Source organism: Actinomyces sp. ZJ308, from assembly GCF_011752065.1.
Taxonomy (GTDB): Bacteria; Actinomycetota; Actinomycetes; order Actinomycetales; family Actinomycetaceae; genus Actinomyces.
The window spans coordinates 1-57206 of the sequence record NZ_JAAIJY010000015.1; the positions used below are offsets into that span (position 1 = coordinate 1).

The following is a 57206-nucleotide window of genomic DNA, read 5'->3' on the forward strand; positions in this document are numbered from 1 at the left end:
ATCGGCATGCGCACCCCCGCCGAGCACGAAGCCGCCTGGGCCCCCGACACCCACCGCCAGGAACAACTACAACCAGCCACCACCACATCCAGCTAAACCAGCCTCCACAAAACCCGGGGCTTGACAGGTCATCCTCCGCCAAGGCCAGTGGTGGGTCACAGGACGTGAGCTTCACCGTGGGCTACGCCGGGGACGTCCTCATGCACTCAGCGGTTATGAGCTCCACCCCGGACTCCTCGGGGGACATCACCCAGAACGTCGCCGCCGAGACCCCCTGGGTCGAGGGGCTGGATCTGGCGCTGTGCGGGATGGAGGTTCCCGTGGCTCCGGACGGGGTCTACTCGGACTTCCCCACCTTCGGCGCTCCGTCCGATGTCGTCGGGGCCTTGGCGAGGTCCGGCTGGGACGGCTGCGCGACCGCGTCCAACCACTCCGCCGACCAGGGCGAGGCGGGGGTCATCGCCACCCTGGACGCCTTGGACGCGCACGACCTGGGGCACGCAGGCACCTACCGGAGCCGCAAGGACGCCTCGGCGCCCTTCGCACTCTATGAGCTCGAGCGAGGGGGCCGCACGGTGACGGTCGCTCAGATCTCCACGACCATGGGGCTCAACGGCTTCGAGGACCCCACCGGCTACTCGGTGTCGACCAACGACGTCGGCGCCATCACGAAGGCGGCCAAGGAGGCTCGGGCGGCGGGCGCAGACCTCGTCGTCGTCCACTCGCAGATCGGCGAGGAGTACGAGACCACGCCCAATGACGAGCAGGTCTCCTACGCCCAGGACCTCGCCGACAGTGGGCAGGTCGACATCTTCTTCGGAGCCCATCCCCACGTGCCCCAGCCGGCCGAGAAGCTCGACGGCGGAGTCAAGGGAAAGGGGATGTGGGTGTCGTACTCGGCCGGCAACTACATCTCCAGCCAGAACGAGTCCTACTGCGGCCCACTGTCCGACGTCGGCCAGCTGGTCTGGGCCGACGTGACCTCCCACGCCGACGGCTCGGTGAGCGTGGACTCACTGAACTGGCATCCCTTCACCGTGGACCAGGCGGGCGGCTACACGGTCAGAGACCTGGCAGCGCTCCACAATGGTGAACGCCCTGCCGACCTGGGCCTGAGTGAGGAGGAGATCGAGCGACGCTGGAGCATGCTCACCTCGGACGTCAAGAACGCCTCATCCATGTCCACCACGCCCCCGAAACCCACTGGACCGGCTCCGACGATTCCCAGCCGGGAGGAGGTCCTCAAACGAGTGGGAGCGAGCCCGGCCCCGTCGGACGGGCCATCCGCGTCATCCGCCTCGCCCTCCGCCGGTCCCCAGTCCGCCCGGGAGTCGGACCGGCCCTCGCAGTCGCCTCATCCGACGCCGTCGACACCGCCACAAACAGTGGATCCGGGCCCTGATCCCGATGAGCCCCTGGAGGCTCCCGAGGACGATGAGGGCCAGTGAGGAACCGCGGTGCGGGTCACCACGATGAGCCGCGGCCGGTGAGGGACCAGGCGTCCTGGGAGTCCTCCTCGGCGGAGGAGTCCTCCCAGGACTCCGACTCCGGCAGGCTCGGGTCGGCCTCCAGCGGGTCGGTGCTGTAACGGTTCGACGGCAGGGCGATCGTACGGGGCTCGCCCGCAACGGGAGCCGGAGCGCCGTCATCGGAGTCGCCGGCCCCCTGGGAGTCCTCGGGGGCGGACGGGGTCTCGGCGCTTCCGGGAGCGCTGCCCTCCCCCTTGATCCATGCCAGGGTCTCCTCGAGTTGCTCGGGCTGGACGAGGACGTCACGGGCCTTGGATCCCTCCGAGGGGCCGACGACCTCACGGGACTCGAGCAGGTCCATGAGGCGCCCGGCCTTGGCGAAGCCGACGCGCAGCTTGCGCTGGAGCATGGAGGTGGAGCCGAACTGGCTGGAGATGATGAGCTCGGCGGCCTGCAGGAGCAGATCCATGTCGTCACCGATCTCCTCGTCGATCTGCTTCTTGACCTCCGGGACGACGACGTCCTCACGGTACTCGGGGGTCAGTTGGGCCTTGACGTGCTCGACGACGGAACGGATCTCGGACTCGGTGACCCAGGAGCCCTGGATGCGCACCGGTGTCGAGGCTCCGGGACCGAGGTAGAGGGCGTCACCCTGGCCGGTGAGGGTCTCGGCCCCGTTCTGGTCGAGAATGACGCGGGAGTCCAGCTGAGAGGCGGTGGCGAAGGCCAGGCGCGAGGGGACGTTGGACTTGATGAGGCCGGTGACCACCTGGGCGACGGGCCTCTGGGTGGCCAGCACCAGATGGATCCCGGCGGCACGGGCCAGCTGGGTGATGCGCTGGATGGAGGCCTCGACATCCTTGGGCGCCGTCATCATGAGGTCGGCGAGCTCGTCGACGACGACCAGGAGGTAGGGGTAGGGGCTCAGCTCGCGCTGGGAACCGGGAAGGGGGTGAACCTCTCCGGCGCGCACCGCCTTGTTGAAGTCGTCGATGTGCTTGAAGCCGAAGGAGGCCAGGTCGTCGTAGCGGGCGTCCATCTCCCGGACCACCCACTCCAGGGCCTCGGCCGCCTTCTTCGGGGAGGTGATGATCGGGGTGATGAGATGAGGGATGCCCTCGTAGATGGTCAGCTCGACCCGCTTGGGGTCGACCAGCACCATGCGCACCTCCTCCGGAGTGGCGCGCATCATGATCGAGGTGATCATGGAGTTGACGAAGGACGACTTACCCGAGCCGGTCTGGCCGGCCACCAGCAGGTGCGGGGTCTTGGCCAGGTTGGTGACGATGTAGTCGCCCTCGACGTTCTTGCCCAGCCCGACGACCAGCGGGTGGGCCTGCTTGCGGGCTGCCTGGGAGCGCAGGACGTCACCGAGCTTGACCATCTCACGGTCGGTGTTGGGGATCTCGATACCGATGGCGCTCTTGCCTGGGATCGGAGTGAGCAGACGGATCTCGTCGGAGGCCACCGCGTAGGCGATGTTCTTCTCCAGCCCCGTGATGCGGGAGACGTTGACACCCCGACCGCGATGGACCTCGTAGCGGGTGACCTGGGGGCCGCGCGTATAACCGGTGACGGTGGCGTCCACGTTGAACTCGGCGAAGACGTTCTGCAGCGCCTCAACGATGGCGTCATTGGCGGGGGTGCGGGAGGCGTGCCCCGGTCCGGGACCGAGCAGCGCGTCCTCGGGCAGGGTGTAGGTGGAGCCGTCGGGCAGGGCCATGTTGCTCATGTCGCTCATGGCGAGCTGGTCGGCGAGGTCGGGCTCGTCGAGAGGAACCTCGGGTGTCTCCTCAGTGACGGCGTCGAAGCCGGAGGACGTCGGCCGGGCGGGGCGTTTCGCCGCGGAGGGCCTGCGCTGTGCGCCCGAGGACGATCCGACCGCCCGGCCCTTGGCGGGCGAGGCGACCGAGGGGGCCGACGGGGCGACGGCGTCGGCATCGTCGCCCACCTCCGGGACGACGAAGGTGGAGTCATCGGAGTGACCGGCTTGATCGGCACCATACTCACCGTCATGATCACCGCCCGGTTCGAAGAGCTCGGTGATCGACGTCTGCTGGGCCTCCCGGTCGGCGGAGCGCTTGCGTCGGCCGCTGCCTCGCTTGCGCGGGGCCGACTCCTCCACCTCCAGCGCGGAGCGGAAGGGCTCGTCGCCGTCGTATGAGTCCAGGAGCGCCGTCTGATCAGAATCGTTCCCCGGTGCCCCGGCCGGTCCAAGACCTGCTCGGACGCGTCCGAGCAGGCGCCGGGCCAGGGAGTCGCCGGAGCCGGCCTCGGAGGGGCCGCCGGTTCCGTCAGCGCCCGGGGAGCGGCGCTGCGCCAGCAGGTCGCGGATCTCAGCGACGGTCTTACCGGACAGGACCAGGGCGGAGAAGGAGGCCAGGAGGATGAACAGGATGAATGCCCCCACGGAGGAGAACAGGGCCGCCAGCGGGTAGCCCACCAGCCACCCCAGCAGTCCGCCGGCGCTCTCCAGACCACCGATATTGTCTCTGAGGACCGGGTTGCCGCTGCCGACCTGGATCATTCCGGTCAGAGCGGTCAGTAGACCGAGGCAGCCCACGGAGACCCGGGCGTGAACCGCTCCCAGGCTGTGGGCCCGCAGCATGGCGATCCCCAGCGCCGCCAGGAGCAGAGGGACCAGCACTCCCAGAACGCCGACGGGCCCTGCGGCGATGTGGTGCAGGAGGTCGCCCGCGGCCCCGGAGACCCCGAACCACTCGCGCAGGGCCAGGACCGCCGCGAGGGCCAGGATGAGGAAGGCCCATCCGGTACGGCGGTAGCGCCCGCCGGCGGGCTGGGATCCGGGGGCGGCGAAGGGGGCGGATCCTTGAGCGGGTACCCCTCGGCTACGCCCTCTGCCGGTTCCGGAGGGCGGCGTAGCGGTTCTCGTGGTGCGACGATTGGCCATGATGTCTTAGAAACTATCGGATTCTCGGCCTCGGCGGCCCTGCCACGCCGCCTCGGGCAGCCGGAGACACGTCACCTTCTCAGAAGGAGTTCCGTCAGAGACGGGCACTGCCCCGGCGAGCGGCGCTGTCGGACGTCTGGGATCGCTCAGAGCTCTCCTGGAGGAACCCGTCGATCTCCTCACGACGCGGCGCCTGTGCCGGCCCGATGCAGGCCACGGCGTGGGCGGCGGCCGCGTTGGCCCGCCTGGCCGCCTCGACCACATCGAGGCCGTCAAGAAGTCCGGCGACCAGAACGCCGGTGTGGGTGTCCCCCGCCCCCGTCGTGTCCACGACGTCACGCACGAAACCGGGAACCTCGATCGGCTCGCCGTCAACCGGGTGCAGAACGCATCCATGGGCTCCGGTACGTCGGACGATGAGCGCCCGCGGGCAGGCCTCACGAATGGCGTTCGAGCCCCCCAGCCGCTTCTCGAGTCGATTCATCTCCAGATCGTTTCCGGTCAGCATCGTCGCCCGGGACAGCAGTGGCAGCAGCACCTGGTCGGGGATGTCGGGCTGGACCGGGCCCAGGTCGATGACCAGTCCGACGTCGTCGGGGATCGACAGGAGCCAGTCGGCCAGGATGCCCCGGCTCGTGTAGTGGGCCAGGTCGTAACCGGTGGCGTAGACCCAGTCGCCCTCTCTGAGGTCGAGGCTCTCGAGGTCCTCTCGCTGGGGCTCGCCCTCGACACCGGCGGTGGTGATGAAGGTTCGTCGGCCCGAGGGCTCGATGAGCGTGGTGCAGGTGCCGATGTCACCGACGAGCTCCTCAACGAGCAGCTCGACCTGGTCCAGGCGCATCGACTCGCGCACCCGTGCGGAGTTGGGTCCGGTTCCCAGGGTGGCTGCCAGAGCGGTGGGGACGCCCTGGCGGGCGGCGGCCGAGACCACCGTGTACCCACCGCCGACGACCGGGCCCGACGACGCCCCGGTGATCGCCCCTCCCGGCGTCGGCACCCGGCTGACGTGAAGGGGGATGTCAATGAGGATGGATCCGGTGGATATGAAGCACGCGGGCCGGAACAGTGTCATGCAGTAAGCAGCCTCCTAGGCCTCTATGACGACCGGGACGATCATGGGACGGCGCTTGAGCCGGCGTCCGATCCACCGTCCCAGGGTGCGGCGCATGACCTGCTGGAGGGAGTAGGCGTCCGCCTTTCCCGTCTCCAGCGCGGCGGACAGCGCCTCGGTGACGTCGGGGAGGATCTCCTCGAAGACCGAGTCGTCCTCGGCCACGCCCCGGGCCTGGATATGAGGACCGGCCAGGATGGTGCCGGTCGTGGTCTCCACCACGGCGTAGACGGAGACGAACCCCTCCTCCGCCAGGATGCGGCGGTCCTTGAGCTCCGCCTCGTCGATCTCCCCCACGGAGGAGCCGTCGACATAGATGTAGCCGCAGGGAACCTGACCGGCAATGCGGGCCACTCCCCCCTCCAGATCAACGGCCACCCCGTCCTCGCACAGCATGACCCGCTCGGGTGCGACCCCCGTCTTGACGGCCAGTCCGCCGTTGGCCACCAGATGACGGATCTCGCCGTGAATGGGCATGACGTTGCGGGGCTGGACGATGTTGTAGACGTGGAGCAGCTCCTCGGAGGAGGCGTGCCCCGAGACGTGGACCTTGGCGTTGCCCTGGTGGACCACACGCGCCCCCAGCCGCATGAGCTGGTTGATGACCCGGAAGACGGAGTTCTCGTTGCCGGGGATGAGGGAGGAGGCGAAGATGACGGTGTCACCGGGCTCGATGGTGACGCTGCGGTGCTCGGAGTGCGCCATCCGGGACAGGGCGGCCATCGGTTCGCCCTGGGAGCCGGTGACCATGAGGACCCTCTCGTGCGCGGGCAGCGAGGTGATGTCCCGGGCGTCGATGAGGACGCCGGCGGGGACCTTGAGGTAGCCGCGCTCGGCGGCGATCCCCATGTTGCGCACCATGGAGCGCCCTACGAGGGCGACCCGCCTGCCGTGCAGGGCGGCGGCGTCGAGTACCTGCTGAACACGGTGGACGTGGCTGGCGAAGGAGGCCACGATGATCTGCCCGTCGGAGTCGGCGAAGATGTTGTCCAGGACCTGACCGATCTCGCCCTCGTGGCCGACCATACCGGGAACCTCGGCATTGGTGGAGTCCACGCAGAACAGGTCCACGCCCTCCTCGCCGAAACGCGCGAAAGAGCGCAGATCCGTGATGCGCCCGTCGATGGGCAGTGAGTCCATCTTGAAGTCTCCGGTGACGAGCACGTTGCCGGCGTCGGTGCGGATCATGACGGCCATGGCATCGGGGATGGAGTGGTTGACGGCCACGAACTCCAGGTCGAAGGGGCCGTAGGAGACCTCCTCATGCTCGACGACCTGACGCAGGACCGGGTGGATGCGGTGCTCCTTGAGCTTGGCCTCCACGAAGGCCAGGGTGAGCTCGCTGCCCACCAGGGGGATGTCCTCGCGCAGGCGCAGCAGGTAGGGCACGCCTCCGATGTGGTCCTCGTGCCCGTGGGTCAGGACGAGGGCCACGACGTCGTCGATGCGGTCCTCGATGGAGGAGAAGTCGGGGAGGATGAGGTCGACGCCGGGCTGATCCTCCTCCGGGAAGAGCACACCGCAGTCGACGATGAGCAGCTTGTCATCGAGCTCGAAGACGGTCATGTTGCGACCGACCTCGCCCAGGCCTCCCAACGGGGTGATGCGCATGGCGCCATCGGTGAGGGGGCCGGGGGTCTTCAGCGCGGGAAAGTTCGTCACGCGGGCATCCTACCGAGGATGCCTCGGTTATCGATTGATCCGGCTACATCCGGTCCGAATCCCTCTCAGTCTCGCATCATTCCAACGAGGCATTCCGGATGCTGTCAGACTCGTTACGATGTGCCGGTGACGATCGAGAGCGGGAGAGCCGCGGGGGACATCGGAGATGCGGCTCAGGACGCCGCACACCCCGCAGACGCCCCTCAGCCCTCACGCAGCACTGCGAGCGACCGGATGAGAGGCCGACGGCGCCTCCTTGGGGTGACAGCACTGGCGACGGCCACCGGCCTTCTGGGCGCAGGCGCCGGAGCAGGAGCGTCCCGATGGTGGGACACCCACCTGTCCCCCACCGCACGGACCGCTCCGCGCCCCTCGGGCCCCGGCCGGGCCCTTGGCGCACGGACGGTTTTCCAGACGAGTGGGGAGTCGGGAAAGCTGGCTCTGACCTTCGACGACGGGCCGGACCCTCGCTGGACTCCGCGCGTGCTCGACATGCTGGCGAGGTTGCAGGTACGAGCCACCTTCTTTGTTCTCGGATCCGCAGCGCAGGAGCATCCCGAGCTGATTGCCCGGGAAGTGGCCGAGGGGCACGAAGTAGCCGTCCACAACTGGGTGCACACGGACGTCTATGGCGTGGACTTCTCAGAGCTGACCCGCTCGGTGAGCAGGACCTGCGAGGCGATCACAGCAGCAGGGGCCCCGTCTCCGCGCCTGTGGCGTCCTCCTTACGGCCGGGTTGACGCACCGGCCATGATGGTGGCCTCCCAGCAGAAGCTGGACGTGCTGCTGTGGAGCGTCCACTCTCCCTCCGCATCAGCGGCCGCCGCCGTCAAGGACGTGGCCGGCGCCGGGTCGGTGGTGCTGTGTCACGACGGCCGCACACAACCTTCTGAGGCGTTGTTCTCCGCACTGGAGGACGCCCTGCTCTCCCTGCAGGAGCGAGGACTCGCCATCACCACGGGCAGCGACCTGCTTTCCTCCCCCTCAGAGCATCAGGGCGAGCTGACGTAGACCCTCTTCACAGGCGTGACCATAAGGGTCCGCACCACCCTCCGGTGGTGCGGACCCTTAATCTCCCGTACCCCCAGCCGGATTCGAACCGGCGCCGCCGCCGTGAGAGGGCGGTGTCCTAGGCCACTAAACGATGGGGGCCCGCTATGTGATTGTGGATGGCTCAGGTCGGAAGACCTTGGCTGATCCGTACCCCCAGCCGGATTCGAACCGGCGCCGCCGCCGTGAGAGGGCGGTGTCCTAGGCCACTAAACGATGGGGGCCATGACAGTCCAGCCATCGAGAACGATGACCAGACCCTCGTACCCCCAGCCGGATTCGAACCGGCGCCGCCGCCGTGAGAGGGCGGTGTCCTAGGCCACTAAACGATGGGGGCTGTAGATCAGGAGATCCGCTGGGGTACCAGGACTCGAACCTAGAATAACTGAACCAGAATCAGTCGTGTTGCCAATTACACCATACCCCAAGGGGCCTCACCTCGAACGGCTCGCGTCCGAGGCAGCGGGCAGTAATCTACACGCCCGCCCCAGTCCCACCAAATCATCACGAGGTGACTACAGACACACGCCGGACGCGATGGGCTCCCTTCCGCACGACACCCTCAGCTCAGGCCGTCGAACCGCCCCGGGCGCCCCATAGACACCCCATAGCATGCGGGCCGCCATGCCCTTCCGCCTTCCCCGTACTCCCACCCACAACCGAGCGCGTCAGCGGAGACATCCCTTAGACTCGCACAAGTTCCTGCTCACCCCATGACCCTTCGGGAGGCCGCATGCGCACCCGTCTACTGCACCGCAACCACGCCGGTCGCAGCTCTCACACGACTCGCTGCCTTGCTCTCGGCCTGTGCCTGACCGCCGGTCTGGCGCTGAGCGCCTGCGGCCCCGCCCACAAGGGCCAGCTCACCGTCGAACCCGTCAGAGCCTCCGCAGGCAGCTCGGATGACAGCTCGCAGACCCCCTCCGCCAAGCCCTCCCCCTCCACGTCGGCCACACCATCGGCATCCACCACCCCCTCCGCCTCAGCATGGACGATGCCAAGTGTCACGATCACCAACGAGAGAACCGATATCTGGCAGCAGGACGACAACATCCTCAGCCTCCCGTTGGAGACCTCTTTCCTCATCAACCGGGGATACCTCTTCAATGACCGGACCTGCCAGGGCATCCTCCGATACCAGTCCTCCCAGGATACGTACAGCAGCAGGAGTACATCGGGGGACGACGCCGCCTCCTCGTCCAAGGTGCAGGAGCAGTCTGCGAAGTACCCCGCCTACACGGTGACATCGGGGCCGACCGTCGTCGACGTCATGCCTGACGACAGTGGCACGCTCGCGGGTTACGAGGTCACCTACACCGGCACAATCACCTTCGCCTCCGGCAACAACGAAGAAGTCTCTGGGTATCGCTTCTTCAGACAGGTTGGAGAGCAGGGGGCCACTCTCGACGTCATCCTGCAGTGCTCTCCGCAAGGCCTTCCCAGCCTTCAGACGTGGCACGACATACTGAGCGGAACGCGAGTCAGCGGCCTTGACGCCGGAGCCATGGCGTGAGGAAGCTGGAAGCCGTCGAGCCCCCCTGGATCGGCGGCTCTCCCCTGTCCGTCTCCACTCCGATCAACAACCTCATGGAAGCCTCATGCCGCTTTACTCACCCTCTCACCGCAACCACGCCGGTCGCAGTTCCCACACGACTCGCTGCCTTGCTCTCGGCCTGTGCCTGACCGCCGGTCTGACGCTGAGCGCCTGCGGCCCCGCCCACAAGGGCCAGCTCACCGTCGAACCCGTCAGAGCCTCCGCAGGCAGCTCGGATGACAGCTCGCAGACCCCCTCCGCCAAGCCCTCCCCCTCCACGTCGGCCACACCATCGGCATCCGCCTCAGCGACGGCCTGGAGCGCCCCGAGTGTCACGATCACCAGCGAGGACACCTCGGTGTGGACGCATGACGACGGACGCATCAAGAAGGACTCGGCCGGCCCCAACGGAACTATCGACGGCTACACGGTCAACGATAATGCAGCCTGCTTCGGTTTCATCTCCAGCGAAGCCGAGGAGAGGTACTACACTCTCAGAGGAGTCGGTGACGACGTTCAGTCTCAAGCAGCCCTGAGAAGTCAGCAGACGATCTTCTCCGGGTACCAGACAACGCAGGGCCCCACCGCGATCGAGGCTGTCCGCGACGACAACGGAACCTTCCCGGGCTACGAGGAGACCTTCTCCGTCACCGCGAACTTCGCAGACGCCCCCAACACCCCTATGGACGGCTACCGTTTCGACAGGCGTGTGGGCGACGCCGGATTCGAGATGGAGGTCATGCTGCTGTGTCCGCAGGGCTCTCTCATCGGGTTGGATCAGTGGCACACGATCCTGTCAGGTATCCGACTTCAGGGAATCGACGCCGGTCCCATGTGATCGCCCCTGGGGCCGGCCGAGCACTCTGCTCGGGAGGCTCGCGAGAGTCTGGACTCAAGAACCGGTGGGGTCGGGAACACGCTGTTCCCGACCCCACCAGTGGCTTCAAGCGACAGCGGTCACCCGAGCCGGGTTCTCAGGGACCGCAGCCTGGTGAGGGTCGAGTCGGCGCCCAGGATCTCCATGGACTCGAACAGGGGCGGGGAGACCTGTCGACCGGTGACCGCGACGCGCAGCGGACCGTAGGCCAGCCGCGGTTTGATGCCCTCGCCGTCGGGCATGCCCCGGCCCTCGACGATCGCTGCCTTGAGCGCCTGCTCCAGATGGTCCTTGTCCCACAGCTCGGTACTGAGCCCCTCCAGGGCTCGGATGCCGGCATCCAGCACATCGCCCGCCGAGGCCTTGAGCTTGGCCTGAGCCTTGTCGTCGATGGTGAGGTCGTCGTCGGACACGAAGAGGAATCCGAGCATGTCACGGCACTCGCGCAGCAGCTGGATCCGGGTCTGGATGAGAGGCGCCGCGGCGTTCAGGATCTCCTGCTCACGCCCGGAGAGCTCGTCGAACGAGTCCGCTGAGACCAGCGGCACCTGTGCGACCTCACCGGTCGGGTCGGGGTAGGCGTCGGCGAGGTAGGGCACCAACCGGTCACGGAAGTCCTCCGCCTCCAGCGCTCGCACCTGCTCGGCATTGATGGCCTCGCACTTCTTGGGGTCGAAGCGGGCCGGGTTGGGGTTGACGTCATGGATGTCGAAGGCCTCGATCATCTCTACGGCGGAGAAGACGTCGCGGTCGGCGCTGAGCGACCATCCCAGCAGGGCCAGGTAGTTGAGGAGCCCCTCGGGAATCATGCCGCGGTAACGGTGGATGAGGAGGTTGGACTGAGGATCGCGCTTGGACAGCTTCCGGTTCCCCTCCCCCATGACGTAGGGCAGGTGCCCGAACTCGGGCATCACCTGGGCCCGACCGATGTCCATGAGAGCCCGGTAGAGCACCACCTGCCGGGGCGTGGAGGACAGCAGGTCCTCGCCGCGCAGGACATGGGTGATGCCCATGGCAGCGTCGTCGACGGGGTTGACCAGCGTGTAGAGAGGCTCCCCTCCCGCGCGTACGACGACGTAGTCCGGCACACTGCCCGCCTTGAAGGTGATGGGGCCACGGACCAGGTCGGTGAAGGTGATGTCCTCGTCCGGCATCCGCATCCGCAGGACGGGCAGGCGTCCCTGCGCACGGAAGGCCTCCTTCTGCTCCTGGGTCAGGTTACGGTCGAAGCCGTCGTAACCGAGCTTGGGGTCCTCGCCGCGCTCGCGGTGACGGGCCTCGATCTCCTCGGGGGTGGAGAAGGACTCGTACAGGTAGCCCGCCTCCAGCAGCTCGGCTGCCACCTGCTTGTACAGGTCCATGCGCTGGGACTGACGGTAGGGCTCGTGAGGTCCGCCCTTACCCACGCCCTCGTCCCAGTCCAGGCCCAGCCAGGTCAGGGAGTCCAGGATGGCGTCGAAGGACTCCTCGGAGTCGCGGGCGGCGTCGGTGTCCTCGATGCGGAAGACGAAGGTGCCCCCGGTGTGGCGGGCGTAGGCCCAGTTGAACAGGCAGGTGCGCACCATGCCCACATGAGGGGTTCCCGTGGGCGAGGGGCAGAAGCGCACGCGGACGGACGATGAGCCCTGCGCCGGAATGTCGGCCGCAATGGAGGATGCGGAACGGGGCGGGGAAGTGTGGTCACTGAGTTCAGCCATGATGGGGACAAGCGTATCCCGACGGGACACTCTCCCCATGGCCGCACAACGTGGTGACGATTACCGTGATCTTCATGAGACCGTCAGATCATTGCGACGGCCTGTGTTCAGTACGTAACGACGATGGAGGAACTTTCATGTCCCTGCCCCGACGCTCCTCATCACTTCCCGGCCGTCGCCGTCGCTCGGCTCTCAGACTCCCCCTTCTGGTAGGGCTCAGCGTCGCCCTGTCTATCCCGGCGCTCGCCGCATGCCAGGACGAATCCGGCCCATCCCCCTCATCTCGTTCCAGTGCCTCCGCCGGCGCCTCGACATCCGGCCCATCAGCCGACAAGAGCTCACAGCCATCGGACAAGGCCTCCGACGCCGGTAAGAACAGCAACGTCGACTGGGCCCCCTCATGGGAGTTCCCGCAGTCCCAACCGGGCTGGGAGGTGACTGTCTACGACACCGACGGCAAGAACAAGATGGATAAGCAGAACGGTTGCGTGTTCACCGCGACACAGAACCTCTACGACCAGAGCTCGAAGAGCGACCGCACCGAGTCGGACTACCAGTCGGAGGCGGTGATCGACGCCTACCAGAAGTCCTCGGACTTCACCAACGTCACCTTCGAGCCCACCCAGGACGACTTCACTCTGGTCAAGGACACTGACGGCAACGCCATCGAGACCAGACGACTGGATTTCACCTACACCGGCGCGGACCATCAGGACTACAAGCTCACCCGGTTCGTACGGGTCTTCGCTACGACGGGCGTGCCGGTCATGCTCCAAGCCATGTACGCCTGCCCCGTCGACGCCTACTCGTCAAGCGAGATGGCCACGCTGCTGAAGGCCACCCCGATCAGTCATCCCGGCCCGGCCGACATGGATGAGGGCGAGTCCGGCGACTCCGGCAAGGGAGGGAAGAGCGACGACAAGAAGAGCGGATCCGACGACGCTAAGTCCACCGCCCCCAGCGACAAGAGCGACAAGAAGGACTCGGGCAGGTCATCCAAGGACACCTGAGGAACCATCGGCTCCCAGTGGGCCGAGGAGTACTCACACGCCTCTGCACGGGCGGGGCTCATGGGTGGGATTCTCTGGCAGCACCCTTAGAATCCCACCCATGGTTGTCTCAGATGCCAGTGGCTCCAGCTCCCTGGTCCAGGTTTTCGACTCCCTGACTCCGCAGCAGATGCGCGAACGCGGGTCACTGAAGTGGTCCCAGTACCCCGGCGACGTCATCGGGGCATGGGTGGCGGAGATGGATCTGGGGACCGCCCCAGCGGTGGAGGCGGCGATTCGTCAGGCGATGCATGATGGTCTCCTGGGTTATATGCCTCCCTCGGTCAGTGAGGCGGCGCGTGAGGAGACGGCCCGCTACCAGCGAGAGACCTTCGACTGGCAGGTGGGGACCGAGCAGGTGAGCCTGCTGCCCGATGTGCTCTCGTCGCTGAGCGCGGTCATCACCTCTCACACCCGTGAAGGCTCATCCGTCATCGTTCCCACCCCGGCCTACATGCCCTTCCTGGAGATTCCCGGCCGCAACGGTCGCGAGTGCATCGAGGTCCCCTCCCTGACGCCTGGAACGGCGGAGGGCCCGACACACTGGGAGCTGGATCTTGGCCGCATCGAGTCAGCCATGGCGGCGGGCGCAGGACTGCTCGTCCTGTGCAACCCGTGGAACCCGGTGGGACGGGTGCTCACTACCGCCGAGCTCGACGCCGTCGCAGCCTTGTCCTCGTCCTACGGCGTACCGGTCTTCGCCGACGAGATCCACGCTCCGCTGGTGCTCGACGAAGGATCGACCCATGTCCCTTACGCCACCCGTCCGGGCTCGGACCCGGACCTGACCTTCACGGCGACGGCCGCGTCCAAGGGCTGGAACATCCCCGGCCTGAAGTGCGCCCAGCTCATCGCCTCGGGCCGAGCCCGTCAGCAGTGGGACGCCGACGCCGCCAGCTCTCATCTCAAGGCCGAGGCGTCCGTCGTCGGGGCCCTGGCGACGATCGCGGCGCTGCGCGACGGGCGGGACTGGCTGGACGAGGTCCGCGCCTACATCCGCGCCAACCGGGACGTGGTGGGCGAGGCCCTGGGCGGCATCGAGGGGGTGGAGCCGACCCTCCCGGAGGCGACCTACCTGGCCTGGCTGGACTGTCGAGACCTGGGTCTGGAGCAGCCGGCGCGTTTCTTCCGCAAGGAGGCCGGTGTCGCGATGAATGAGGGCGTGACCTTCGGGGCCGCCTGGTCGGGCTTCTGCCGCCTCAACCTGGCCACGGGCCGGCGGATCGAGGAGGAGACGATGCATCGCATCGGTGACGCGGTTCGCCGCCTTCGTCCACGAGCGTCCTGATCTCGGGAGCTCCCCGGAGCCGAGGCCGTCGACTCAGCGGCGCACCACCGGGTTGGAGAAGGAGCCGATTCCCTCGACCTCGACCTCGACGCGCTGACCGGCCCGGATCTCACCGACTCCCGCCGGTGTGCCGGTGAGGATGACGTCGCCGGGCAGCAGGGTGAAGATCGTCGAGACGTAGGAGACCAGCTCTGGGATCGTGCGGAGCATGTCCGCAGTGCGGCCCTCCTGGACGAGGCGACCATCGACCCGGGCTCGCACCACGGCGTCGTCGGGCGAGAAGACAGGCGCGCGGCCGGGCTCGGGAACCTCGATCCACGGCCCCAGTGGACAGGAGGTGTCGAAGGCCTTGGCCCGTACCCACTGCGGTTCGACCCGCTGGCGGTCACGGGCCGAGACGTCGTTGGCGACCGTGTAGCCCAGGATGACGTCGTCGGCGTGGTCGATGGGGACGTCCTTGGCCAGGGTCTTGATGACGACGGCCAGCTCGGCCTCGTAGTGGACCTCGTCGCTCCAGGGGGGAAGAACGATCGGGGCGTCCGGGCCGATGACGGAGGTGTTGGGCTTGAGGAAGACGACCGGGTCCGGTCCGGGTTTCTTCTCCCCCATCTCGGCGACGTGGTCGGCGTAGTTGTTCCCGACGCCCACGACCTTGGAGCGTGGAATGACGGGCGACAGGAGCCGGGCCTCCTGCAGCTCAACAACCTCTCCCGTGGCCTCGGGCAGGGAGTAGAGGGGGTCTCCTCTGAGGACCAGGAGGTGCCCCTCGGACTCTCCCGAGGCGACCTCGCCGTCGGGCAGCCCCTGGACGATGCCGTAGCGGGGCTCGTCGCCGGTGGAGAATCGTGCGATCTTCATGGGCGTCAGCCTAACGCCCCTGAGTCAGCTGCCCGAGGCCTCTTCCAGTGCGGCACGACGCTCCATGATGGAGGCGTGGGCGGGACCGTCAGCGGCCCAGATCTCTCCGGGGAGCTTGCCGGGGAGATGGGGGTTGTCGGTGGCGATGAAGCGGATCTCCTCCTTCTCCCCGGCCTCGACGGCTCGACGCTGGGCCTCCCAGTCGCGCAGGGCGCCGAAGGCCCAGCCCCCCAGCAGGAGGATGGAGACCATGTTGATGACGGTCATCGCCCCCATGACCAGGTCGGAGAGGTTCCACACGAAGGTGAGGGTGGACAGGGAGCCGACGGCGGTGGCCACGATGATCATGGCCCGCAGGGCGTAGTGCTTGCGCTGCCTGCCCTGGAGGAAGTCCATGTTGACCTGGGCGTAGGTGTAGTTGCCCAGGAGGGAGGAGTAGGCGAAGACGAAGATGATGATCGCCATGAGGTACTGCACCCAGCCGCCGAGCACGTGGGTGACGGAGGCGGAGGTCAGGGTGTTGGCAGCGGCATTCGCCGTATCCGGGTCAGCCTGGGCGGCCAGCGGATCGTAGACCCCGGAGAGCAGGACGATGAGGGCGGTGACGGTGCACACCACGATCGTGTCGACGAACACGCCCAGGGACTGCACGAAGCCCTGCTGCACGGGGTGGGAGACGGTGGCCGTGGCGGCGATGTTGGGAACTGATCCCTCACCGGCCTCGTTGGAGAACAGGCCGCGCTTGACGCCGTTGAGGGCGGCGGCGAAGAGTCCGCCGGCGGTCCCGGCGAAGGCCTGGTCGAGCCCGAGGGCCCCCTCGAAGATGGAGATGATGGCTCCCGGGATCGCGCCGGCGTGCAGCACCAGGATGACCAGGGCGATGAGTGCGTAGACCACGGTCATGACCGGAACGAGCCACTCCGAGACGACGGCGACCGACTTGATTCCCTTGAAGATGATCGGCGTGGTGATGACCACCAGACCGACGGCGGTCATCCACGGCTCGATGTGGAAGGTGCTCTCGAAGGTCGCCGCGATGGTGTTGGCCTGGGTGGCCTCGTAGGCGAAGCCGAAGACGAAGGTGATGACGACGGCGAAGACGCGGGCCGCGGGCTTGGAGCCCAGTCCGCGCTGAATGTAGTAGGCCGGACCGCCGCGGAAGGAGCCGTCGGGGTGGGTGACCTTGTACATCTGGGCGAGGGTGGCCTCGATGAAGCCGGTGGCCATGCCCACCAGTGCCACGATCCACATCCAGAACACGGCGCCGGGACCGCCCATGGTGATGGCGATGGCCACGCCCACGATGTTTCCGGTGCCGACCCGGGAGGCCAGGCCGACGGCGAAGGCCTGGAAGGAGGAGATCCCGCCCTCGTTGCCGCCACGGGAGGAGGTGATCGCCCTCACCATGTAGGGGAAGAGGCGCAACTGGACGAAACCGGTCCGCACGGTGAAGTAGAGACCGCCGATAACGAGCAGCCAGGCGAGCAGGTAGAGGAACAGGTGTCCGGAAGCCTTGTCCAGGATGTCCGCGCCTTCAGTGAAGAACGACTCCAAGGAGTCGGACCAGCTGTTGCCTGATGCGGCGCTGTTCAGGGAAGCCAGAACCGGTTGCACGTGAGAACCTCCATTGGGGCGGGATGACGACGCGGGCGAGGAGCGGTGCGAAAGGTCAGTGCCTGGTCAGTGCCTGGTCAATGCCAGGGACAGGCTTCACCCTCACACCCCGTTTGCGAACGGAGAGGCGCCGTCGTACTCGAAGGCTACGGAAACAGTGTTTCGATTCGGTGACAGCCTCGTGCCGATGTTGCCGTGGGCAGGCGGGGCACTGCGGGCTGCTGCGACGCCGCGATTCTAGGAGGCGATCGGTTCCTCCCAGGCACCTGCGGGCAGAGCGGCTGGGAGGTAGTCGGAGTCCCCCTGGAAGGCCGGGTGGTTCCCGTCCGAGGTGGAGGAGTCTCGTAGCGCCTCCCAGTCCCTCAAGGCGCCGACGACCCATCGGCTCAGCAGCACGAGTGCGACGAGGTTGATGATGGCACCGACGCCCAGGAGCACGTCCGCCAGCGTCCACACCGTGGTCAGCTGCTGCACGCTCCCGATGCCGGCGCAGATGACGGCGCCGGTCTGGAGCGCTCGGGAGACCCAGGGGCGGTCGGTGAGGTAATCCAGGCAGACCTGGGCGTAGGAGAAGGCCCCGATGATGGTGGTGTAGGCCAGGACGACGACGAGCAGCGCCATGGGCCAGCGGCTCCACTCCCCCACGAGGTGGGCGATGGCGTCCTGGGTCAGGGTTCCCGCGGTGTCCTTACCGGTCGTCCCGGGCTGGAAGACGTCCGCGCCGGCGACCAGGATCGCGAGCGCCGTCGCGGTGCACACGAACAGGGTGTCCACCACGACTCCGAAGGCCTGGATGAATCCCTGCTGGACGGGGTGCCTCACGGTGGCCGATCCTGCGGCGCAGGCCGCTCCTCCCAGCCCCGCCTCGTTGGAGAACAGGCCACGGCGCACACCGTTGAGCAGTGCGGCGGTCACGCCCCCGGCAAGGCCCCCCAGTCCCTGGCGCAGGCCGAAGGCGCCTTCGACGACGGAACGCAGCGCCTCCCAGGCCTGGAGCGGGTGAGTGATGAGGATGGCCAGCACCAGAACCAGGTAGGCCAGGGCCATGAGCGGGGCCAGGTACTCGGCCACTCGGGCCATGGCACGCAGGCCCCCCAGGAGAACCGGCGCGGTCAGTGCCACGACGAGGACGGCCCCCAGGCTCGGTGACAGGCCGCCGGCGCCCTGGAGGGAGGCGGTGATGGCGTTGGCCTGCACCATGGGCATGACCAGGCCGTTGGCGATGAGGAAGACGACGGCGAACACCCCGCCCAGGATCGGCAGCCGAAGTCCGCGCGAGATGTAGTAGGCGGGTCCGCCGCGGAAGGTGCCGTCCGCGCGGCGCACCTTGAACAGCTGGGCGAGCGTCGCCTCACTGAAGGCGGTGGCGGTTCCCAGGATCGCGACGAGCCACATCCACAGCACGGCGCCTGGCCCGCCCATGATGAGTGCCAGCGCGACCCCGACGATGTTGCCGGTTCCCACCCGGCAGGCCAGCCCGACGGCGAAGGCCTGGAAGGAGGTGATCCCGCCGTGGCGCCCGTCGCGGGATCCCGACACCGAGGCGGCGATCGCACCGGCGTGCCGCAGCTGGACGCCCCGGGTCCTGACGGTGAAGAAGATGCCGGCGCCGACCAGGAGCCACATGAGGACCCAGGAGTAGAGCAGGTCGGAGGTGGAGGACAGGGCGGCGTCGATCTGCTCGGCCCATGAGGTGTGCGTCATCGGTGACATCGTGATCAGCCCCGCCTTGCTGCGTCGTCGGGCTCCCAGACACCGGGGACCACGTCTCCGGGCAGGAGGGTGTTGCCGTGGCCGACGAAGGTCGGCTCGGTGATGTCCTGGGCGCGCTGGGCCTCGAAGTCTCGCAGCGCCCCGATGACCCAGGGGGCCAGGCGGATGATGACGACGAGGTTGAGCACGCCCAGCAGCCCCAGGGCGATGTCGGACAGGGCCCACACGACGGGCAGGGTCAGGACCGTGCCGCCGAAGGCCGCGGCGGTCAGGATGATCCCGAAGACCTGCTCGGCCCGGCGCTCCCCGCCCAGGAAGTTGACGTTGACCTGGGCGTAGGAGTAGCAGCCCAGCACCGTGGAGAAGACCAGGACGAAGATGAGCACCACCATGGGCCAGGTGGTCCAGGTCCCCAGGTGCTCGACGACGGCCTGCTGGGTGAGGATCGCCCCGACCAGGGAGTCGTCGCCGGGGCGGTAGGTGTCGGTGGCCAGCAGGATGAGCAGTCCGGTGGCCGTGCACACGAGGATCGTGTCGACGAAGACCCCGAAGGACTGGATGAGCCCCTGGCGCACGGGATGGGCGACGGTGGCGGTACCGGCGGCGTTGGGGACGGTGCCCAGGCCGGCCTCGTTGGAGAACAGGCCGCGGCGCACTCCGTTGAGCAGCGCGGCGAGAACTCCGCCCGCCGTGCCGAAGAGGGCCTCGTTGAGGCCGAAGGCCCCTTCGACAATGCTCATGAGGACCTCGGGGAGCCGGCCCACGTTGAGGACGATGACGACCAGGGCGACGATCACGTAGGCCAGGGCCATGATCGGGGACAGCCACTCCGCGACACGGGCCACCAGGCGCACTCCCCCCAGGACCACGGGGGCCGTCAGCAGGACGAGGAAGACCCCGACCATCCAGCCCGAGAGGCTGGGAACGGTGGCGGTGATGACCTCGGCCAGCGAATTCGTCTGCACCATGACCACTGTGACACCCACCGAGACGATGCACAGGGCGGCGAAGACCTTGCCCCACAGGGCCGATCCCAGCCCGTTCTTGATGTAGTAGGCCGGGCCCCCGCGGAAGGTGAAGTCACGGCCGCGCTCCTTGAAGATCTGTGCGAGCGTGGACTCCACGAAGCTGGTGGCCATGCCGATGAGCGCGACAACCCACATCCAGAACAGGGCGCCGGGGCCGCCGGCCACGATCGCCAGGGCGACTCCGGCGATGTTGCCGATGCCGACGCGCGCGGCCAGTCCCACGGCGAAGGCCTGGAAGGAGGAGATGCCTCCCTGGGCGCCGGAGCGCGACCCGGACAGCGAGTTGAGCATCGTGCCGAAGTGGCGCAGCTGCACCCCGAAGGTGCGTACGGTCAGGTAGATGCCGGCGAGGATGAGGAGGGCTGCGAGGAGATAGGTGTAGAAGAAGTCGTCGACGGAGTTGAGCAGGTTCTCGATACTGGTGAGGTTCATGCGTCGGCTCCTGTCGAGGCGGCGGGTTGGCTGCTGGCCGGGGTGGCTGCGGGAACGGCGTCGGCAGTCTCATCCTGCTCGTCCGGCTCGGTGGTCTGGGGACGCTCGCCGCCCCAGACGTCGCCGGGGAGGTCTCCGGGCAGGTACGGGTTGCCGACACCATTGAAGACGGGGACGGCCCGTCCCTGTGCGCGCTGGGCGTCCCAGTCCCTGAGGGCGCCCACACCCCAGCGGGCGAGCCAGATGAGGGCGACCAGGTTGGTCAGGGTCATGACGGCCATGGTGATGTCGACGGTGTTCCACACGACGGTCAGGGTGGCGAGGGCTCCCAGGCCGGTGGAGGCCACCGAGACCAGGCGGGGCAGCCACCGCCACACGGGCCGCTCGGAGATGAAGGTCATGGAGACCTCCGAGTAGGTGGCGGCGGCGATGATGGAGGAGAAGGCCAGGACGAAGATGACGATGGCCATGGGCACGGCCGTCCAGCTGCCGAGGGTGGCGGCGACGGCGTCGGAGGTGAGGGTGCCCGCGGCATCGGGGGTCAGGGTGCCGGCCTCCACCAGGGCGGGGCTGTAGACGCCGGAGACCAGGATGATGAAGGCGGTCGCGGTGCACACCACGATGGTGTCGACGAACACGCCCAGGGACTGGATGAGCCCCTGCTGGACGGGGTGGGCCACGGTCGCGGTGGCGGCGGCGAAGGGCGCGGTGCCCTGACCGGCCTCATTGGAGAACAGCCCGCGGCGGGTGCCGTTGGTCAGGGCCGCGATGATGCCGCCGGTGACTCCTCCGGCGAAGGGGTAGGGGCCGAAGGCCGAGGACACGATGGTGGCCAAGACACCCGGGAGCTGGGTGATGTGGAGGGCGACGATGACCACGGCCATGACCACGTAGACCAGGGCCATGACGGGAGCCATCCACTCGGTGACGCGGGCGACCCGGCGCACGCCTCCGAGGATCACCAGCGCCGAGAGCCCCACGAGCACCGCGGCGGCGACGGACGGGCTCAGGTTCAGCGGGGAGCCCGGGCCGATGACGCCGGCGACGGCGTTGGACTGGACCATGATGATGGAGAAGCCGCAGGTGAAGATCGTCAGGCAGGCGAAGAGCACTCCCAGGGGACGGCTGCGCAGCCCCCTGGCCATGTAGTAGGCGGGTCCGCCGCGGAAGGAGCCGTCGGCGTGGCGGACCTTGAACATCTGGGCCAGGGTGGCCTCGAAGAAGGCGGTGGCCATGCCGACCAGGGCCACGACCCACATCCAGAAGATGGCGCCGGGCCCGCCCAGGATGAGGGCGGCGGCCACGCCGAAGACGTTGCCGATGCCCACGCGGGCGGCCAGAGAGATCGTGAAGGCCTGGAAGGAGGAGATTCCTCCCTGTGCACCGGAGCGTGATCCGACCACCTGGCGGAACATGTCCGGCAGGCGGCGCAGCTGGACGGCGCCGGTGCGGACGGTCATCAGGATCCCGGTACCGACGAGCACCCACATGGTGATGTGGAGCGTGATCCAGTCCGAGACCGCCTCAAGCTGAGCGGCTAGGGCATCCATGGGAGATTCGGCCTTTCACGGTGTCGCAGGTGGGGACGGCCCGCATGGTCTCACGAATCGGCGCGCGGGACATAGCACGGTCGCTGCTTAGGACGCGGCGCGGTCTTCCGACGACGGCGACTGCCGTCACCGTTGGCACCCGGAAGGGCAACGACGAGGCCTGGGTAGCAGCGGCATCCTTCAGGACTGGGGCAGGTTTGCCGGTGGATCGGCCGGCGCCCAAAGATCCTGGTGATCGACGACCAGCTGGACGGGCCGGCCGTCCTCGTCGAGTCCCCAGTAGGCCTGGGCGGCGCCGTACTGGCGGCCGGAGTACGTCGAGGCACCGATGGGACCGGATCCCGGATCCATGAGGAACGTCTGGTCCACCTGCCGTTCCACCCGTGAGTGCTGCCGGTGGGTCATCCCGAAGAAGGCCTCGGCATCGGCAATGCATCCGTTACCCGACCTGGTGTCCAGCTCATCCCAGGGATGGACGTCCATGGAGCGCACGTGCTTCGTCATGACGGTCGCGTGCTTCCATTGCACCGGCTCACGGTCCGTGAGGATGACGCGCAACGCGGCGACGAACTCCCCCTCCTCGAACGTGCCGAGCAGTGCCTGCGCCCGGGTCACTCCGGGATCGATCCTGAGGGCTACCAGGCACATCTCTCCGTAAGGGTCCCCCGCCGCCAGGTAGCTGCCGTGCGGGAACTGCCCGATCTCCCGGACCTCGACCGGCCCGACCTCGGCGTTGCGATACACCTCGGCAACGGCCCGGGCGCGCAGCGAGGCGAAGACCTCCGGATCGTCCTCCTCTTCGACTCCCTCCTGCCACTGCGTACTGTCAGCGAGGACGTCCTCGACGTAGTCCTCGCTGAGCGCCTCACAGGCCCAGGAGGCGGCGAACACGGCCGCGGGGTCGGGCATGTCCTCCTTGTGCTGCGCCTCCATGGGCTCCGTCTTGTCGGCAGCGATTTTCCATGCCTCGAGCACGTCCTTGTCCACCAGTGGGGAGCCCGGCTCCTCGTCGTACTCGTCAATGGTGTCGATCCGCCAGTCATCGCCGATACGAACCAGCATCATCTCAATGATGGGGTGTCCATAGGCGCGGGAGTCTCGTTTGAGCCTCGCCCTCGTCATGTTGCCGTAGACCTCGATCTTCTCGATCTCAACAGTATCCGGGCTGAAGTCAGGAGAACTACCAAAGCTGAGGGCGTACTGGCGGTAGAACTCGCCATTCCTGTGCGCGACGTCGATCTCACGTAGCTTCTCACTCCAGGCATCGAAACCATCATGTGGCGCCCCCTTCTCCCTGTTGTCAAAGAGCGGTTTGACCTCGGCGTGGGCGGCGGCGTAATCAGCGATAAAGGCCTCGATGCGGGCTCTCGGGTCCATCATTCTCCTTGGCGGTAACTGAGCGGAAGGCAGGTTTCCTAGCATGCCACAGGCCAGCCACTCACCCTCATGAGACGATGGCGCGGTGACCACCCAGACCGCTCCGGCCCTCAACGCGATGCTCGACGCCCTCATCCCGGCTGATGACCCCGAGCGCGTCCCCGAGCCCGAGGAGGTCTACCTGGCCTTCTCCGAATGGGCGGAGACAACCGGCCGTCCGCTCTACCCGCACCAGGACGAGGCCCTGTCCGAGATCCTTGAGGGCCGCCACGTCATCGCCGCGACCCCGACCGGCTCGGGCAAGTCGATGATCGCGCTGGCCGCCCACACCGTCTCGCTGGCCCGCGGAGGCCGCTCCTACTACACGGCGCCCCTCAAGGCGCTGGTCAGTGAGAAGTTCTTCGAGCTGGTGCGCTTGTTCGGAGCGGACAACGTCGGCATGGTCACCGGGGACACCTCCATCAACGCCGCCGCCCCGATCATCTGCTGCACGGCGGAGATCCTGGCCAATCAGTCCCTGCGCGAGGGCGAGGACATGGACGTGGACTGCGTCGTCATGGACGAGTTCCACTACTACGCCGACCCCCAGCGCGGCTGGGCCTGGCAGGTGCCCCTCCTCGAGCTGCCCCAGGCGCAGATGGTGCTGCTGTCGGCCACTCTGGGCGACGTCTCCTTCTTCGTGCGTGACCTGCGCGAGCGCACGGGTCGCGAGGTCGCCGTCGTCGACGACGCCGTCCGGCCGGTCCCCCTGGAGATGGAGTACGTCGTCGAGCCGATCGGTGAGCTGCTCCAGCGTCTGGTGGGGCAGGACAAGGCCCCGGTCTACGTCGTCCACTTCTCCCAGAAGGAGGCGGTCGAGCGCGCCACCTCACTGCTCAGCGTGGACCTGGTGCCCAGGTCCCGCAAGGCCGAGGTGGCGCGCGCCCTGGGCGACTTCCGCTTCGGCGGGGGTTTCGGGGCGACACTCTCGCGCCTGCTGCGCGCCGGGATCGGCGTGCACCACGCGGGCATGCTGCCGCGCTACCGAAGGCTTGTGGAGCGCCTGGCCCGCGAGGGCCTGCTGTCAGTCATCTGCGGCACGGACACGCTCGGGGTGGGGATCAACGTGCCGATCCGCTCGGTGGTCATGACCTCGCTGGTGAAGTTCGACGGCTCGAAGGAACGTCACCTCACCGCACGCGAGTTCCACCAGATCGCCGGGCGGGCAGGGCGCGCCGGCTTCGACACCCGCGGCTACGTCGTCGTCCAGGCCCCCGAGCACGTCATCGAGAACGCCAAGGCCCTGGCCAAGGCCGGCGACGACGAGCGCAAGCGCCGCAAGATCGTGCGCAAGAAGGCCCCCGAGGGGCGCGTCAACTGGACGGACAAGACCTTCGAGCGGCTGCGCGACGCGACCCCGGAGACCCTGACCAGCCAGTTCCAGGTCACCACCACCATGGTGCTGAACCTCATGGAGCGCGCCGGTGACCCGGTGGCGGCGATGGCCGCCCTGCTGGAGCGCGCCCATGAACCCGAGGCCCAACGGCGCCGGCACGTGCGCCGAGCCCTGGAGATCTACCTGTCGCTGCGCACGGCGGGCGTCCTCACGCACGTATCCAGTGCCCAGGCGGCCGCCGACGGGCGCCCCCGGCTCCGGCTGGCCGTGGACCTGCCGGCCGACTTCGCCCTCAACCAGCCCTTGGCCCCCTTCGCCCTGGCGGCCATGGACCTGCTGAACGTGGAGGCCCCGGAGCACACGGTCGACGTGGTCAGCGTCGTCGAGGCGACCCTGGACGACCCGCGCCCGCTGCTCTACGCCCAGCAGCGCGCCGCGCGCGGTGAGGCGATCGCCGCGATGAAGGCCGAGGGGATGGACTACGAGGAGCGCATGGCCGCTCTGGAGGAGGTCACCTGGCCCCAGCCCCTGGCCGAGCTGCTCACGCCTGCCCTGGAGATGTACAAGCAGGCCAACCCGTGGATCGCCGAGCACGAGCTGGCACCGAAGTCGGTGGTGCGCGAGATGGTGGAGAACGCGATGACCTTCTCCGACCTCATCTCCCGCTACGAGCTGGGGCGCAGCGAGGGCGTGGTGCTGCGCTACCTCACCGACGCCTACCGGGCGCTGCGCCAGGTGGTGCCCGAGGAGCACCGCACGCCCGAGGCCGCTGAGCTCATCGACTGGCTGGGGGCTCTCGTGCGCGCCGTCGACTCCTCCCTGCTCGACGAGTGGGAGGCGCTCGGCCAGGCGCAGGCGGGCAGGGCGGTCGAGGTCGCCGGCCTGCTGGAGGGTGATCGCCCCGGTGCGGACGACTCCGCGGGGGTGGAGCGGGCCTTCGGCGCGGGCGAGGACGGGACGGTCGCCTTCACCCGCAACCGCCACGCCTTCCGGGTCGCGGTGCGCCGGGAGATGTTCCGGCGCGTGGAGCTCATGGCGCGCGACGACGTCGAGGCCCTGGGGCGCCTGGACGCCTCCTCAGGCTGGGGCGAGGATCGCTGGGATACGGTGCTGGGGCGCTACTGGGACGAGTACGACTGGATCGGCACCGACACCTCGGCCCGGGCAGTGGCGCTGGCACCACTCGACGAGGCCCCCGATGAGACGGCGCTGGCCGCCGCCGGGGTGAGCGAGCGCCTGCGCGAGGCCCTGGAGACCTCCGGGCGGCAGGTGTGGCTGGCCACGCAGGTCCTGGAGGATCCCGACGGCGACCACGACTGGCGCCTGACGGCCCTGGTGGACCTGGCCGAGTGCGACCGCGAGAACCGGGCGGTCGTCCACCTGCTGTCCGTGGGCCCGCAGCAGGGTTAGCCCGCCTCGCTGCCTCCGGCTTCGGGCCTGACCGGTTGCCGCAGCACCGTCCTCATCTTCTCCGGCGCCACACGCCTGGGGTCACTGAGGTAGATCTCGTGGTGGGGCCCGTTCCAGGTGAGCCCGAGGCTTGGCATGACCTCGTCGTGCAGGCGCGCCAGGGTGGGGGCCTCGTCATCGTAGGTGCCTACGTGGAGGATCTGCAGCGACCTGCCCTCGACAAACCGGAGTTCTCGGAGCTCCCCGATGGGAAGCCCGGGCTTCTTGCACCCCGCCCGGGCGAGTCCCTCGGCGACGTCCTGGGACGAGACCGCCTCGGGCAGGGGGATCATCATGGTCCAGTCCCACGAGCCCTTGTCGAGGGCGACGAAGGCGGAGCTGTTCGGGCTCGTCCACAGGCCCTCGAGGGGACCGACGACGAAGTCGTCACCGGTGCGTTGCTTCAGGACGGAGCGGATCGCGTAGGCGCCCGCATACAGCGCCTGGATCGCGTTGACATAGGCGGGCGCGGTATTGGGATCGCCGTGCCCGTCGATCGCCAGGTAGGTCATCGCCGGAACCTCCACCTCCGTGAAGTCGGCCGCCGTTGGCAGATACAGGTCCTTGCGGTCCTTCTTGATGTCAGTCCTCATCGCTTCCTGCTTTCCTCAGAAGGGTACGGGTCCAGGCGAGATCTGCTTCCTGACGCAGGATCTCGTAGTCGAGAATGGCTAGGGCATGCTCCTCATCGACCTGCTCGCGCCGACTGCGCAGCTGGTTGAGGACCTCCTGGAGCGCCTCGGCCCGCCGTGCGAGCGCGGCCACCAGCTCGGGGTCATCGAGTCGGGGATAGGCGCCCAGTGCCGGGAGCACGCCCGCGGCGGGCGGGGCCGGAGTATGGACACGCTCACCGGCCCCCTCACGCAGCTCTCGCCGGCCGGCGTCGGTGATACGGAAGACGGTGCGGCGCCCCGTGGAGCCGTCGTCAGGTTCGACGAGTCCCCGTCCCGCCAGGCGCTTCAGGACGTAGTAGACGGAGGAGAAGGCCAGGGAGGTCCACTGGCGGTAGCCGCGCCGCTCAATGACCCGGTCGAGGTCATAGCCGTGGCGAGGCTGCTCGGTGATGAGGGAGAGGACAACGATGTCGGCGTCGGATGACATGCCATTACTCTAGCACTAGAGTATTTGTGATCAAGACGGTCACCGTGCTGCTGCAACGAGTTCTCGACGTCGAAGCGCAGCGGCCCTACGCGCCGACCACTGCGGCGAGCTCACGGATCTGGGCCGGGCGGGTACGGCAGCAGCCGCCGACGAGCCGGACCCCGGAAGCGACCCATGAGGGGGCCAGCGCCGCTAGCTCACCTCCTCCGCCTCCTGCCCGCCAGGTCTTGGTCTGCGGATCGTAGAGGTCACCGGAGTTGGGGTAGGCCACCAGCGGCTTCGTAGTAGCCGCGCGCAGCACCGGGAGGGCCCGGCCGACAACGTCGGGAGCCACGCAGTTGATGCCGACGGCGACGACCGCCTCCTCCCCCTCGGCCCAGCCGATCGCCTCGGCGAGCGGGGTGCCGTCGGCCAGGTGGGCGCCGTCGGGCCTCACCTGGAAGGAGATCCAGCACTCGGCCTCGGGGGCGAGGCCCGTGACCATGGCGATGAGCGCCTGGGCCTCGTCCAGGCGCGGCAGGGTCTCCAGGGCGAACAGGTCGATCCCCTCCCCCACCAGTGCCTCGATACGAGGAAGGTGAACATCCCGAAAGGCCGGCACGTCAAGGCTCTCGACGTCGTAGGCGCCGGTGTACTCGCTCCCGTCGGCCAGGTAGGCGCCGTAAGGGCCGAGCCCTCCGGCCACGAGCACCTGCGCCCCGGGATGCTCCAGCTCGAAGCGGCGGACAGCCTCGTCGGCGAGACGGGCCCCGGCCGCGATGACCCCTCGAGCACCTGAGGCGTCGTGCCCGGCCCGGAGCAGTGCCGGAAGCGTGGCCTGATAGGTGTTGGTCGTGATGACGCGGGCTCCGGCCTCCAGGTAGTCGGCGTGGACCGCGCGCACGGTCTCAGGCGCTGCGGTGAGTGCGAGCGCCGACCACAGCGCGCCATGGGTGTCGATCCCACGGACGTCGAGCTCGGTACCCATCGCTCCGTCCAGGACGACCGGGCCGTGGGCCAGAAGATCAGACAGCCGGGCCGAGGCCCGTCGGGGGGACCGGGCGGAGGGCACGGTGGACACCGTGGATACAGAGGATGTTCGCATTGCGACACGGTAGCGAATGGTGACAAGCGCTGCCGGTAGCGTCCCGCTTATGGCATCCGTTGCAGATTCCCGTGGGGGCGCCGACGCATCAGCGGTCTCGGCCACCTCTCCCTCTCCTTCTGAGCAGGATGCCCCTGACGCCCAGGGGCACGTCACAGCGCTGGAACGCCGCATGAACCGGCGCCACCTCATGATGATCAGCTTCGGAGGAGTCATCGGCACGGGACTGTTCCTGTCCACCGGCAACACGATCAACCAGGCCGGCCCGCTGGGGACCGTGCTGGCGTACTCGATCGGCGCCGTCATCGTCTACCTGGTCATGGTGTGCCTGGGTGAGCTGAGTGTGGCGATGCCCTTCACCGGCGCCTTTCACGTCTACGCCCGCCAGTACCTGGGACCCGCCACCGGATTCGTGACAGCCATCCTGTACTGGCTCACCTGGACGGTGGCCCTGGGCAGTGAGTTCACCGGCGCGGCCATGATCATGTACGGCTGGTTCCCGAGCGTCCCCGTGTGGGTGTGGGCCGCCTCCTTCATCGTCCTGGTCCTGGCCCTCAACATGGTCTCGGTCAAGATCTTCGCCGAGGCGGAGACGGTGCTGTCGGGGATCAAGGTGGTCGCAATCATCATGTTCATCATCCTGGGCCTTGCCGCGATCGTCGGCCTACTGCCCTACGAGGGCCACCGCTCGGTCCTGGGACTGACGAACCTGTATCGGGACGGCCTGTTCCCCAACGGCTTCGGCGCTGTGTTCACCACGATCCTGGCGGTGAACTTCGCCTTCTCCGGCACCGAGCTCATCGGTATCACGGCCGGAGAGGTCGAGAACCCGGGTGAGACCATTCCCCGGGCGATCCGCGCGACACTGGCCCGCCTGGCCATCTTCTTCATCGGCTCGATCGTCGTCATCGCGGCACTGATCCCCTGGGAGAGGGCCGGGGTCGAGGAGAGCCCCTTCGTGACGGTCCTGTCCAGGATCGGCGTGCCCTACGCCGGGGACCTCATGAACGTCGTCATCCTGGCCGCCATCCTGTCGGCGGCGAACTCGGGGCTCTACGCCTCAACCCGCATGCTGTGGTCACTGGCCAATGAGGGCACCCTGCCCAAGGTCCTGGCCCACACCAACCGGTTCGGGGTGCCGGCGCTGGCGATGGGACTGTCCATGATCGGCGGGTTGGCCGCGCTGCTCACCTCCACCTACGCGGCCTCCACGGTCTACCTGGTTCTCGTGTCCATCTCCGGGCTCGCGGTCGTGCTGGTGTGGGTCGTCATCTCAGCCTGCCACCTGTCCTTCCGACGGCGCTGGCTCGCCGAGGGCCGCAGCCCCGCGGACCTGACCTACCGGGCCCCCGCGTACCCGTGGGTCTCGATCGCCGCACTGGGCCTATCGGCCGCCTCCTGCCTGCTCATCGTCTTCGACCCCGAGCAGCGCCCCGCCCTGGGGATCACCGCCGTCTTCCTGGCGGCCTGCTACGCCGGCTACTGGGGAGCCAACCGTCGGATCAGCCTCTAGGAACGGCCGAGCGGGAACGCGGAGCTCTGCTGCCCCTGCCCTCCGAAGAAGCCTTAGCGGGTCTCGACGATCTGCTTGCCGAAGGGGAAGCAGGTGACGGGGATGAGCTTGATGTTGGCCACCGCGAGCGGGATCCCGATGATGGTGATGGCCTGCGCAGCGGCAGTGGTGACGTGGCCGATGGCCAGCCAGAGCCCGGCAACCAGGAACCAGATGATGTTGCTGATCCCGCTCATGGCGCCGGCTCCGGGCGAGGGAACCACCTCACGTCCGAAGGGCCACAGCACATAGGCGGCGATGCGGAAGGAGGCGACGCCGGCGGGGATCGTGACGATGAGCAGGCAGGCGATCAGACCGAAGAAGAGGTAGCCGAGGAAGAGCCAGAACCCGCCGAAGACGACCCAGATGATGTTGAGCAGCGTGCGCATGTCACTTATCTATCACAGGTGGACGTCTCAACGTAGCCGCGGTCCTGGCCGGTCACCAGAAGATGCGCTGGGCGATGGCGTCGGCGAAGTTGTCCAGCGCCTCCGGCGCCGCCCCCAGGTAGAGACCCGCGTCGATCAACGAGACCTCCATGAGGTAGAAGCCGCCCTGGCCGTCTCCGACGACGTCGACACGGTTGAACAGGAGCTGGATGTCGCGGCCGGAGACCTCCTTGATGAGCGTGTGGATGGCCTTGCGCACACGCTCACCCCAGAGCCACTCCTGCTCGCTGGGCTCCCGCGCCGTCACGATCTCCTCATGGATCTGGTCGGTCGACTTGAAGGACGGGTGGAGCATCGGGGCCTTCTCCACCGCGTGAGAGAGCACCCCGTTGAAGTAGACCAGCGAGACCTCCCCCTTGCGGTCGACCTCCTCGAGGTATCGCTGAACCATGACGGTGCGTCCGCGGCGCAGGTGGTGCATGGCGTCGTTGATCGCCGATGACCGGGAGGAGGCGTTGGTGGCGGTGTAACGCCCCGTACCGCGTCCGCCCGAGGAGACGGCCGGCTTGACGACGAAGTCGCCGTGCGCCGGGAAGCGGGTGTGCACCTGGTGCTTGGAGTAGCCCGCCTCCGGCTCCAGCCACGTCGTCGGAATCATGGACACACCCCACTCGCTCAGACGGGTGAGGTAGTGCTTGTCCGAGTTCCAGGTGACGACGTCGGGGTGGTTGGCCAGCCTGGGCACTGACCGGGCCCACTGCAGGAAGCCGGAGTAGTTGCCCTTGGTGGCGTAGTCGCGGACGCTGCGCAGCACGACGGTGCCTGCCTGGCCCCAGTCGACGGCGGGGTCGTTCCACACGGCGATCCGCGGCTCGATGCCACGCGCGCGCAGGGCATCGGGCAGGCCGCGGTCGTCGTCGTCAAGCTCTGGGAAGTCGGCGCAGGTAGCCAGCGTCACGATCGGGTCGCTCATGTGGCCCACGCTACCGCGCGTGGCAACGCGGTGAGAGCCTCAGGCGTGTGACGCTGAACCGTACCTGCACCAACACGAAGAAGTACCTCCTGATCGGGAGGCCGGCGGAGAGGATCGGGAGACCGCCGCTCCCGCTCGTCGCATGTGCGTGGCAGAGGCGGACACCGGAGCGTCGGGTCGATCACGTGCCGCTGCATCACACGGGCGGTGCCACAATGCCGGGATGAGCGCCGAACCTCGCAAGCCCCTCCGAACCGCCGGCCAGCGCTACTGGATCTCCATGGCCTGCGTCGCCGCCGCGACCATCCTCCTCGCGGGCCTGCTCGGAGGGACGGTTTCCCTGCTTACCGGCGCACGCTCGGGCCGCGGCAGCCTGTGGGCAGGTGCGGTGATCGCCCTGGTGATGCTGGCGGGCTGGACCATCGGCACTCGCGTGCACGATCGCAAGAAGCTCGATCTCCCCCTGTGGCGCCGTCTCGACCAGGAGCAGGCCGCCACCCTGAGGCAGTACCGCCAGTGGTCGCGCACCGGCCGCATCGAGGACGACGAGAACCGTTCGGAGCACTGAGCGATACGGAACCGCCCCCGAGACGACTCGCAGCCCCGCCGCCACCGGACCCGGCCCACTCTCAAGTCCTTGAGACTTGCCACACAAACAGCCGGTTTCGCGGATTCCGGCTGGACGGACCCCTCCTCCATCCGTAAAGTATTCCTCCGTCGCCCAGCGAACCGCGTCGAATGACATCGTTGTGGTGAAGCACCGCTAGCTCAATTGGCAGAGCAGCTGACTCTTAATCAGCGGGTTCAGGGTTCAAGTCCCTGGCGGTGTACGGATCTTCCATCCCAACGGATTGGGAGACGTCGGCCACCAAGGCCGAGCACCGCTAGCTCAATTGGCAGAGCAGCTGACTCTTAATCAGCGGGTTCAGGGTTCAAGTCCCTGGCGGTGTACCGCGAGGGCACGCGCTTTGCCCGGGATGACCCCGCAGGCACTGCGGCGAGAGCGGGTTGGCGGTCAGATGACATCCGCCGCAGGCATGACTGACTCGGAATGTCGCCACCTCATCGGTTTCCGCTCCCTCTCGCGATCACAGCCAGCGGCCGCTTCGGACTGCCGCGGCACCAGAAGTCTTTGCGGCGGCACGTCGGTTCTCAGGCACCTGCCTGCCACGGCGCGCGCCGCTGCGCGGCCCTGATGGGTCGACGACGTCGAAGGAAGTTGAGGGAACAGAATGACACACGATATCCGCACCGCCACCGCACTGATCGCCAAGCCCGTCACCGGCGACACCGCTCCCCATGAATCAGCTGACCGCGAGCTCTCCGCCGCGCGCGCCGAGCTCGCCTCACTAGGGGCAGCCGTCTCGCCCTCACGCCTTGAGCGGGCACTGGAACGCCTGGAGGCGGCGCAGAGGGCATCACGCCAGCCGCTCTCCCGGGCCGCCTGATCGGGACACGCCACAGACGGCCCCGCATCGGATGAGGACTGCACGGCTGATGTGCTCAGCGTTCGCCAGATCACGAAAGTAAGTCATCGATTCCACTGCCGCAGGTACCGGGAGCGATGCGAGGATGAGCGCATCCGCCCAGGAGCCCGAGGAGGACCTATGACCCAGCTCGCCGCCGGTGACCGCGCCCCGGAGTTCGCCCTGCCCGACCAGGACGGCCGCACCGTGACCCTCGACGACCTTCGTGCCAGCACGGACAAGGGCGTCATCGTCTACTTCTATCCCAAGGCCAGCACTCCGGGCTGCACCAAGGAGGCCTGCGACTTCAGGGACTCCTTGGAGGGGCTCAAGGCGGCCGGCTACGCCGTCGTCGGCATCTCCCCTGATCCTGTCACTGCGCAGGCCAGGTTCTCCAGCCGCCACGACCTGCCCTTCCCCCTGCTGTCGGACGCCGACCACGCCGTCATGGAGGCCTGGGGCGTGTGGGGCGAGAAGAAGAACTACGGCAAGGTCTACACCGGCGTCATCCGCTCCACCGTGGTGGTGGCACCCGACGGAACCGTGACGCTGGCCCAGTACAACGTCCGGGCCACAGGGCATGTCAAGCGGCTGCGAGCCGCACTCGGCGTGGACTGACGAAGGCCCCGAGCCCGTAGACTCCCCCAGGCTATGTCGGCAACGGCGCAACGGAATGACACCGTTTTCCGCTATCCGGGCTGAAGTCGGTAGAGTGGGCGCGACACAGCGCGAGTGGCGGAATTGGTAGACGCCCCAGGTTTAGGTCCTGGTGCCTTCGGGCGTGAGGGTTCGAGTCCCTTCTCGCGTACAGATTTCGGATCCGGGCACCGTCAGGACATGTGGGCGCTGGCGTGCGGGATATCGCCTCGCACCAGCCGTTGGTCTAGGGACGCCCTCGATGACCGTAGGTCTGGTGGGCCTGCTGAAGCACGGCCAGCAGGTCCTCCTTCCCTCCGTCCAAGGTGGCCGGGAGGTAGACGCGTCCCTCTCTGACGGTCCCTCGATCCGCCATTTCGTTGACCTGCTGGCTCAGCTGAGGGGTGGCGGGGTCGTGGCTGCGCATCTGCTGTCCCAGAGGCGTCAGGGTGTACCCGATCACCAACTGCCCTCGCGCACCACCGCCGGGGCTGATCTCCTCCCCGAAGAACTCGGCGATATCCGTCCAGCGCGCGGACTCGTTGACGACGTAGGACTGACCGGTACGCCGTTCCAAACGCACGCCTTCAGGCGTGACCACAAGTCGGCTGCGACGAAGGATCTTCCTCACTGTGCCCGGGATGCCGACGACGCCGAAGAAGCCGATGCAGGCGATACCTGCGAGCATGTAGAGGAGCGGGGAGCTCGACTGGTTCGCGATCAGAAGGACCACGACGCCCACCACTGTGAAGGCTACGCAGCCAAGAAGCGTCCCCCACAGGCGTAAGGGAGACTCCGGAATGACAAGCATCCCGGTAGTACGCAGCTGCTCGCTCTGCTGGCGGACTCGTCCCGTATCAGTTCCCATGCGCTCCTCCACACCCTTCAACCAATCGGTATGTTAACGGGTCTGGAGTTCCCCCGGCAGATGCGGATCCCGAGCTCGATCACGTGATCCCCGGCGGCCCGACTCACTCCTCGTGCTGGACCACCTCGAAGCCGAGGACCTCCACGCTCATGCCGCGGCGCTTGTCATCCTCGTGCCCGCCGGAGGGGCGCGCGGACTGCCAGCGCTCGTAGTCCTCGCGCGTGTCCCACCGGGTCACCACGAAGTAGCGGTCCTCGCCGACCACCGGACGCAGCAGCTCGAAGCTCTGAAAGCCCTGCGAGGCGTCAACACCCCGCTTACGTGCGGCGAAGCGCTTCTCGATCTCGGCCTCGGCGCCCTCGGGGAAGGTCAGCGCGGTGATGTTGACATAGGTCATGGCGTTCTCCTCGGTGTCTCCGTCGGCTCCAGGCCGGAACAGGTGTCGCAACGAACGCTACCGCCTGACCACGGCCTCGGACCACAGCCTTACCTCCCAGCTCCGGCATCCTCCGATCTCTCGGCTCCGGCATCCCAAGGTGTCGGGCCGGCCCCGGGCCCGGGTGCACGCCGGGTAGCCTGATCCCATGACAACTGCCCCGTTCACCCGCAAGGACGGCCGCGCCGTCGACGAGCTCCGCCCCGTGACCGTGACCCGCCACTGGCTCGACCACGCCGAGGGATCGGTCCTGGTGACATTCGGACGCACCCGCGTGCTGTGTGCCGCCTCCTTCACCGAGGGCGTCCCGCGCTGGCGCAAGGGCAGCGGCGAGGGCTGGGTGACCGCCGAGTACGCCATGCTCCCCCGGGCCGGGTCGGAGCGCTCGAGCCGCGAGTCCGTGCGCGGCAAGGTCGGTGGCCGCACTCACGAGATCTCCCGCCTCATCGGCCGCAGCCTGCGCGGCATCATCGATGTGGCCGCACTGGGCGAGAACACGATCGCTCTGGACTGCGACGTCCTGCAGGCCGACGGCGGTACCCGCACCGCGGCGATCACCGGCGCCTACGTCGCCCTGGCCGACGCCGTCGCCTGGGGCACCGAGCGGGGACTGATCAAGGCCCGCCCCGGCAAGCCGGTGCTGTCCGACTCCCTGTCCGCCATCTCGGTGGGCATCATCGACGGCGTGTCCTGCCTCGATCTGCCCTACGAGGAGGACGTACGCGTCCAGACCGACATGAACGTCGTCCAGACCGGGGACGGCCGGTTCATCGAGGTCCAGGGCACCGCCGAGCACGCCCCCTTCGACCGCTCCGAGCTGGGGACGCTCCTTGATCTGGCCGCCGCGGGCAACGCCCGGCTCGCCGCGATCCAGCGCCGCGCCCTGGCAGGCCCCAGCGACGAGCCCTTCACCGTGTCCTCCACGGACCCGGAGGCCACCGATGTCTCAGCGACCTCAGCGTCCTCCGGGCTCACGGGAGCCTGATCCATGAGCGCCTCCTCCCACGCCGACGACGCCCACCCGGTCGCGGACCGGGTCGAGGTGCCGTCCGGCGCCCGCCTCGTCCTGGCCACCCACAACGCCGGCAAGCTGGCCGAGCTGCGGCAGATCCTGGAGCCGCTCGTGCCGGGGCTGGATCCCGCCTCCATCATCTCGGCCGCCCGGCTCGAGGCGTCCGAGCCGGTGGAGGACGGCCTGTCCTTCGCCGACAACGCCCTGATCAAGGCCCGCGCCCTGGCCCGAGCCACGGGCCTGCCGGCGGTGGCCGACGACTCGGGCCTGTGCGTCGACGTGCTGGGCGGAGCACCGGGAATCTTCTCAGCGCGCTGGAGCGGCCGGCACGGCGACGACGGGGCCAACCTCCAGCTGCTCCTGAACCAGCTGGCCGACGTCTCCGATCCGCACCGCGCCGCGAGGTTCACCTGCGCCGCCGTTCTGGTCCGGCCCGCCGGCGGCGGGGTACCGGAGCGGATCACCACCATCGAGCGTTCCATGGAGGGGCGGTTGACCCGCGCCCCTCTGGGCGAGGGCGGATTCGGCTACGACCCGATCTTCGTGCCTCTCCAGGAGGACGAGCCCGAAGGCCGGGGACGTACCACGGCCCAGATGACGCCTGAGGAGAAGCACGCCATCTCTCACCGGGGCCAGGCCTTCCGCGACCTTGCCCCCATCCTGGCCGAGGTCCTGGTCCGGTAGGCACCGGAGGGCCCGTCAGTAATGGGTCACCACGGTGGTACCGATCTCCGACCACTGCCAGATCGCTTGAGCCTCCGCTACCGGGATGTTGATGCAGCCGTGAGAGGACTCGTCCGTGCCGATGCCGAACTCCTTGACCCAGGGGGCTCCGTGAAGGGCGTAGCTCTTGTGCCAGTAGCTCACCCAGGGCACGTCTCGTTCGCAGTAGGGCCACTCAGGGGTGCACCCCATGTCCTGGGCCCGGTAGCGCAGGTAGATCTTGTAGGTGCCGGTCACCGTCTCGTGTCCGACGCCGCCGTGGTTGATCAGGATTGGCCCCTGGACGACCTTCTGCCCCTCGTAGGCGGTCAGCGTTGAGTCGGTGAGGTTGACGTCGATCCACTTCTCCCCCGCCCTGGCCTGGTAGGCGAAGCGCTCCGGCCCGTTAGGGACCACCCGGCTCTCGGTGGAGTGGGGGACCTCGTTCCAGCTGATCTCCTGGCTGGTGCTCCTGCCCTGGCCGAGCCCCTGGGCGAGCGCCGTCGCAACAGCGTCAACATTGCCCGCACGCCTTCCGGGCTTGCCCGGACGGGCGAGCTGGAGCACGGTCCCGGCGGAGTCGACGTTGTTGATGGCGTTGACCGGGGTCCGCTCCGCCTCGGCAGTCGGTGAGGAGACCCACGCCTTGATTCTCTCCTGTGAGACCGTTGGCGCGATGTGGCCCTCCTTGACGGGGAAGTCGATCCAAGAGGCCTTCTGAGCCTTGGTGGCGGTGTGCACCGTGCCATCGACCGTCACCGAGATCTCGGCGTCCAGCAGCGCAGTGGCCGAGTGAGCCGCGGCCTGAGCCTCCTCAGTGCTCACCGTGGGCTCGGTCCGACGGACCGACACCGGTGCCACGTGGTCGGAGAGCCTGCGCACAGCGGTATCGACGGCCGAGTCAAGGTCGCCGGGGTCGATGCCGTCACCTGTTCTCCCGGGTGAGACGGTCAAGGCGCCTTCTCCTTCATCCCAGGCCACCGTCGGCTCGACGGCGTGATCGCGCAACGTGCTGCTCAGCCGTGATATCAGCGAGGCGCGGGCGTCCTTGTCAGTCGTGTACCGCACCTTCACCTCCCGCTTCCCGACGATTCCGCGAAGGAGCGCCATCGGCGATCCGGCTCCGGACACGGCGGCCTCGGCCATCGCCCGAGCGTCGACGTGGGCGACCTGGGAGAGCGGGACGGTGGTGGGGGTTCCCTCAACGGTCAGTGTCAGTGAGGCTGATGCGGCCCTCTGGGACACAAGCTCGGTCAAGGCCTGCCGGTCCATTCCGGACACGTCCTGTCCCATGAGCACGGTTCCGCGTGGGGCTCGCCCCTCGTACCTGTGCGTGTAGGCGACGGATCCGCCCGCTCCTGCCACGAGGAGGGCGACGACGGCCAGAGCGCTGATCCACCGACGCGATCGGCGCTGCTTGGAGGAGTGATGCATGGCGTCAAGGTATGAACAGCCGGGTTGCCACCCCATAAAGAGGAATCCCGAGAGCCGGGAAGGACCGGGAGCGCCCTTCGCGGGGCTAGCGCCCCTCCTGCTCCTGCCGCTCCGCCTGCTCAGCGAGGCGCCGCGCAACGGGCTTGGGGGTCAGGGAGTCATGGGCCCGCACATAGCCGTAGAGCCATCGCCATCCCCCCAGGAAGACCAGGAGGAAGGTTCCGGTCATCAGCGCCCAGGAGGCGCTGGCCGGGACATCGCTGAACGCGGCCAGCGTGAGCTCGCGCAGCACGGTCCAGGTCGCCCAGGTCAGGCCCACGACGACCAGCCCATCGGGCAGCGCCATCTCCAGGTGATCGGGGCGACGACGTCGAATGCACCAGGTAGCCGCCCAGGCGACGGCCACTGCGATGGCCGCCTGCCACAGCGGGGTGATGACCTGTCCCAGCGTGCGCGTGGAGGCGGCACCGAACAGGGCCACGAGCGCCACGGCTACCAGGTCCGCGGGCACAACCAGCCACCAGCGCGTCCTGCGGTCCCGGGTCCAGGGGCAGTCGGCCCCGTCGGGAAGAGCCGGGGCGAAGGAGATCGCCTGCGGCCGGGCGGAGCGATCGTGCCCGTCGGTGCTCACAGCTCCCAGACGGCGTCAGGTGTCGCCGCCTCCAACGGGCCCGAGTAGACCGATGCGGCCTCCTTGAGGGGGATGGCCGGATCGGTCCAGGGCTGGATGTGGGTGAGGACCAGGTGGCCCGCACCGGCCTGGGCTGCCAGCTCCCCGGCGCGACGACCGGTCATATGCATTCCGCCCACCGTGTCACGGTCCTCGACGAAGGCCGCCTCGGCCAGGAGCAGGTCCACGCCCCGGGCCATGTCGCTCATGCCCTGGCAGGAGTCCGTGTCCCCGGTGAAGGCCAGGCTGACCCGCTGCGACGGGTCCTGCTCGCTCGGCCCCTCGATCCGGTATCCGTAGGCCTCCACCGGGTGGAGGGCCTCGAAGGGCGAGATCACCATGGGGCCCACGCTGTAGGACCTGCCGGGCACGGCGGTGACGAAACCGAACTCCGTGGCGTAGCGCTCGCTGGGCGGCACACCGTCAACTCCCTGAAGGCGCTCCAGCAGCTCCGAGGGGCCCAGGCAGGCGACCGGCCCGAGTGCCCCGGTGGGCAGCCAACGCCGGTAGACGTGCATCCCCACCAGGTCGACCATGTGGTCGGCGTGGCAGTGGGAGATCGCGATGGCATCGAGCTCGGCGGGATCGAGGTGGCGCAGCAGCTGCCCCATCGAACCCGGCCCGAGGTCCAGGACGATCGAGTAGGTGCGCAGCGCACCGCCGGCATCGACTCCGTCGGCCTGAACCAGATACGACGAGGCCGAGGACTGGGGCCCCGACATGGATCCCGAGCAGCCGATAATCGTCAGTCTCATGCAGATGCAGATCCTTTATAGGGCGGTGGGAAGCGAGGAAAGATCGGATGGCTCGACGCGAGTGCCCGCGGCATCAGCGGCGAAGGCGACGCGCTCGACGGCGGCGACCTCGGGTCCGAGGAACCGCCGCGCCAGCACCGAGAAGGCCTCCGGGTCGCCGGTGGATCGGAACTCGTGGCGCGGTTCGGCACCATCGGGGCCGCGCAGGAGGTTCTTGCGGGCCAGTGCCCGGTAGACGTCCTTGGCGGTCTCGTCCGAGGAGGTCACCAGGGCCACGTCCTCCCCCATCACGTAGGAGATCGGCCCTACCAGCAGGGGGTAGTGGGTGCACCCCAGGATGAGGGTGTCGACGCCTGCGGTCTTGATGGGGGCGAGGTACTCCTCGGCGACGTCGAGCACCTCCGGCCCGGTGGTCACGCCTCGTTCGGCGAGCTCGACGAAGCGCGGGCAGGCCTGCGAGAAGAGCTCAACGCCGGGGACGGCCTGGAGCGCGTCGTCATAGGCGCGTGAGTCGACGGTCCCCCGGGTGGCGACCAGGCCCACCCTGCCGTTGCGGGTCACCCGGGCCGCCGTGCGCGCGGCCGGGTGAATCACCTCGATGACCGGCACACCCCGTCCCAGCGTGTAGCGCTCACGCGCGTCGTGCAGGACGGCCGCGGACGCGGTGTTGCAGGCGATGACGAGCAGCTTGACCCCTCGGTCCACGAGCTCGTCCATGATGCTCAGGGCAAGGGAGCGGACCTCTGCGATGTCTCGGGGGCCATAGGGGCCGTTGGCGGTGTCCCCGATGTAGAGCACCTGCTCATGGGGCAGCTGGTCGAGGACGGAACGGGCGACGGTGAGGCCACCGACCCCAGAGTCGAACATCCCGATCGGAGCATCATTCACACCGCGAGACTATGCGGGGCCTGTGCCCCCGAACAGCGCGGATACCAGTGATTCCTGCCACCAGGTGACCATGTCGTAGACGAGTGCCGTACCCCGGTACCACTGCTCGTGAGGAGTCTCGCTCTCGGGCGCCTCCCGGAAGGCGACGTCGCGGACGCGCCCGGCGTCCTGAGCCGACTCGATGCCCAGGCGCTGAGCCAGCACGAGGCGGATATCGTTGATAGCCCCCAGCCAGTCGGACTCCTGACCGAGTGCCACCAGGATCGTCCCCTCGGGTCCCGATGGGGCGCTCAGCTCAGCGACCAGCCGCGCCAGACGGTCGACCTTGCCGTCCCGCAGGCGTGCACGGGTCAGGCTGCTCACCTCCATCGCAGTCACCGGATCCTCAGAGGCCTGCGGGAGCAGGACGCCGACAACGGGATCCGTCGTCGAGCGGCCGGCGTGAACGTGATTGCCAGGCGGATCGAGATCGAAGTCCAGGGCCGCCAGGACCTCGCGGTCCCGCTCACTCTCCCCCGGACGCCCCGGATCAGTAGGGGACGACGGCGGGACGGGGGACTCATCCGCGTCCTCGTCGGCGGGGTCGTCCGCCTGGAGAAGGGCTCTGACCTCAAGGGCCAACCGGGCGAGGAGCTCACGCTCCCAGTCGTCGAGGCCGCAGGCCAGTCCCTCGGAGACTCGGCGAAAGGCTCGCACTGCCTACTCCCCTCCCGCGGAATCGCTCGCCGAGCCGTGGCCGTCGTCGCCCAGGGGCTCGATCGTGGCCCGCAGTCCGTAACCGTGCATCGCGGTCACATCGACCTCCATGCGCTCTCGGGCGCCCCGGGAGACCACGGCGCGACCGGTGGTGTGCACCTGCATCATGCGCGCCTCGGCCACGGGCAGGGAGAAGCCGAAGTAGGAGTGGAAGACCCAGGTCACGTAGCTCATCGTGTTGACCGGGTCGTCATGGACCACGGTGCACCACAGGCGCTGGGCACGGATACTCGACTCCTCCAGGATCTCCGGTTCCGCGACGGGCAACGAGGCGCTCATGCCTCCAGGGTAGCGGTGAGGCGCGATAGGTTGTCCCCGTGAACGACTACGTGCCCGCTGCTGATTCCACCACTGCTTCGATGGACGTGTCCACGGCCTCGACCTCGCTGCTGACCGACATGTATGAGCTCACCATGCTTCAAGGAGCGCTGGCGTCGGGGACCGCCACCAGACGCAGCGTCTTCGAGCTCTTCGGCCGCAGACTCCCCGGCTCACGCCGCTTCGGCGTCGTTGCGGGCACCGGCCGGCTGCTGGAGGCCATCGAGGCCTTCACCTTCACTCCCTCCCAGATCGATTTCCTGCACCGCGCCGGGGTCGTCAACGACGAGACCCTTGACTTCCTGCGCGGCTACCGCTTCACCGGGACGATCCGGGGCTATGCCGAGGGCGAGTGCTACTTCGCGGGCTCACCGCTGCTGACCGTCGAGGGGACCTTCGCCGAGGCCTGCATCCTGGAGACCCTGGCCCTGTCGATCTACAACTACGACTGCGCCGTCGCCGCGGCGGCCTCCCGTATGACGATCGCCGCCCACGGGCGTCCCTGCGTGGACTTCGGCGCGCGGCGCGCCCACGAGCTGGCGGCCGTGGCCGCTGCCCGGGCCTCGGTGGTCGGCGGCTTTACGGGGACGAGCAACCTGGAGGCGGGACTCCTCTACGGGATTCCCACGGTGGGAACCTCGGCGCACTCCTTCACCCTTCTGCACGACACGGAGGAGGAGGCCTTCGCCGCCCAGGTGGCGAGCCTTGGCCCGGGCACCACCATCCTGGTGGACACCTACGACATCGCCACCGGCGTGGAGCGGGCGGTCAAGGCGGCACGGGCCGCGGGCGGGGAGCTCGGGGCAGTGCGCCTGGACTCCGGCGACCTGGTGGCCGAGGCCTTCAAGGTGCGCGCTCAGCTCGACGCCCTGGGAGCGACGACGACGAGGATCACCGTCACCAACGACCTCGACGAGCACGCTATCGCCGCACTGGGGGCGGCCCCTGTGGACTCCTACGGCGTGGGTACCAAGCTCGTCACCGGGTCTGGGCGTCCAACCGCCGCGCTGGTCTACAAGCTGGTGGAGCGTGAGGGCGCCGACGGCACCATGGAGGAGGTCGCCAAGTTCTCCTCCGGTGGCAAGTCCACCGTCGGGGGCCGTAAGTGGGCGGGTCGTGTCCTCACTGCCGAGGGTACGGCGGCCGAGGAGCTGGTGGTCTCCTGTGACTCGCGCGAGCAGGGACTGGCGGCCTTGGATGAGGCCGGTGCCCGGCCGCTCCAGGTGCTCCTGGTTGATGAGGGCAGGATCATCGAGGAGCACCGTGGCAAGGAGGCCCTGAGCACTGCGGCGGAGAGGCACCGGGCGTCCCGCGCCGAGCTGCCCTACGACGCCTGGCGTCTGAGCGATGGCGAGTCGGCCCTGCCGACCCGCCACGTCGACCTCGACGGACGTGGCGCCACCCGACGCTGAGTCACCAAGGTCGTATCCGGATCCTCCGAGCCGTTCAGCGCTTACCGACGAACCAGCGCCGCAGGGTCTGGATGCGCTTCTCGATCTCCTCGGTGGAGGCCGCCGCCACCTCGGGCCCCCCGCACACGCGTCGGAGCTCGTTGTGCACGACGCCGTGAGGCTGGCTGGAGCGGCGGGCCCAGGCGGCCACCAGCTGGGAGAGCTCCTTACGGGCCGCTGCCCGGCGCCGGGCGTCGTCGATGCCTGAGTTCCTCCGCCTGCGGGCCTCGGCCGCCGCGTGCTTCTTCTGGGAGGCGATCTGCTTGTCCTGGCGCTGGCGCAGCAGGGCGGTCACCTGATCGGGCTCCAGCAGCCCAGGCAGTCCCAGGTACTCCTGCTCCTCGATGCTGCCGACCATGGCGCCGGTTCCGAACTCGCCACCGTCGAAGAGCACACGATCGAACTCGGCCTGGCTGTCCATGGCCTCGAATCCCGGCAGCAGCTCGTCCGAGGCGTTCTCGGTCCTGTTGGCCTCGGCGAGCAGGCGGTCCTCGGGGCTGAACAGGGCGTCCTCCTGCGCCGCGGAGTCGGGACGGCTGAGGACATGGTCGCGGGCCACCTCCATCTCCCCGGCCAGGGCCAGCAGGGGCGTCACCGAGGGGAGGAACACCGAGGCGGTCTCCCCTCGGGCCCGTGAGCGCACGAACCTACCCACGGCCTGGGCGAAGAAGAGAGGGGTGGAGGTCGAGGTGGCATAGACGCCCACGGCCAGCCGAGGGACGTCCACGCCCTCGGAGACCATGCGCACGGCCACCAGCCAGCGGTCGGTGGAGGCGGAGAAGGCCTCGATGCGGCTGGAGGCTCCGTTGTCATCGGAGAGGACCACGGTGGGGGCCTCACCGGTGATGGCGCGCAGCTGCTTGGCGTAGGCGCGGGCCTTGGCCTGGTCGGAGGCGATGACAAGGGCACCGGCATCGGGGACCTGGCGGCGCACCTCGCTCAGGCGCTGGTCGGCGGCGGCCAGGACCGCGGGGATCCACTCCCCCGCCGGGTCGAGCGCGGTGCGCCAGGCCTGGGACTCCAGGTCCTTGGTGAGGGGCTCCCCGAGCCGGGCCGCGACCTCGTCGCCGGCCTTGGTGCGCCACCTCATCTGCCCCGAGTAGGACATGAACATCACCGGGCGCACGACGCCGTCGCGCAGCGCGTCTGAGTACCCGTAGGAGTAGTCCGCCTGGGAGCGCTTCGAGCCGGAGGCGTCCTCCTGGTAGCGCACGAACGGTATCGGGGAGGTGTCGGAGCGGAAGGGCGTTCCGGTCAGAGCCAGGCGGCGGCGTGCCGGCGTGAAGGCCTCACGGATCGCGTCTCCCCAGCTCAGGGCGTCTCCACCGTGGTGGATCTCGTCGAGGATGACGAGGGTGCGGGCCTGATCCGTGCGGGCGCGGTGCAGGTTGGCGTTGGCGGCCACCTGCGCATAGGTCAGGGCAACGCCGTCGAATCGCGATCCCAGCGCCCCCTGGGAGTTGGAGTAGGAGGGGTCGATGCGGATGCCGACGCGGGCGGCGGCCTCGGCCCACTGGTACTTGAGGTGCTCAGTGGGGCAGACGATGGTCACCTTGTGGACGTCACCGGAGCTGAGCAGCTCGGTGGCCACCCGCAGCGCGAAGGTCGTCTTGCCGGCTCCGGGCGTGGCCACGGCCAGGAAGTCCTGAGGCATCGTCTCCAGGTACTGCCCCAGAGCGGCGGCCTGCCAGGCGCGCAGGGATCCTGCCGTCCCCCAGGCTGCGCGACGCGGGTAGGCCGGGGAGAGGTTCTGGGCCGCCGACGTCGAGGCTCGCGTCGGGGTGGGATGGGTCGCCTGGCCACCGCGGGCGGCGCTCACCGACCGCCTCGCCCGAACGGGAAGCGGGGGAAGCGAGGACCATTGCCACCGCCGGAGTCGTCCCCGCCACGCATCTCCTCGTAGATGGACTTGCAGGTGGGGCACACCGGGTACTTCGACGGGTCGCGTCCGGGCGTCCACACCTTGCCGCACAGGGCGACAACGGGACGCCCGGTGACAGCGGCCGCGGCGATCTTGTCCTTGCGGACGTAGTGAGCGAAGCGGTCGGCGTCGCCGTCGTCGGTCGACTGGAGCTCCTCGCGCTCCAGGACGGCCGTACCGACGCCCTGTGTGGGCTCGGCGGCCGGGTCGGTCGGAGCTCCGGGCGATCCCGGGTCAGCACTGGCGAGGACGTCTGTCATACCGCCCAGTCTAGGTCGGACGCAGCGCCCCGGCAGTCGCCCATCCCACCCCGCCCCTGTGGGGAGGCTCTCCCTGAGAGGCCCGACGTCGTCGTCAGGGCTTCGAGGTGAGCCGGCCGGCAGCCGCCGGGTCGACCAGTACCAGGGCGTCGTCGTGGCGCTGCATGACGGTTGCCGGCCACTCGGTGCTCACCTCGCCCTCCACGAGCTGGGCGATGGCCTCGGCCTTGCCCTCGCCGGTGGCGATGAGGACGAGCTTGCGGGCCTCCATGATCGTGGCCAGCCCCTGAGTGATGCACTGAGTGGGCACCGCGTCGACGTCACCGCCGAAGAAGCGGGCGTTGTCGCGGCGGGTCTGCTCGTGGAGCTCACCCACATGCGTCCGCGAGTCGAGGGCACCGCCGGGCTCGTTGAATCCGATGTGCCCGTCGGAGCCGATACCGAGGATCTGCAGGTCGCAGTAGCCGGCCGCGGCCATCTGGGCCTCATAGTCCCGACAGGCGGCCTCAAGGTCCTGGCTCAGCGCGTCCGGACCGTGAAGGGCGCCGGGGCGCATGTCGACGCGGGAGCGCAGATTGGTCTCCATGAAGGTGGCGTATCGCTCCGGGTGGCCTGCGGGCAGGCCGACGTACTCGTCGAGCATGAAGCCAGTGACCTCGGCGAAGCTGAGACGGCCCGCGGCGCAGCGAGCGGCGAGCTCGTCGTACAGGGGCAGGGGCGAGGACCCGGTGGCGGTCCCCAGCACGGCTGCCGGTTTGTCCCTGAGCAGCGCCTCGATCTCGTCGGCCGCCCGCTGCGCGAGCGCCTGCGCGGAGTCCAGAATGACAAGCTGCACGATGATGTCCTCTCTGACATGACAACTGGGTGTACACAATAGGTGCACTGAGTCTACTGACCTCTGTGAGCCGCTGCTTTCTTGAGCGACTTTAGAGCAACCCTACTCCGAGTCATCAGAATCAATCATCCTGCGAAGGTGTGACCAGCGCGATCACACCGGTTGGGCGTGCCCCGGCCAGGTGCGGATGGTGGCCAGGACCCGAGGCCCGCGCTGGTCGAGCAGGCGGCCTCCCAGGATGACCCCGCCCCAGAGCGCCAGACCGCACCACGTGGCCCCCAGCAGGAGGGCCACCCACCCCCACAGCGGCAGGCCCTGGGCGATGCCGTAGACCGCGGCCCCGAGCACGGGCGAGCAGACCACGAGGAGGAGGAGCATCGCCACCATCTGGATGATGGAGGCCAGAAGTGCTGTTCCCGATGTCCGCGAGCGCATGGGGCTGTCTCCGGGGGCAAGCGTCTCGTAGGGCAGAAGGACGCTGATGACGCTGGACCATGCCAGCGCGCAGCCGTAGAGAACCAGGTTCGCACCGGTCACTGCCGGCAGCGCCTCCCAGTACCCGGTCCACAGGCCCATGAGCACCTCGACGGCGAGCAGGGTGGGAACCTGCCACACAGCCGCCCCGGCGACTCGCCCCAGCCGGTCGTGCGCTCCGCTGATGCCGGCGCTGACGTGGCTCCACAGGGCGGTGGAGTCCAGGCCGAGGTCGTCGTGGATCACCCATCCCATGAACATCGCCAGCGCGGGCGCCATGCCCAGCAGGAACACCGGTGCGTGCCCGAGGGCGAGGCTGCCGCCCAGCCGTTGACCGTTGACGACAAGGACGAATCGACTGGAGTTCATGGCGGGAACCAGGACGAGGAGGATCGGCACGAGCATGACGGACAGGAGCTGGAGCAGGTACCTGGGGTCCGCGCGCCAGTAGCGCAGGCAGCGGGCCGCCACGGCGGCGGCAGGCACGGGCAGGACAGCGCTGAGCCGGCTGGCCCATGGCAGCACATCGGGCTGGTTGTGGTGCTGCGGGTCGGAGCCCGCGTCGCTGGCCTCATAGGCGCGCGTCCGGGTGCGAGACGTACCGGGGGAGGTCATCACCTTGCCCACGACGCGCTGCCACAGGGGAAGCAGGGCCACAGGGATGACCCAGGCACCGATCGTCAGCACCAGCGCCGACAGCACCGAACCGGTGGCCATGAGGCCGGGGGCGGCGAAGGCCCAGCCGAAGGGGGACAGTCCTAGGACCCGCGCGACGCTCCTGAACCGCTCGAGGGAGACTGTGACATCGTCCCCGATGAGCCTGGGGATCAGGTTCGGCAGCTGCGTGACCAGCAGGAAGGCCAGGAAGGCGATGATCGCCGTCGTCTCGCGTCCTCGCCGGGAGGAGGAGATTCCCGCGGCCGTCACCACGATCCGGGAGAGGATGACGCAGGTGGCCAGGGCCGCAGGAGCACACAGCAGTGCCAGGATCGCGGCCGGGATCTGGCCCGCCACCAACCAGGTGAGGACTGGGGCAAGACAGACGACGGCCGTCAGGCAGCCGGGAATGCCGAGGGCGCCGGCGGCCAGCAGCCCGGCCGCCAGTCCTCGCGACGGCGCGGCCCAGGCGGCCATGGCTCGGGGGTCCAGGGTGGAGTCGACCCCGGTGACGAGCAGCGGCACCACGGCCCAGCCCATCACCAGCAGCGCCCCGAGGGATCCCAGGAGGAGTGCGATGACCTGCGGATCCGCGCTCAGCCCGAGCCCGACGGCGCCGGCCAGCACCAGGCCGAGCGCTCCCAGCCCGTACAGGGCACCGACCACGGTGCCGACGACGGCCCAGGTGTTCTTGGTCAGGGCGTTGAGGGTCAGGCGCCACTTCAGCTTGATGAGGGTCGCAACCATGACAGCCCCTCCGTTCGCACCTGCGCCCCCACCAGCTCGGTGAAGCGCTGCTCGAGGTCCCCGCCCGCAGCGACCTGCTGCGTCGTCCCCGCAGCGACGACCCGACCGGCGTTGATGATCGCCACGTGATCGCACAGGCGCTGCACAGTGGCCATGACATGGCTGGAAATGACCACGGTGCCGCCGGCGGCGGCGTAGTCCCGCAGGATCGCCTGGATCGTCTGCGCCGAGATCGGGTCAACGGCCTCGAAGGGCTCGTCCAGAACCAGGATGGACGGCGAGTGCACCATGGCGCAGGCCAGATGGATCTTCTTCCGCATTCCTGCCGAGTAGTCGGCCACCAGGGTCGTCCCGGCGTCCCACAGTCCCAGGACCTTGACCAGCTCCGTCGCCCGGGGCACGACGACGTCGCGCTCCAGCCCGCGCAGGAGGCCGGAGTAGGTGACGAGCTCAAGACCGTTGAGACGGTCGAAGGTCCGCAGCCCGTCGGGCAGAACCCCCAGGAGAGTCTTGGCCCGCCGAGGCTCGGCCCATACGTCGACACCGTGGACCAGCACCTGACCCGCGTCGGGACGCAGCAGGCCGGTGGCCATCGACAGGCTGGTCGTCTTACCGGCGCCGTTGGGGCCGACGATGCCGTAGAAGCTGGAGACGGGGATGTCGAGACTGAGCCGATCCACCGCGACCTTGCGATCGAAGGCCTTGACCAGACCCGCCATCTGGAGCGCCGGCACGGAGCTGGGGCTGGGCGGGGCCCCTGCCAGAGCAGTAACCGTGTCAGGGCCGTCGGAGTGATTCGCCGCAGACGTGAAAGCAGACATGTTTCCACTGTAAAAGCGTCTACTTACTCACCCCTCCACCGACAGGAGGAAATCGACGGCTCCGGGCTACTCCCTCAGACCCATCCCTGACCATCATCAGTCATCAGTGGAGCGTCAACCACGACGCCCTGCCCGATATCGGGGGAATCGGGGATGCGACAGGATGGCGGCACACATGATTCCGGTCCGCTGCCACACCTCGACGGGGCGGCAACGGACCGGAATCAGGACGTCAGGGGCACGGCCCCACGTATCACTCGGCGACAGCCTTCTTCAGCGAGGAGCCGACGGTGACCTTGACACCGTAGCCGGCGGGGATCTGGATCTCCTCACCGGTGCGGGGGTTACGGCCAGTGCGTGCGGCACGCTCGACGCGCTCGATACCCATGAGGCCGGTGATCTTCACGGCCTCACCCTTGGCGACGTTCTCAACGAGGACATCCTGGAAGGCTCCCAGGAAGGCGTCGGCGTCGGTCTTGGTCAGGCCGGCCTTCTCGGCGATGGCGGCGATGAGCTCGGTGCGGTTGACGGACATGTCTTCCCTCTCGATCGTGGACGGACACCCTTGTGTGGTGCCACTTCTGGCAACGCTACGCATAAAACCTTGGGTTTGTCAGGTCAGACCGGAGTGTCGCGCTGGATAGCGAGTAACAATTCGCACATTTGCGCCCCAGCAGTCACACCCGTCACATACGGAGCAAGTCGCGGAACGACGCCGTTTTGACAGCCCTTCCACTCAGCCCTTCCACAGGGCACCGGGCAGGGCCCCGGCGAACCACGACGTGATGGTGGTCGGGTGGGTGATCGCGGTGCCGACGACGACGGCGAAGGCGCCGTGCTCCATGGCGGCCGCGGCCTGGGCCGGGGTGTGAACCCGCCCCTCGACGACGAGCGGGACCTCCGCGATGCCGGCAACCTGGTCGACGAGCTCGAGATCGGGTCCGTCGGTCTTGGGGCGCTCGCCGGTGTAGCCGGCCAGCGTGGTCCCGAGGATGTCGACTCCTGCGTCCTGCGCGGCCTTGGCGTCGTCCAGAGACCCGCAGTCGGCCATGATGAGGACCTCGGGACGCGCCTGGCGCAGGCCCTCGACGGTCTGGGCCAGGCTCAACCCATCGGGGCGGGGGCGCCGGGTGCCGTCCAGCGCCACGACCTGGCTGCCGGTGGCGGCCACGGCGATGGCGTGGGTAAGGGTGGGGGTGATGAAGACGCCGTCGTGCCCCTCCTTCCACAAACCGATGACGGGCACGTCGACGTGCTGGCAGATGAGGGCCAGGTCCGCCAGCCCCTGTGCGCGGATGCCGACGGCGCCCCCGGCGACGCAGGCCTGGGCCACCTCGTCCATGGTGCGGGGGTCGCGCATCGGCTCACCCGGATAGGCCTGGGCGGAGGCGATGAGCCCTCCCCTCAGGCGCTCCAGGACGGGGTGGAGACCCGAGGGGGTGGTCGGATCGTTCGTTGACGAGGGTGATGGTGACTGCTCGGTCATGGGTCTGTCCTGTCAGACGGCGCCTCACGGCGGTGGTTAGTCGTGGTTGGTTGTTGGGTAGTCTCGGTTAGTGCCGTTCAGTCGTGCTCGCCGGCCAGGGCGAGGGCCCCGCGGGCCGCACCGACGATCGGCGCAGTGGTCCCCAAGGTGGCGGGAACGATCCTGATGGGCGTCAGGGGGTCGATGACCTCCGCGGCGAAGGTCTGTCTCAGGGGCTCCCACCACAGGTCACCGGCTCGGGCCAGGCCCCCGGAGACCACGACGACGTCGGGGTCGATGACGGTGACCAGGCCCGCCAGCGCCCTGCCCAGGCAGGCCGCCGAGTCGCGGTAGACCTCCTGGGCGATGTCGTCCCCCGCAGCCGCGCGTCTCTCGACCTCACGGGCGTCGGGGACGTCGGGGTCCCCGCCCTTGGCCAGGTAGCGGCGGTGGATCTGCGGGCCGGCGGCGATACCCTCGAGGTGACCCGGCCTGCCGCAGGTGCAGGGCTCGCCCTGCGCGCCGGGGACGGGTACGTGTCCGATCTCGCCCGCGACGTGATGGGCACCCCTGCGGGTTGCGCCCTCAATGACGAGGGCTCCGCCGACGCCGGTGCCCACCGCCACCATGAGGACGACCTCGGCCCCGGTGCCGGCGCCGAGCCACGCCTCTCCGGCGGCATAGGCGTCGACGTCGTTCTCGACGTGGACCGGGAGCGTGCCGAGCCCTGCGGCCGCAAGCCGTTCCTGCACGCCGGTGGCGACGCGGGTGCCGGCCCACCCGGTGATGGCGTCGGTGGCGGACAGGATCGTCCCGTGCTCGACGTCGACGACGCCTGCGGTACCGATACCGACCGCCGCGATCGGCACGGCTCTGCCGGGATCATGGTGCGTTCCGGACTCGGCGACCTTGTGCACCAGGGAGCTGACGGCATCGAGCATGGCGATGGGGCCGTCATGGGCGGGGGTCGGGCAGGAGGCCACCGGACCTTGCAGGGCCCCGTTGACGTCTACCAGGGCGGCGGCCATCTTGGTGCCGCCGAGATCGAGTCCGACGACGAGCGGGCTCCCGTCTGACGGTGATGGGTTACTGGGATCGGATGGGAGGACATCCTGGCTCATGACACTCTCCAAAGTGGCATGCGGCACGGGTGTGCCGGGTCTGGAAAAGAATGGGTTCTTGATGAGACGGCGACAGATCGAGACCGGCTGAAACCGGGCCGGTGAGTGTCCGCCGACGCCTCTGGCGGCTGCGCGCCCGACTCGCTCGACGTCGAGACTGCGGGCGTGCAGCCACCGGGGTGTCAGATCAGTCCCTGCGCCTTGACGATCTCTAGGACCGCGTCCTTGGTCTCGCCCTTGAGCGCCTGGACCGGGAAGGCCATCTCGTTGGTCGCGATGATCCCGATCGCCTCCATCGCGGTCTTGAAGGCGCCGATGCCGGTGGCGTCGGCCGAGCGCCCCTGGGGCACGAAGACGATCTCGAAGCCGGCACAGATCTCGTCCTGGATGCGACGGACCTCGTCCCACTTCCCCTCGCGGGACGCCTCCCACATCTTGGCGTAACGGACCGGGTCCACGTTGCCGTAGCCGGGGACGAGTCCGTCCGCGCCCAGCAGGAGCATGCCGTCGACGACGCACTCGTGGCCGGTCAGGAGGGCGAGCGGGTGACCCGCAGCCTCATTGGCCGCGACCAGCCGACGGAAGGCGACGTCGTTACCGGAGGAGTCCTTGACACCGGCAATGACTCCCTCCTTGCCCAGCTCGACGAGGAGGTCGCGGCCGAGCTTGGCACCGCCAAGGCGCACGGGCACGTCGTAGGCGAAGACGGGAACGTCGATGGCCGCTGCGATGGCCCGGAAGTGGGCCTTGATCTCCTCGGCGTCGTTGAGGGCGTAGAAGGGACAGGTCGCCACGATCGCCTGCGCACCGAGTGCGACGGCGCGACGAGCCTGCTCAATGACACGGTGAGCCGTGGTGTCGATGGCCCCCGCGAGCACCGGCACGCGACCCGCAGCCTTCTTGACGACGCGCTCGATGACGGTGTCGCGCTGGGAGTCGGTGAGGTAGGCGACCTCTCCTGAGGACCCCAGGGCGAACAGGCCATCGACGCCTCCGACGATGAGGTGCTCAACGACCCTGTCCAGGCTGTCGAGGTCAACCTCGCCCTCGGCGGTGAAAGGGGTGACGACCGGCGGGATGACGCCGGTGAAACGGTTGTCCATGTGGTGTCTCTCTTCATTGAAAGGTTATCGGACGTCTGACATCTGACGTCAATGGGTATTCTTGCAGATCTTTCTTCTCGACGCCACCCCGGTGCCTGCGCACGCGCGATCACTCGCGGCGCAGGCACCGGGGCGGCTGGAGGCAGGACTGAGGCAGAGCCCGGTCAGGACGCAGGAGGGGCTACTTGACGGACCCCTCGGAGAGCCCTCCCGAGATGTGTTTCTGAATGACCATGAAGAAAACGACCGACGGGACGATCACGATCACGGAGGCAGCCATCATGGCTCCCCAGTCAAGAACCTCCGACCCCTGGAGAGAGTAGAGGCCGACTGCGACGGGCATCCTGTCCGACTCGGTGATGAACAGGAGCGCATAGAGGAACTCGTTGAAGGTATTGATGAAGGTGTAGACAGCAGTGGCCACGATCCCCGGAAGGATGATGGGCACCGAGATCTGCCAGAACACCCTGAACCGACTCGCCCCATCAACAGCGGCGGCCTCCTCCACCCCGATGGGAACCGTCTGGAAGAAGCCGATGAGCATCCAGATCGCGTAGGGGATCGAGAACGAGAGATAGGCGATGATCAGCCCGATATAGCTGTTCATGAGCCCGAGCTTGACCATGGTGATGGTGTACGGGATGGCGAGCAGGATGGGCGGGAACATGTAGGTGCCGATGAGGATCTTGGTCAACTGCTTTCCGACACGCGGGAAGAATCGGACGATCCCGTAGGCACCGAGCATCGAGACCACAACTGCGATAACAGTCGAGCAGCCTGCGATGAGCAGTGAGTTCTTCAGGTTCGTCAGGAACCCGATCTCCTCGATCACCTTGCGGTAGTGCTCGAGCGTTGGCGAGCCCGAGAACAGCTGCAGCGGGTTCTGCGCGAGCTCGTGAGAGGTCTTGAAGGATGAGGAGATGACCCATACCAGCGGGAACACCGCGACAAAGGCGGCAACGATGAGAATGAGGTACACGCACACCGTACCCCACGGACTACGACCAGCACGCCGCATGATTCAGCCTCTTTCCTTTTCCCAGCGGTTGAGCATCCTGAAGGCGCCGAAGGCCAGAACCAGCAGGAAGATGAGCAGCAGGATCGTCACCGTGGAGGCGACGCCGAGCTGGCGCAGGTTCCAGCCCTCCTGGTAGGCGAAGATCGGCAGCGTCGTCGTTCTCTCCCCCGGACCGCCGCCCGTCAGAAGGAAGAGCATGTCGAAGTTGTTGAAGACCCAGATGGTGCGCAGGATGACCAGCAGCCCGATGACCTCGCGAATGTGGGTCAGCGTGATGAACCTGAACCTCTGCCACCCGGAGGCCCCATCCACCATCGCCGCCTCGTACTGCTCCTGAGGAATGGTCTTGAGTGCGGAGAGGATATTCACCATGAACATCGGCGCACCGAACCAGATGTTGATGAGCAGCGCGATCCAGAAGGTCGTCGTGGGGTTACCCAGCAACGCCGTGTTCTTGTCAGTCAGGCCGACAGACGTCAGAAGATTGGGAAGGAACCCGTAGACGTCATTGAGGATCCACTTCCAGGCGAAGGCGGTGATAATGGCCGGAAACGCCCAGGGAACGATGAGAAGTGTGCGGAACAGCCCCGATCCACGCGGGACCCGATCCAGAGCGAGGGCCAGCACCATGCCCACGGCCAGCTGGCCGATGATCGACGCCGAGGTCCACTTGATCGAAACCCCGAATGCGTTCCAGAAGCTGGAGGATCCGAGGAGATCGGTGTAGTTGGAGATCCCCACCACGTGGTAGCTGGTACGTAAGAGATTCTTGTCTGTGAAGGAGTACCAGATGCTTGAGAAGACCGGGTATATCAGGAGAGCAAGAACGACGATCATCGATGGCGCCACAAAGCAGACGCCTGTCCAGTTCATTCGTTTGATGCGTGTCATGAGTTCACCTTTCGGGCCGGGTGGCGGTGGCGGTATCACGCCCCCGCCACCGCGCCGACTCACTTGAGGCTGGCCCCTGCGGCCTTGAACGCCTCGTTGAGCTTCTTCTCGCAGTCCTTGGCGGCGGTCTCGACGTCGGTGCCGTCGATGATGATCGAGTGGTACATCTTCTCGATCAGTCCCTGGCTGGTGAGTACCCCGGCCTGGACGAGCGGCCCCTTCTCCATGCCGATGGCGCTGCCGACGTTGACCTGGTCCTGGATCACCTTGATCGAGTCGGAGTACTTCTGGATGGTCTCGTTGCCCAGGTAGCTCGAGTCCTGCGAGATGTCGCTGAGGACGGGAAGCATGCCGCCGGGCACCGAGTGGAGGAACTCGATGTACTTGTCCTTGGTGAACAGGAACTCCAGGAAGGCCTTCGCCTCTCGCTTGACCTTGGAGGCCTCCCACACGACCAGGGGCACGTTCGACACCTCGGCCGGGTAGTTCACCGAATCGGAGGCCTTCATCCTGGGAAGCGGCGCGGCGGCGATGGAGTCGACCAGGTCGGGGCGGTTGGTGGCCACTCCGGAGATGTGGAATCCGGAGTTGAAGTCGAAGGCGGTCTTGCCCTGGTAGAAGAGGGTCGCCTGGTCGAGGACCGCGTAGTCCAGGGATCCCTCCGGGGAGACCGACTTGTACAGGTCGGTCCAGTACTTGATGCCGCTGAGGGCCGCATCGGAGGTGAGGTCGGCCTTTCCATCGTCCTTGAGCAGTCTTTGTCCTGCGGAACGGACGTAGAAGTTGAGGTAGCGCGCCCCCAGCATGTCGCCCGTGCCCAGGGGCACGGAGAGTCCGTAGAGATCATCGGACTTTCCGATCGCCTTGGCCGCTGTGGCCAGGTCCTCCCAGGTCGTCGGGACCGACAGACCCTTCTGCTGCAGGATGTCGGTGCGGTACCACATCACCTGGGCGTGGGAGTAGATGGGCACGGAGTAGGACTTGCCGTCCGACTGCCCCTCGGCCAGCGCCGGCTTGGGGAAGCGGTCTCGGCCGATGGAGTCGATGACCTTGTCGAGTGGCACCAGGGCCTCGGAGTTGATCATCTCCACGACGTTGTTGGGCAGTGCGGTGGAGATGTCCGGGACCTGTCCGGCGGTCAGTCCGGTGGTCCACTTGGTGTTGAACTCGGACCAGGAGAACTGCTCGATCTTGACGGTGACATCGGGATTCTTGGTGTGGAACTCCTCGGCCATCTTCTTCATCCAGTCCGCACGCGGCCCCTGGGTGAAGGACGACCACATGGTGACGGTGCCGCGCAGCGGCCCGGTCTCCTCGTCCTCGGACGAGCTCTTGCCGCCGCATGCGGCCAGTGCACCGCACAGGCCGACGCCGCCGAGGACCATGAAGCTGCGGCGGCTGAAGGCGGCCGGGAGGTGGGACGGGACAGGGGTAGGGGTGGACGGGATCATGACGGTTCTCCTTTGAACGGGGGATGAGTGACGGGTGGACGTGTTACCTGTTGCGGGCGGACGAGTCGTCTTCATGAGCAACTGCTCTGGTCCGCTGCTGCGTGCGGATCGATGACATCGGCGTCGACAACGGCGTCGACGTCCGCGTCGAACCAGCTCAGGGGAAGGCGGGAGAAGTAGAGGCCCTGGCACTCGTTCTCCCAGAGGAGCCCGATTCTTCCGTCGGGCAGGACACACATGCACTGGTAGACGTAGTGGCCGGGGTTGAAGGTCCGTGAATGCCTCCACGTGCGGCCTCCGTCAAGGCTGAGTCGGATGACGCCGCAGCCTCGGAACGGGAGCATGAGCGAGGCGTTGGCGAAGACGACGCGGTCCTCCCCCGCGGCCGAGGGCAGAGAGATCGCATTGGGCTGGCACCAGATCTCGGGAAGATCCTCGTCGAAGCGGATCGGCCCCCAGGTCTGTCCTGCGTCGTGGGACTCGCTGACGGCGACGCGTCCACGAGGGTGCTGGTTGCGCATGAACAGCAGGAGCGATCCGTCCGCCCTCTCCACCACCGCGGCCTCGTGCAGGGACCAGGTCTCGTCAACGAAGGTCTGCGGGTCGAGCCGCCCGTCGGGAGTCTGCCTGCCCTCGTTGGGACCGTGTCCGAGCTGCCAGGTCTGCCCGTGGTCGTCGGAGTAGGCGACTGTGGCGCACATCGCCAGCCAGTTCCGATCATTGTTGAAGTAGAGGGGCACCACGAGGCGTCCGGCGTGGGGGCCGTGTCGCAGGGCGATGCCGTTGCCCGGGCAGGTTCCCAGGAACCTCATCCAAGGCTGCTTCAGCTGGGGGTTGAGATCCTGCGGCTTGCTCCACGTGACGCCGTCGTCGTCGGAGTGAGCGATCTGCAGGTAGCTGGTGGGGATGGCCAGGAGGCTCTCGGCGGGGTCCGCACCGGGGGCGAGCTCGATGTTTCCGGCCGGATGACCGTCGCGGAGCACGGTTCCATCATCCTCAATCCGGAACTCGGTCCCCTGGCCGTCGATCGTGGTCACCGCACCGTCCGCCTCGACGACGTAGCGACCGTCGTCGAGGTCGCGCAGGAGCCGCCTTCCATGCTCGTCGAACCCGGTCGACGCCCAGCAGTTGGGCTGCCCGATCCCACCGGGGAAGTGATCGATAAGGACGTGGATCCTGCCCGTATGAGGGTCCTGGACCATGCAGGAGTCGATCACCGACGAGGCGTCCTCGCCGCGTCCCGGGCAGTCGATGACGGTGCGTGCGGGCTCCCAGCTCCGTCCTCCGTCAAGGGACCGGCGCACGACGAAGTTGATGTCGTTGGGAGAGTCATTGGCATTGGAGACGCGCTGGTCGGCCCCGGCCAGGATGGTTCCGGAGGTCAGTGCGAGCAGAGAGGGGATCCGGTAGGACGCCGAGCCGCAGTACCCCCTGTCGAACAGGGCGTCGGTCTCGATCGGCTCGACCTCGCACAGCCGCTTGATCTGTGCGTCGCTGAGGGCGTAGTCGTAGAGTCCAGCGCGCTGGACCTCTCCGGACAGGCGCACGCCGTTGCAGTCCTGGCCGACGACGATCTCATCGAGTCCCTCGACCTCACCGAGGAAGAACTCGCCGGGAGCGTGCTTCTCTCGGAAGCCGTCGACGTAGAGGTCGACCGCACCGTGCCCCACAGTCACCACGACCTCGTGCCAGCCGCCATCGCTCCATGCACCGGTGGCGGTGACCTCACGGCGATCCCCCGCCGCACTCACGCCGGTATAGGTGATTCCCTCCGGCCCGACCATCACGGCGAGCTGCTCGCGCCCGAGCCCGCCGGCTGCGAGGAGGGCTCCTTGCTGCATACGGCCCCGTACCCTGAAGCGCAGCCAGAGGGAGCCGTGCTGGGAGTCGGAGAAGCGGGCGACGTC

50 protein-coding genes and 7 tRNA genes (1 of these 57 running past the window's edge) are annotated in these 57206 nt (G+C 68.0%); 17 read left to right on the top strand and 40 right to left on the bottom strand.

Going from position 1 to position 57206, the window contains the following annotated elements:
• The first annotated feature begins 164 nt into the window (after positions 1-164).
• Complete coding sequence (locus tag HCR68_RS07700) at positions 165-1448, top strand: CapA family protein (protein ID WP_243858992.1); 1284 nt, start codon at positions 165-167, stop codon at positions 1446-1448.
• A gap of 16 nt (positions 1449-1464) precedes the next feature.
• Here HCR68_RS07700 and HCR68_RS07705 read toward each other — a convergent pair whose 3' ends face one another.
• The 3 genes from HCR68_RS07705 to HCR68_RS07715 form a co-directional block, all read right to left on the bottom strand.
• Positions 1465-4380: a DNA translocase FtsK gene (locus HCR68_RS07705; RefSeq protein WP_167148303.1), complete on the bottom strand. Its 2916-nt coding sequence runs from the start codon at positions 4378-4380 to the stop codon at positions 1465-1467.
• 94 nt (positions 4381-4474) lie between these two features.
• Positions 4475-5452, bottom strand: a complete 978-nt coding sequence (locus tag HCR68_RS07710) for a PfkB family carbohydrate kinase (protein ID WP_167148305.1) — start codon at positions 5450-5452, stop codon at positions 4475-4477.
• Between the two features lie 15 nt (positions 5453-5467).
• A complete protein-coding gene (locus HCR68_RS07715; protein ID WP_167148392.1) occupies positions 5468-7102 on the bottom strand; it encodes a ribonuclease J in 1635 nt (544 codons plus the stop codon).
• Between the two features lie 177 nt (positions 7103-7279).
• Here HCR68_RS07715 and HCR68_RS07720 point away from each other — a divergent pair, with 177 nt between their 5' ends.
• Positions 7280-8164, top strand: coding sequence for a polysaccharide deacetylase family protein (locus tag HCR68_RS07720; protein WP_243858993.1), 885 nt, complete (start codon positions 7280-7282; stop codon positions 8162-8164).
• A 68-nt stretch (positions 8165-8232) separates the two neighbouring features.
• Here HCR68_RS07720 and HCR68_RS07725 read toward each other — a convergent pair.
• From HCR68_RS07725 to HCR68_RS07740, 4 genes are all read right to left on the bottom strand, one after another.
• A tRNA-Glu gene (locus HCR68_RS07725) sits at positions 8233-8305 on the bottom strand.
• A gap of 49 nt (positions 8306-8354) precedes the next feature.
• A tRNA-Glu gene (locus HCR68_RS07730) sits at positions 8355-8427 on the bottom strand.
• Between the two features lie 40 nt (positions 8428-8467).
• Positions 8468-8540, bottom strand: a tRNA-Glu gene (locus tag HCR68_RS07735).
• Between the two features lie 18 nt (positions 8541-8558).
• Positions 8559-8630: transfer RNA gene (locus HCR68_RS07740), tRNA-Gln, on the bottom strand.
• A 306-nt stretch (positions 8631-8936) separates the two neighbouring features.
• Here HCR68_RS07740 and HCR68_RS07745 point away from each other — a divergent pair.
• Together HCR68_RS07745 and HCR68_RS07750 are read left to right on the top strand one after the other, a co-directional pair.
• Positions 8937-9716 (top strand): hypothetical protein, encoded by a 780-nt coding sequence (locus tag HCR68_RS07745; protein ID WP_167148307.1) that lies wholly within the window; start codon positions 8937-8939, stop codon positions 9714-9716.
• Positions 9717-9801: 85 nt separating this feature from the next.
• A complete protein-coding gene (locus HCR68_RS07750; RefSeq protein ID WP_167148309.1) occupies positions 9802-10575 on the top strand; it encodes a serine/arginine repetitive matrix protein 1 in 774 nt (257 codons plus the stop codon).
• Between the two features lie 119 nt (positions 10576-10694).
• On the opposite strand, the gene gltX is transcribed toward HCR68_RS07750, so the two are convergent.
• Positions 10695-12311: a glutamate--tRNA ligase gene (gene gltX / locus HCR68_RS07755; RefSeq protein ID WP_167148311.1), complete on the bottom strand. Its 1617-nt coding sequence runs from the start codon at positions 12309-12311 to the stop codon at positions 10695-10697.
• 137 nt (positions 12312-12448) lie between these two features.
• Between gltX and HCR68_RS07760 the strand changes: the two genes are divergently transcribed.
• Together HCR68_RS07760 and HCR68_RS07765 are read left to right on the top strand one after the other, a co-directional pair.
• Positions 12449-13321, top strand: a complete 873-nt coding sequence (locus HCR68_RS07760; protein WP_243858994.1) for a hypothetical protein — start codon at positions 12449-12451, stop codon at positions 13319-13321.
• A gap of 100 nt (positions 13322-13421) precedes the next feature.
• Complete coding sequence (locus tag HCR68_RS07765; protein WP_167148314.1) at positions 13422-14648, top strand: aminotransferase class I/II-fold pyridoxal phosphate-dependent enzyme; 1227 nt, start codon at positions 13422-13424, stop codon at positions 14646-14648.
• A gap of 33 nt (positions 14649-14681) precedes the next feature.
• On the opposite strand, the gene HCR68_RS07770 is transcribed toward HCR68_RS07765, so the two are convergent.
• The 6 genes from HCR68_RS07770 to HCR68_RS07795 all read right to left on the bottom strand — a co-directional run bounded on the left by HCR68_RS07770 (position 14682) and on the right by HCR68_RS07795 (position 23220).
• Positions 14682-15506, bottom strand: a complete 825-nt coding sequence (locus HCR68_RS07770; RefSeq protein ID WP_167148316.1) for a fumarylacetoacetate hydrolase family protein — start codon at positions 15504-15506, stop codon at positions 14682-14684.
• A 24-nt stretch (positions 15507-15530) separates the two neighbouring features.
• A complete protein-coding gene (locus HCR68_RS07775; protein WP_167148318.1) occupies positions 15531-17120 on the bottom strand; it encodes an alanine/glycine:cation symporter family protein in 1590 nt (529 codons plus the stop codon).
• 237 nt (positions 17121-17357) lie between these two features.
• The gene (locus HCR68_RS07780; protein ID WP_167148320.1) at positions 17358-18833 is read right to left on the bottom strand and encodes an alanine/glycine:cation symporter family protein; all 1476 of its coding nucleotides are present in this window, start codon (positions 18831-18833) and stop codon (positions 17358-17360) included.
• Positions 18834-18838: 5 nt separating this feature from the next.
• On the bottom strand, positions 18839-20293 hold the full coding sequence (locus HCR68_RS07785; RefSeq protein WP_167148322.1) for an alanine/glycine:cation symporter family protein: 1455 nt from the start codon (positions 20291-20293) through the stop codon (positions 18839-18841).
• Positions 20290-21843 (bottom strand): sodium:alanine symporter family protein, encoded by a 1554-nt coding sequence (locus tag HCR68_RS07790; RefSeq protein ID WP_167148324.1) that lies wholly within the window; start codon positions 21841-21843, stop codon positions 20290-20292. The genes HCR68_RS07785 and HCR68_RS07790 overlap by 4 nt, the downstream gene beginning before the upstream one ends.
• Before the next feature lie 180 nt (positions 21844-22023).
• Positions 22024-23220, bottom strand: a complete 1197-nt coding sequence (locus HCR68_RS07795; protein WP_167148326.1) for a DUF4241 domain-containing protein — start codon at positions 23218-23220, stop codon at positions 22024-22026.
• Positions 23221-23338: 118 nt separating this feature from the next.
• Between HCR68_RS07795 and HCR68_RS07800 the strand changes: the two genes are divergently transcribed.
• Positions 23339-26005, top strand: a complete 2667-nt coding sequence (locus HCR68_RS07800) for a DEAD/DEAH box helicase (RefSeq protein ID WP_167148398.1) — start codon at positions 23339-23341, stop codon at positions 26003-26005.
• Here HCR68_RS07800 and HCR68_RS07805 read toward each other — a convergent pair.
• The 3 genes from HCR68_RS07805 to mmuM all read right to left on the bottom strand — a co-directional run bounded on the left by HCR68_RS07805 (position 26002) and on the right by mmuM (position 28157).
• Positions 26002-26637, bottom strand: coding sequence for a GyrI-like domain-containing protein (locus HCR68_RS07805; protein ID WP_167148327.1), 636 nt, complete (start codon positions 26635-26637; stop codon positions 26002-26004). The genes HCR68_RS07800 and HCR68_RS07805 overlap by 4 nt on opposite strands.
• Complete coding sequence (locus HCR68_RS07810) at positions 26627-27145, bottom strand: helix-turn-helix transcriptional regulator (RefSeq protein ID WP_167148329.1); 519 nt, start codon at positions 27143-27145, stop codon at positions 26627-26629. The genes HCR68_RS07805 and HCR68_RS07810 overlap by 11 nt, the downstream gene beginning before the upstream one ends.
• Before the next feature lie 85 nt (positions 27146-27230).
• On the bottom strand, positions 27231-28157 hold the full coding sequence (mmuM, locus tag HCR68_RS07815) for a homocysteine S-methyltransferase (protein WP_279586980.1): 927 nt from the start codon (positions 28155-28157) through the stop codon (positions 27231-27233).
• Between the two features lie 244 nt (positions 28158-28401).
• On the opposite strand from mmuM, the gene HCR68_RS07820 reads away from it, so the two are divergent.
• Positions 28402-29742 carry an amino acid permease gene (locus HCR68_RS07820; protein WP_167148400.1) on the top strand — a complete coding sequence of 447 codons (1341 nt, stop codon included), beginning with the start codon at positions 28402-28404 and terminating at the stop codon, positions 29740-29742.
• Positions 29743-29795: 53 nt separating this feature from the next.
• On the opposite strand, the gene HCR68_RS07825 is transcribed toward HCR68_RS07820, so the two are convergent.
• Positions 29796-30170: a YccF domain-containing protein gene (locus HCR68_RS07825; RefSeq protein ID WP_167148333.1), complete on the bottom strand. Its 375-nt coding sequence runs from the start codon at positions 30168-30170 to the stop codon at positions 29796-29798.
• 52 nt (positions 30171-30222) lie between these two features.
• Positions 30223-31143: a glutathione synthetase gene (locus HCR68_RS07830; protein WP_167148335.1), complete on the bottom strand. Its 921-nt coding sequence runs from the start codon at positions 31141-31143 to the stop codon at positions 30223-30225.
• A 223-nt stretch (positions 31144-31366) separates the two neighbouring features.
• Between HCR68_RS07830 and HCR68_RS07835 the strand changes: the two genes are divergently transcribed.
• The 6 genes from HCR68_RS07835 (at position 31367) to HCR68_RS07860 (ending at position 33417) form a co-directional block, all read left to right on the top strand.
• Positions 31367-31711 carry a hypothetical protein gene (locus HCR68_RS07835; protein WP_243858995.1) on the top strand — a complete coding sequence of 115 codons (345 nt, stop codon included), beginning with the start codon at positions 31367-31369 and terminating at the stop codon, positions 31709-31711.
• A gap of 189 nt (positions 31712-31900) precedes the next feature.
• Positions 31901-31973 (top strand) — tRNA-Lys (locus tag HCR68_RS07840).
• A 48-nt stretch (positions 31974-32021) separates the two neighbouring features.
• Positions 32022-32094: transfer RNA gene (locus HCR68_RS07845), tRNA-Lys, on the top strand.
• A 281-nt stretch (positions 32095-32375) separates the two neighbouring features.
• Positions 32376-32591: a hypothetical protein gene (locus tag HCR68_RS07850; protein ID WP_208320535.1), complete on the top strand. Its 216-nt coding sequence runs from the start codon at positions 32376-32378 to the stop codon at positions 32589-32591.
• 159 nt (positions 32592-32750) lie between these two features.
• Positions 32751-33227: a thioredoxin-dependent thiol peroxidase gene (bcp, locus tag HCR68_RS07855; RefSeq protein WP_167148337.1), complete on the top strand. Its 477-nt coding sequence runs from the start codon at positions 32751-32753 to the stop codon at positions 33225-33227.
• Between the two features lie 108 nt (positions 33228-33335).
• Positions 33336-33417, top strand: a tRNA-Leu gene (locus HCR68_RS07860).
• Between the two features lie 75 nt (positions 33418-33492).
• Here HCR68_RS07860 and HCR68_RS07865 read toward each other — a convergent pair.
• Together HCR68_RS07865 and HCR68_RS07870 are read right to left on the bottom strand one after the other, a co-directional pair.
• Entirely contained in the window at positions 33493-34113 is a 621-nt protein-coding gene (locus tag HCR68_RS07865) for an STM3941 family protein (RefSeq protein WP_167148339.1), read from the bottom strand.
• A gap of 103 nt (positions 34114-34216) precedes the next feature.
• Positions 34217-34510: an antibiotic biosynthesis monooxygenase gene (locus tag HCR68_RS07870; protein WP_167148340.1), complete on the bottom strand. Its 294-nt coding sequence runs from the start codon at positions 34508-34510 to the stop codon at positions 34217-34219.
• A 187-nt stretch (positions 34511-34697) separates the two neighbouring features.
• Between HCR68_RS07870 and rph the strand changes: the two genes are divergently transcribed.
• The gene (gene rph, locus HCR68_RS07875; RefSeq protein WP_167148342.1) at positions 34698-35534 is read left to right on the top strand and encodes a ribonuclease PH; all 837 of its coding nucleotides are present in this window, start codon (positions 34698-34700) and stop codon (positions 35532-35534) included.
• 3 nt (positions 35535-35537) lie between these two features.
• A complete protein-coding gene (gene rdgB / locus HCR68_RS07880; protein WP_167148344.1) occupies positions 35538-36245 on the top strand; it encodes an RdgB/HAM1 family non-canonical purine NTP pyrophosphatase in 708 nt (235 codons plus the stop codon).
• 15 nt (positions 36246-36260) lie between these two features.
• Here the strand turns inward: rdgB and HCR68_RS07885 are convergent, their stop codons facing one another.
• From HCR68_RS07885 to clpS, 6 genes are all read right to left on the bottom strand, one after another.
• Positions 36261-37697, bottom strand: coding sequence for a L,D-transpeptidase family protein (locus tag HCR68_RS07885; RefSeq protein WP_167148346.1), 1437 nt, complete (start codon positions 37695-37697; stop codon positions 36261-36263).
• 85 nt (positions 37698-37782) lie between these two features.
• Positions 37783-38328: a DUF3054 family protein gene (locus HCR68_RS07890; protein WP_167148348.1), complete on the bottom strand. Its 546-nt coding sequence runs from the start codon at positions 38326-38328 to the stop codon at positions 37783-37785.
• On the bottom strand, positions 38325-39122 hold the full coding sequence (locus HCR68_RS07895) for an MBL fold metallo-hydrolase (protein WP_167148350.1): 798 nt from the start codon (positions 39120-39122) through the stop codon (positions 38325-38327). Before HCR68_RS07895 ends, HCR68_RS07890 begins: the two co-directional genes overlap by 4 nt.
• Before the next feature lie 15 nt (positions 39123-39137).
• A complete protein-coding gene (gene murI / locus HCR68_RS07900; RefSeq protein WP_243859002.1) occupies positions 39138-39989 on the bottom strand; it encodes a glutamate racemase in 852 nt (283 codons plus the stop codon).
• A gap of 30 nt (positions 39990-40019) precedes the next feature.
• Positions 40020-40706 carry a DUF2017 family protein gene (locus tag HCR68_RS07905; protein ID WP_167148354.1) on the bottom strand — a complete coding sequence of 229 codons (687 nt, stop codon included), beginning with the start codon at positions 40704-40706 and terminating at the stop codon, positions 40020-40022.
• A 3-nt stretch (positions 40707-40709) separates the two neighbouring features.
• Complete coding sequence (gene clpS / locus HCR68_RS07910; RefSeq protein ID WP_167148356.1) at positions 40710-41045, bottom strand: ATP-dependent Clp protease adapter ClpS; 336 nt, start codon at positions 41043-41045, stop codon at positions 40710-40712.
• An 80-nt stretch (positions 41046-41125) separates the two neighbouring features.
• Between clpS and HCR68_RS07915 the strand changes: the two genes are divergently transcribed.
• A complete protein-coding gene (locus HCR68_RS07915) occupies positions 41126-42496 on the top strand; it encodes a nicotinate phosphoribosyltransferase (protein ID WP_167148403.1) in 1371 nt (456 codons plus the stop codon).
• 34 nt (positions 42497-42530) lie between these two features.
• Here HCR68_RS07915 and HCR68_RS07920 read toward each other — a convergent pair whose 3' ends face one another.
• From HCR68_RS07920 to HCR68_RS07980, 13 genes are all read right to left on the bottom strand, one after another.
• Positions 42531-44354: a DEAD/DEAH box helicase gene (locus tag HCR68_RS07920; RefSeq protein ID WP_167148358.1), complete on the bottom strand. Its 1824-nt coding sequence runs from the start codon at positions 44352-44354 to the stop codon at positions 42531-42533.
• Entirely contained in the window at positions 44351-44716 is a 366-nt protein-coding gene (locus tag HCR68_RS07925; protein WP_167148360.1) for a DUF3039 domain-containing protein, read from the bottom strand. The genes HCR68_RS07920 and HCR68_RS07925 overlap by 4 nt, the downstream gene beginning before the upstream one ends.
• 94 nt (positions 44717-44810) lie before the next feature.
• Positions 44811-45551, bottom strand: coding sequence for a glucosamine-6-phosphate deaminase (gene nagB, locus HCR68_RS07930; RefSeq protein ID WP_167148362.1), 741 nt, complete (start codon positions 45549-45551; stop codon positions 44811-44813).
• Positions 45552-45704: 153 nt separating this feature from the next.
• Positions 45705-47429 carry a transporter gene (locus tag HCR68_RS07935; protein WP_167148363.1) on the bottom strand — a complete coding sequence of 575 codons (1725 nt, stop codon included), beginning with the start codon at positions 47427-47429 and terminating at the stop codon, positions 45705-45707.
• Entirely contained in the window at positions 47405-48250 is an 846-nt protein-coding gene (locus HCR68_RS07940; RefSeq protein ID WP_167148365.1) for an ABC transporter ATP-binding protein, read from the bottom strand. Before HCR68_RS07940 ends, HCR68_RS07935 begins: the two co-directional genes overlap by 25 nt.
• A 253-nt stretch (positions 48251-48503) precedes the next feature.
• A complete protein-coding gene (locus tag HCR68_RS07945) occupies positions 48504-48785 on the bottom strand; it encodes an HU family DNA-binding protein (protein WP_003783064.1) in 282 nt (93 codons plus the stop codon).
• Positions 48786-48986: 201 nt separating this feature from the next.
• Positions 48987-49736, bottom strand: coding sequence for an N-acetylmannosamine-6-phosphate 2-epimerase (locus tag HCR68_RS07950; RefSeq protein WP_167148367.1), 750 nt, complete (start codon positions 49734-49736; stop codon positions 48987-48989).
• Between the two features lie 77 nt (positions 49737-49813).
• Entirely contained in the window at positions 49814-50836 is a 1023-nt protein-coding gene (locus tag HCR68_RS07955) for an ROK family protein (protein ID WP_167148369.1), read from the bottom strand.
• Positions 50837-51018: 182 nt separating this feature from the next.
• Complete coding sequence (locus tag HCR68_RS07960; protein WP_167148371.1) at positions 51019-51939, bottom strand: dihydrodipicolinate synthase family protein; 921 nt, start codon at positions 51937-51939, stop codon at positions 51019-51021.
• Between the two features lie 181 nt (positions 51940-52120).
• Positions 52121-52957, bottom strand: a complete 837-nt coding sequence (locus HCR68_RS07965) for a carbohydrate ABC transporter permease (RefSeq protein ID WP_167148372.1) — start codon at positions 52955-52957, stop codon at positions 52121-52123.
• Between the two features lie 3 nt (positions 52958-52960).
• Positions 52961-53794: a sugar ABC transporter permease gene (locus HCR68_RS07970; protein ID WP_243858997.1), complete on the bottom strand. Its 834-nt coding sequence runs from the start codon at positions 53792-53794 to the stop codon at positions 52961-52963.
• A gap of 113 nt (positions 53795-53907) precedes the next feature.
• Positions 53908-55299: a sugar ABC transporter substrate-binding protein gene (locus HCR68_RS07975; RefSeq protein ID WP_167148374.1), complete on the bottom strand. Its 1392-nt coding sequence runs from the start codon at positions 55297-55299 to the stop codon at positions 53908-53910.
• 71 nt (positions 55300-55370) lie between these two features.
• Positions 55371-57206, bottom strand: partial view of a sialidase family protein gene (locus HCR68_RS07980; RefSeq protein ID WP_167148376.1) — the 3' portion only. The gene runs 474 nt beyond the window's last position; the window shows 1836 of its 2310 coding nt (coding positions 475-2310); its start codon lies beyond the right edge, outside the window; it ends in the stop codon at positions 55371-55373.

Bases quoted from the DNA above. Each gene is read 5' to 3' on its own strand.
- HCR68_RS07885 (WP_167148346.1), bottom strand. From the start codon at position 37,697: ATGCATCACTCCTCCAAGCAGCGCCGATCGCGTCGGTGGATCAGCGCT.
- HCR68_RS07770 (WP_167148316.1), bottom strand. From the start codon at position 15,506: ATGAAGATCGCACGATTCTCCACCGGCGACGAGCCCCGCTACGGCATC.
- HCR68_RS07790 (WP_167148324.1), bottom strand. From the start codon at position 21,843: ATGGATGCCCTAGCCGCTCAGCTTGAGGCGGTCTCGGACTGGATCACG.
- HCR68_RS07970 (WP_243858997.1), bottom strand. From the start codon at position 53,794: ATGATCGTCGTTCTTGCTCTCCTGATATACCCGGTCTTCTCAAGCATC.
- murI (WP_243859002.1), bottom strand. From the start codon at position 39,989: ATGTTCGACTCTGGGGTCGGTGGCCTCACCGTCGCCCGTTCCGTCCTC.
- rdgB (WP_167148344.1), top strand. From the start codon at position 35,538: ATGAGCGCCTCCTCCCACGCCGACGACGCCCACCCGGTCGCGGACCGG.
- HCR68_RS07950 (WP_167148367.1), bottom strand. From the start codon at position 49,736: ATGACCGAGCAGTCACCATCACCCTCGTCAACGAACGATCCGACCACC.
- HCR68_RS07945 (WP_003783064.1), bottom strand. From the start codon at position 48,785: ATGTCCGTCAACCGCACCGAGCTCATCGCCGCCATCGCCGAGAAGGCC.
- HCR68_RS07760 (WP_243858994.1), top strand. From the start codon at position 12,449: ATGTCCCTGCCCCGACGCTCCTCATCACTTCCCGGCCGTCGCCGTCGC.
- HCR68_RS07825 (WP_167148333.1), bottom strand. From the start codon at position 30,170: ATGCGCACGCTGCTCAACATCATCTGGGTCGTCTTCGGCGGGTTCTGG.
- HCR68_RS07765 (WP_167148314.1), top strand. From the start codon at position 13,422: ATGGTTGTCTCAGATGCCAGTGGCTCCAGCTCCCTGGTCCAGGTTTTC.
- HCR68_RS07800 (WP_167148398.1), top strand. From the start codon at position 23,339: ATGCTCGACGCCCTCATCCCGGCTGATGACCCCGAGCGCGTCCCCGAG.
- HCR68_RS07850 (WP_208320535.1), top strand. From the start codon at position 32,376: ATGACACACGATATCCGCACCGCCACCGCACTGATCGCCAAGCCCGTC.
- HCR68_RS07955 (WP_167148369.1), bottom strand. From the start codon at position 50,836: ATGAGCCAGGATGTCCTCCCATCCGATCCCAGTAACCCATCACCGTCA.
- HCR68_RS07940 (WP_167148365.1), bottom strand. From the start codon at position 48,250: ATGTCTGCTTTCACGTCTGCGGCGAATCACTCCGACGGCCCTGACACG.
- HCR68_RS07780 (WP_167148320.1), bottom strand. From the start codon at position 18,833: ATGTCACCGATGACGCACACCTCATGGGCCGAGCAGATCGACGCCGCC.
- HCR68_RS07830 (WP_167148335.1), bottom strand. From the start codon at position 31,143: ATGAGCGACCCGATCGTGACGCTGGCTACCTGCGCCGACTTCCCAGAG.
- clpS (WP_167148356.1), bottom strand. From the start codon at position 41,045: ATGAGCGCCTCGTTGCCCGTCGCGGAACCGGAGATCCTGGAGGAGTCG.
- HCR68_RS07870 (WP_167148340.1), bottom strand. From the start codon at position 34,510: ATGACCTATGTCAACATCACCGCGCTGACCTTCCCCGAGGGCGCCGAG.
- HCR68_RS07925 (WP_167148360.1), bottom strand. From the start codon at position 44,716: ATGACAGACGTCCTCGCCAGTGCTGACCCGGGATCGCCCGGAGCTCCG.
- HCR68_RS07810 (WP_167148329.1), bottom strand. From the start codon at position 27,145: ATGTCATCCGACGCCGACATCGTTGTCCTCTCCCTCATCACCGAGCAG.
- HCR68_RS07820 (WP_167148400.1), top strand. From the start codon at position 28,402: ATGAACCGGCGCCACCTCATGATGATCAGCTTCGGAGGAGTCATCGGC.
- HCR68_RS07750 (WP_167148309.1), top strand. From the start codon at position 9,802: ATGCCGCTTTACTCACCCTCTCACCGCAACCACGCCGGTCGCAGTTCC.
- HCR68_RS07785 (WP_167148322.1), bottom strand. From the start codon at position 20,293: ATGAACCTCACCAGTATCGAGAACCTGCTCAACTCCGTCGACGACTTC.
- HCR68_RS07715 (WP_167148392.1), bottom strand. From the start codon at position 7,102: ATGCGCATCACCCCGTTGGGAGGCCTGGGCGAGGTCGGTCGCAACATG.
- rph (WP_167148342.1), top strand. From the start codon at position 34,698: ATGACAACTGCCCCGTTCACCCGCAAGGACGGCCGCGCCGTCGACGAG.
- HCR68_RS07895 (WP_167148350.1), bottom strand. From the start codon at position 39,122: ATGAGACTGACGATTATCGGCTGCTCGGGATCCATGTCGGGGCCCCAG.
- HCR68_RS07915 (WP_167148403.1), top strand. From the start codon at position 41,126: ATGGACGTGTCCACGGCCTCGACCTCGCTGCTGACCGACATGTATGAG.
- HCR68_RS07745 (WP_167148307.1), top strand. From the start codon at position 8,937: ATGCGCACCCGTCTACTGCACCGCAACCACGCCGGTCGCAGCTCTCAC.
- HCR68_RS07865 (WP_167148339.1), bottom strand. From the start codon at position 34,113: ATGGGAACTGATACGGGACGAGTCCGCCAGCAGAGCGAGCAGCTGCGT.
- gltX (WP_167148311.1), bottom strand. From the start codon at position 12,311: ATGGCTGAACTCAGTGACCACACTTCCCCGCCCCGTTCCGCATCCTCC.
- HCR68_RS07835 (WP_243858995.1), top strand. From the start codon at position 31,367: ATGAGCGCCGAACCTCGCAAGCCCCTCCGAACCGCCGGCCAGCGCTAC.
- HCR68_RS07960 (WP_167148371.1), bottom strand. From the start codon at position 51,939: ATGGACAACCGTTTCACCGGCGTCATCCCGCCGGTCGTCACCCCTTTC.
- HCR68_RS07805 (WP_167148327.1), bottom strand. From the start codon at position 26,637: ATGAGGACTGACATCAAGAAGGACCGCAAGGACCTGTATCTGCCAACG.
- HCR68_RS07795 (WP_167148326.1), bottom strand. From the start codon at position 23,220: ATGGACCCGAGAGCCCGCATCGAGGCCTTTATCGCTGATTACGCCGCC.
- HCR68_RS07710 (WP_167148305.1), bottom strand. From the start codon at position 5,452: ATGACACTGTTCCGGCCCGCGTGCTTCATATCCACCGGATCCATCCTC.
- HCR68_RS07975 (WP_167148374.1), bottom strand. From the start codon at position 55,299: ATGATCCCGTCCACCCCTACCCCTGTCCCGTCCCACCTCCCGGCCGCC.
- HCR68_RS07965 (WP_167148372.1), bottom strand. From the start codon at position 52,957: ATGCGGCGTGCTGGTCGTAGTCCGTGGGGTACGGTGTGCGTGTACCTC.
- HCR68_RS07935 (WP_167148363.1), bottom strand. From the start codon at position 47,429: ATGGTTGCGACCCTCATCAAGCTGAAGTGGCGCCTGACCCTCAACGCC.
- bcp (WP_167148337.1), top strand. From the start codon at position 32,751: ATGACCCAGCTCGCCGCCGGTGACCGCGCCCCGGAGTTCGCCCTGCCC.
- HCR68_RS07705 (WP_167148303.1), bottom strand. From the start codon at position 4,380: ATGGCCAATCGTCGCACCACGAGAACCGCTACGCCGCCCTCCGGAACC.